Annotated in this window: 53 protein-coding genes (1 of these 53 only partly in view); 11 read left to right on the forward strand and 42 right to left on the reverse strand. The window is 65.6% G+C overall.

Features of this window, described 5'->3' with window-relative positions:
• Positions 1–208: 208 nt before the first annotated feature.
• From pdxJ to rpoE, 10 genes are all read right to left on the reverse strand, one after another.
• The gene (gene pdxJ / locus FAZ11_RS02470) at positions 209–949 is read right to left on the reverse strand and encodes a pyridoxine 5'-phosphate synthase (protein ID WP_058774208.1); all 741 of its coding nucleotides are present in this window, start codon (positions 947–949) and stop codon (positions 209–211) included.
• Entirely contained in the window at positions 942–1,637 is a 696-nt protein-coding gene (recO, locus tag FAZ11_RS02475; protein ID WP_081320081.1) for a DNA repair protein RecO, read from the reverse strand. The genes pdxJ and recO overlap by 8 nt, the downstream gene beginning before the upstream one ends.
• A 5-nt stretch (positions 1,638–1,642) precedes the next feature.
• Positions 1,643–2,548: a GTPase Era gene (gene era, locus FAZ11_RS02480; RefSeq protein WP_058765194.1), complete on the reverse strand. Its 906-nt coding sequence runs from the start codon at positions 2,546–2,548 to the stop codon at positions 1,643–1,645.
• On the reverse strand, positions 2,541–3,230 hold the full coding sequence (gene rnc / locus FAZ11_RS02485; RefSeq protein WP_058765196.1) for a ribonuclease III: 690 nt from the start codon (positions 3,228–3,230) through the stop codon (positions 2,541–2,543). The genes era and rnc overlap by 8 nt, the downstream gene beginning before the upstream one ends.
• The gene (locus tag FAZ11_RS02490; RefSeq protein ID WP_058774210.1) at positions 3,227–3,622 is read right to left on the reverse strand and encodes a DUF4845 domain-containing protein; all 396 of its coding nucleotides are present in this window, start codon (positions 3,620–3,622) and stop codon (positions 3,227–3,229) included. The genes rnc and FAZ11_RS02490 overlap by 4 nt, the downstream gene beginning before the upstream one ends.
• Entirely contained in the window at positions 3,619–4,470 is an 852-nt protein-coding gene (gene lepB, locus FAZ11_RS02495; RefSeq protein WP_058765200.1) for a signal peptidase I, read from the reverse strand. Before lepB ends, FAZ11_RS02490 begins: the two co-directional genes overlap by 4 nt.
• Positions 4,471–4,475: 5 nt before the next feature.
• Positions 4,476–6,275, reverse strand: a complete 1,800-nt coding sequence (gene lepA, locus FAZ11_RS02500) for a translation elongation factor 4 (protein WP_058765202.1) — start codon at positions 6,273–6,275, stop codon at positions 4,476–4,478.
• Positions 6,276–6,422: 147 nt separating this feature from the next.
• Positions 6,423–7,841 (reverse strand): DegQ family serine endoprotease, encoded by a 1,419-nt coding sequence (locus tag FAZ11_RS02505; RefSeq protein WP_058765273.1) that lies wholly within the window; start codon positions 7,839–7,841, stop codon positions 6,423–6,425.
• Positions 7,842–8,062: 221 nt separating this feature from the next.
• Complete coding sequence (locus FAZ11_RS02510) at positions 8,063–8,590, reverse strand: sigma-E factor negative regulatory protein (RefSeq protein ID WP_058765204.1); 528 nt, start codon at positions 8,588–8,590, stop codon at positions 8,063–8,065.
• A gap of 33 nt (positions 8,591–8,623) precedes the next feature.
• Positions 8,624–9,205, reverse strand: a complete 582-nt coding sequence (rpoE, locus tag FAZ11_RS02515; protein ID WP_026083736.1) for an RNA polymerase sigma factor RpoE/AlgU — start codon at positions 9,203–9,205, stop codon at positions 8,624–8,626.
• A gap of 328 nt (positions 9,206–9,533) precedes the next feature.
• On the opposite strand from rpoE, the gene nadB reads away from it, so the two are divergent.
• Positions 9,534–11,156: an L-aspartate oxidase gene (gene nadB, locus FAZ11_RS02520; protein ID WP_058774211.1), complete on the forward strand. Its 1,623-nt coding sequence runs from the start codon at positions 9,534–9,536 to the stop codon at positions 11,154–11,156.
• Here nadB and FAZ11_RS02525 read toward each other — a convergent pair.
• Both FAZ11_RS02525 and FAZ11_RS02530 read right to left on the reverse strand, forming a co-directional pair.
• Entirely contained in the window at positions 11,113–11,565 is a 453-nt protein-coding gene (locus FAZ11_RS02525) for a protein YgfX (protein WP_058768290.1), read from the reverse strand. The two genes, nadB and FAZ11_RS02525, sit on opposite strands and share 44 nt — an antisense overlap.
• Positions 11,549–11,806: an FAD assembly factor SdhE gene (locus FAZ11_RS02530; RefSeq protein ID WP_058765226.1), complete on the reverse strand. Its 258-nt coding sequence runs from the start codon at positions 11,804–11,806 to the stop codon at positions 11,549–11,551. Before FAZ11_RS02530 ends, FAZ11_RS02525 begins: the two co-directional genes overlap by 17 nt.
• A 122-nt stretch (positions 11,807–11,928) precedes the next feature.
• Here FAZ11_RS02530 and ygfZ point away from each other — a divergent pair, with 122 nt between their 5' ends.
• Together ygfZ and FAZ11_RS02540 are read left to right on the forward strand one after the other, a co-directional pair.
• Positions 11,929–12,846 carry a CAF17-like 4Fe-4S cluster assembly/insertion protein YgfZ gene (gene ygfZ / locus FAZ11_RS02535; RefSeq protein WP_058765228.1) on the forward strand — a complete coding sequence of 306 codons (918 nt, stop codon included), beginning with the start codon at positions 11,929–11,931 and terminating at the stop codon, positions 12,844–12,846.
• 39 nt (positions 12,847–12,885) lie between these two features.
• Positions 12,886–13,719, forward strand: a complete 834-nt coding sequence (locus FAZ11_RS02540) for an HDOD domain-containing protein (RefSeq protein ID WP_058765230.1) — start codon at positions 12,886–12,888, stop codon at positions 13,717–13,719.
• A gap of 166 nt (positions 13,720–13,885) precedes the next feature.
• Here FAZ11_RS02540 and FAZ11_RS02545 read toward each other — a convergent pair whose 3' ends face one another.
• Together FAZ11_RS02545 and FAZ11_RS02550 are read right to left on the reverse strand one after the other, a co-directional pair.
• On the reverse strand, positions 13,886–15,289 hold the full coding sequence (locus FAZ11_RS02545; RefSeq protein ID WP_058774212.1) for a sensor histidine kinase: 1,404 nt from the start codon (positions 15,287–15,289) through the stop codon (positions 13,886–13,888).
• Positions 15,282–15,953 (reverse strand): response regulator, encoded by a 672-nt coding sequence (locus FAZ11_RS02550; protein ID WP_058774213.1) that lies wholly within the window; start codon positions 15,951–15,953, stop codon positions 15,282–15,284. The genes FAZ11_RS02545 and FAZ11_RS02550 overlap by 8 nt, the downstream gene beginning before the upstream one ends.
• A gap of 327 nt (positions 15,954–16,280) precedes the next feature.
• Here FAZ11_RS02550 and FAZ11_RS02555 point away from each other — a divergent pair, with 327 nt between their 5' ends.
• Genes FAZ11_RS02555 through FAZ11_RS02565 form a run of 3 tightly spaced genes read left to right on the forward strand, consistent with a single transcriptional unit; the run spans position 16,281 to position 19,265 of the window.
• A complete protein-coding gene (locus tag FAZ11_RS02555; RefSeq protein WP_058765236.1) occupies positions 16,281–17,261 on the forward strand; it encodes a Bug family tripartite tricarboxylate transporter substrate binding protein in 981 nt (326 codons plus the stop codon).
• Between the two features lie 45 nt (positions 17,262–17,306).
• Positions 17,307–17,753 carry a tripartite tricarboxylate transporter TctB family protein gene (locus tag FAZ11_RS02560; RefSeq protein WP_058768288.1) on the forward strand — a complete coding sequence of 149 codons (447 nt, stop codon included), beginning with the start codon at positions 17,307–17,309 and terminating at the stop codon, positions 17,751–17,753.
• A gap of 3 nt (positions 17,754–17,756) precedes the next feature.
• Complete coding sequence (locus FAZ11_RS02565; protein ID WP_058765241.1) at positions 17,757–19,265, forward strand: tripartite tricarboxylate transporter permease; 1,509 nt, start codon at positions 17,757–17,759, stop codon at positions 19,263–19,265.
• Between the two features lie 50 nt (positions 19,266–19,315).
• On the opposite strand, the gene FAZ11_RS02570 is transcribed toward FAZ11_RS02565, so the two are convergent.
• The 7 genes from FAZ11_RS02570 to ppc form a co-directional block, all read right to left on the reverse strand.
• Entirely contained in the window at positions 19,316–20,095 is a 780-nt protein-coding gene (locus FAZ11_RS02570) for a class I SAM-dependent methyltransferase (RefSeq protein ID WP_058765275.1), read from the reverse strand.
• A 37-nt stretch (positions 20,096–20,132) separates the two neighbouring features.
• On the reverse strand, positions 20,133–20,834 hold the full coding sequence (locus FAZ11_RS02575; protein ID WP_058774214.1) for an extensin-like domain-containing protein: 702 nt from the start codon (positions 20,832–20,834) through the stop codon (positions 20,133–20,135).
• Between the two features lie 102 nt (positions 20,835–20,936).
• Positions 20,937–21,794 carry a DUF72 domain-containing protein gene (locus FAZ11_RS02580; protein ID WP_058774215.1) on the reverse strand — a complete coding sequence of 286 codons (858 nt, stop codon included), beginning with the start codon at positions 21,792–21,794 and terminating at the stop codon, positions 20,937–20,939.
• Positions 21,794–22,153, reverse strand: a complete 360-nt coding sequence (locus FAZ11_RS02585; RefSeq protein WP_058774216.1) for a hypothetical protein — start codon at positions 22,151–22,153, stop codon at positions 21,794–21,796. The genes FAZ11_RS02580 and FAZ11_RS02585 overlap by 1 nt, the downstream gene beginning before the upstream one ends.
• Positions 22,154–22,291: 138 nt before the next feature.
• Complete coding sequence (tsaB, locus tag FAZ11_RS02590) at positions 22,292–22,975, reverse strand: tRNA (adenosine(37)-N6)-threonylcarbamoyltransferase complex dimerization subunit type 1 TsaB (protein ID WP_058774217.1); 684 nt, start codon at positions 22,973–22,975, stop codon at positions 22,292–22,294.
• Between the two features lie 137 nt (positions 22,976–23,112).
• Positions 23,113–23,760 (reverse strand): adenylate kinase, encoded by a 648-nt coding sequence (gene adk / locus FAZ11_RS02595; RefSeq protein ID WP_058765250.1) that lies wholly within the window; start codon positions 23,758–23,760, stop codon positions 23,113–23,115.
• 189 nt (positions 23,761–23,949) lie between these two features.
• A complete protein-coding gene (ppc, locus tag FAZ11_RS02600; RefSeq protein ID WP_058774218.1) occupies positions 23,950–26,586 on the reverse strand; it encodes a phosphoenolpyruvate carboxylase in 2,637 nt (878 codons plus the stop codon).
• A gap of 167 nt (positions 26,587–26,753) precedes the next feature.
• Between ppc and FAZ11_RS02605 the strand changes: the two genes are divergently transcribed.
• The 3 genes from FAZ11_RS02605 to lptF all read left to right on the forward strand — a co-directional run bounded on the left by FAZ11_RS02605 (position 26,754) and on the right by lptF (position 28,752).
• Entirely contained in the window at positions 26,754–27,089 is a 336-nt protein-coding gene (locus FAZ11_RS02605; protein WP_058765254.1) for a hypothetical protein, read from the forward strand.
• A gap of 412 nt (positions 27,090–27,501) precedes the next feature.
• Positions 27,502–27,933, forward strand: coding sequence for a DUF4398 domain-containing protein (locus FAZ11_RS02610; protein ID WP_058774219.1), 432 nt, complete (start codon positions 27,502–27,504; stop codon positions 27,931–27,933).
• Positions 27,934–27,978: 45 nt separating this feature from the next.
• Positions 27,979–28,752: a lipotoxin F family OmpA-related lipoprotein LptF gene (gene lptF / locus FAZ11_RS02615; protein ID WP_058765277.1), complete on the forward strand. Its 774-nt coding sequence runs from the start codon at positions 27,979–27,981 to the stop codon at positions 28,750–28,752.
• A 55-nt stretch (positions 28,753–28,807) separates the two neighbouring features.
• Here lptF and FAZ11_RS02620 read toward each other — a convergent pair whose 3' ends face one another.
• From FAZ11_RS02620 to msbA, 5 genes are all read right to left on the reverse strand, one after another.
• Positions 28,808–30,277: a helicase HerA-like domain-containing protein gene (locus tag FAZ11_RS02620; RefSeq protein ID WP_058774220.1), complete on the reverse strand. Its 1,470-nt coding sequence runs from the start codon at positions 30,275–30,277 to the stop codon at positions 28,808–28,810.
• Positions 30,278–30,327: 50 nt separating this feature from the next.
• Positions 30,328–31,755: a bifunctional D-glycero-beta-D-manno-heptose-7-phosphate kinase/D-glycero-beta-D-manno-heptose 1-phosphate adenylyltransferase HldE gene (hldE, locus tag FAZ11_RS02625; protein WP_058765260.1), complete on the reverse strand. Its 1,428-nt coding sequence runs from the start codon at positions 31,753–31,755 to the stop codon at positions 30,328–30,330.
• Between the two features lie 90 nt (positions 31,756–31,845).
• Positions 31,846–33,258 carry a PIG-L deacetylase family protein gene (locus FAZ11_RS02630; protein WP_058774221.1) on the reverse strand — a complete coding sequence of 471 codons (1,413 nt, stop codon included), beginning with the start codon at positions 33,256–33,258 and terminating at the stop codon, positions 31,846–31,848.
• 1 nt (position 33,259) lies between these two features.
• A complete protein-coding gene (locus FAZ11_RS02635; protein ID WP_058774222.1) occupies positions 33,260–34,156 on the reverse strand; it encodes a GNAT family N-acetyltransferase in 897 nt (298 codons plus the stop codon).
• Entirely contained in the window at positions 34,150–35,961 is a 1,812-nt protein-coding gene (msbA, locus tag FAZ11_RS02640; protein ID WP_058768302.1) for a lipid A export permease/ATP-binding protein MsbA, read from the reverse strand. The genes FAZ11_RS02635 and msbA overlap by 7 nt, the downstream gene beginning before the upstream one ends.
• Positions 35,962–36,066: 105 nt before the next feature.
• Here msbA and FAZ11_RS02645 point away from each other — a divergent pair, with 105 nt between their 5' ends.
• On the forward strand, positions 36,067–36,663 hold the full coding sequence (locus FAZ11_RS02645; protein WP_058774223.1) for a serine acetyltransferase: 597 nt from the start codon (positions 36,067–36,069) through the stop codon (positions 36,661–36,663).
• Here the strand turns inward: FAZ11_RS02645 and FAZ11_RS02650 are convergent.
• On the reverse strand, positions 36,638–37,477 hold the full coding sequence (locus FAZ11_RS02650) for a glycosyltransferase family protein (protein ID WP_058774224.1): 840 nt from the start codon (positions 37,475–37,477) through the stop codon (positions 36,638–36,640). The genes FAZ11_RS02645 and FAZ11_RS02650 overlap by 26 nt on opposite strands.
• A 21-nt stretch (positions 37,478–37,498) precedes the next feature.
• Positions 37,499–38,548, reverse strand: a complete 1,050-nt coding sequence (locus FAZ11_RS02655) for a glycosyltransferase family protein (protein WP_058774225.1) — start codon at positions 38,546–38,548, stop codon at positions 37,499–37,501.
• Between the two features lie 117 nt (positions 38,549–38,665).
• Between FAZ11_RS02655 and FAZ11_RS02660 the strand changes: the two genes are divergently transcribed.
• Positions 38,666–39,307: a lipopolysaccharide kinase InaA family protein gene (locus FAZ11_RS02660; protein WP_058774226.1), complete on the forward strand. Its 642-nt coding sequence runs from the start codon at positions 38,666–38,668 to the stop codon at positions 39,305–39,307.
• On the opposite strand, the gene FAZ11_RS02665 is transcribed toward FAZ11_RS02660, so the two are convergent.
• The 14 genes from FAZ11_RS02665 to glnE all read right to left on the reverse strand — a co-directional run.
• On the reverse strand, positions 39,304–40,470 hold the full coding sequence (locus FAZ11_RS02665) for an O-antigen ligase family protein (RefSeq protein WP_058774231.1): 1,167 nt from the start codon (positions 40,468–40,470) through the stop codon (positions 39,304–39,306). The genes FAZ11_RS02660 and FAZ11_RS02665 overlap by 4 nt on opposite strands.
• Before the next feature lie 5 nt (positions 40,471–40,475).
• The gene (locus tag FAZ11_RS02670) at positions 40,476–41,237 is read right to left on the reverse strand and encodes a hypothetical protein (protein ID WP_058774227.1); all 762 of its coding nucleotides are present in this window, start codon (positions 41,235–41,237) and stop codon (positions 40,476–40,478) included.
• 50 nt (positions 41,238–41,287) lie between these two features.
• Positions 41,288–42,247 carry a glycosyltransferase family protein gene (locus FAZ11_RS02675; protein ID WP_058774228.1) on the reverse strand — a complete coding sequence of 320 codons (960 nt, stop codon included), beginning with the start codon at positions 42,245–42,247 and terminating at the stop codon, positions 41,288–41,290.
• On the reverse strand, positions 42,244–43,377 hold the full coding sequence (locus tag FAZ11_RS02680; protein ID WP_058774229.1) for a glycosyltransferase: 1,134 nt from the start codon (positions 43,375–43,377) through the stop codon (positions 42,244–42,246). Before FAZ11_RS02680 ends, FAZ11_RS02675 begins: the two co-directional genes overlap by 4 nt.
• Complete coding sequence (locus tag FAZ11_RS02685; protein WP_058765271.1) at positions 43,374–45,116, reverse strand: carbamoyltransferase family protein; 1,743 nt, start codon at positions 45,114–45,116, stop codon at positions 43,374–43,376. The genes FAZ11_RS02680 and FAZ11_RS02685 overlap by 4 nt, the downstream gene beginning before the upstream one ends.
• 220 nt (positions 45,117–45,336) lie before the next feature.
• Positions 45,337–47,739 carry a membrane-bound PQQ-dependent dehydrogenase, glucose/quinate/shikimate family gene (locus FAZ11_RS02690; RefSeq protein WP_058782740.1) on the reverse strand — a complete coding sequence of 801 codons (2,403 nt, stop codon included), beginning with the start codon at positions 47,737–47,739 and terminating at the stop codon, positions 45,337–45,339.
• Between the two features lie 209 nt (positions 47,740–47,948).
• The gene (locus FAZ11_RS02695; RefSeq protein WP_058773364.1) at positions 47,949–49,370 is read right to left on the reverse strand and encodes a lipopolysaccharide kinase InaA family protein; all 1,422 of its coding nucleotides are present in this window, start codon (positions 49,368–49,370) and stop codon (positions 47,949–47,951) included.
• Positions 49,367–50,122 carry a lipopolysaccharide kinase InaA family protein gene (locus tag FAZ11_RS02700; protein ID WP_058773363.1) on the reverse strand — a complete coding sequence of 252 codons (756 nt, stop codon included), beginning with the start codon at positions 50,120–50,122 and terminating at the stop codon, positions 49,367–49,369. The genes FAZ11_RS02695 and FAZ11_RS02700 overlap by 4 nt, the downstream gene beginning before the upstream one ends.
• Complete coding sequence (locus FAZ11_RS02705; RefSeq protein WP_058773362.1) at positions 50,119–50,850, reverse strand: lipopolysaccharide kinase InaA family protein; 732 nt, start codon at positions 50,848–50,850, stop codon at positions 50,119–50,121. Before FAZ11_RS02705 ends, FAZ11_RS02700 begins: the two co-directional genes overlap by 4 nt.
• On the reverse strand, positions 50,850–51,656 hold the full coding sequence (gene rfaP, locus FAZ11_RS02710; protein ID WP_058773361.1) for a lipopolysaccharide core heptose(I) kinase RfaP: 807 nt from the start codon (positions 51,654–51,656) through the stop codon (positions 50,850–50,852). The genes FAZ11_RS02705 and rfaP overlap by 1 nt, the downstream gene beginning before the upstream one ends.
• Positions 51,653–52,771, reverse strand: coding sequence for a glycosyltransferase family 4 protein (locus tag FAZ11_RS02715; RefSeq protein WP_058773360.1), 1,119 nt, complete (start codon positions 52,769–52,771; stop codon positions 51,653–51,655). Before FAZ11_RS02715 ends, rfaP begins: the two co-directional genes overlap by 4 nt.
• Positions 52,768–53,775, reverse strand: a complete 1,008-nt coding sequence (waaC, locus tag FAZ11_RS02720) for a lipopolysaccharide heptosyltransferase I (RefSeq protein WP_058773359.1) — start codon at positions 53,773–53,775, stop codon at positions 52,768–52,770. The genes FAZ11_RS02715 and waaC overlap by 4 nt, the downstream gene beginning before the upstream one ends.
• The gene (gene waaF / locus FAZ11_RS02725; RefSeq protein ID WP_058763517.1) at positions 53,776–54,810 is read right to left on the reverse strand and encodes a lipopolysaccharide heptosyltransferase II; all 1,035 of its coding nucleotides are present in this window, start codon (positions 54,808–54,810) and stop codon (positions 53,776–53,778) included.
• 256 nt (positions 54,811–55,066) lie between these two features.
• Positions 55,067–56,280: the 3' portion of a bifunctional [glutamate--ammonia ligase]-adenylyl-L-tyrosine phosphorylase/[glutamate--ammonia-ligase] adenylyltransferase gene (gene glnE, locus FAZ11_RS02730; RefSeq protein WP_058773358.1), read on the reverse strand. The gene runs 1,747 nt beyond the window's last position; 1,214 of the gene's 2,961 nt are visible here — the last part of the coding sequence; the start codon falls outside the window, past its right edge; the stop codon is at positions 55,067–55,069.

Raw genomic sequence — 56,280 nt, forward strand, 5'->3', positions numbered from 1 at the left:
CGCGGCAGCGGGAGGCGAATCCTACAGCATCCTAAGACGCTGTCAACCCCTCCCCTTTCACTTCGTCATCGCCGAAGACGTTGACCAAGCGGCGAGGACTCCGTTGACCCCTCGCCCGACTCAGACCTAAGTGCTTGATTTTCAAGCCCTTCACCGTCTGCGCCGGAAGTGGGGCGCATTATAGGGGAGTTTCGGAGGGCGTCAACACTTATTTTACAGCTGCGTTACAGCGGATCAGCTCAGCCATGTCCTTGACGGCCTGCTTGAAGCCAACGAAGACCGCCTGGGCCACGATGGCATGGCCGATGTTCAGCTCGTTGATACCGGGCAGCGCCGCTATCGACTGGACGTTATGGTAGTGCAGACCATGGCCGGCATTGACGACCAGTCCGAGACCTTTCGCGAATTCGACCGCCGTCGCTAGACGCTGAAGTTCGCTGGCCTGCTCTTCCAGGGTCGTTGCCTCTGCATAGCGGCCGGTATGCAATTCGATCACCGGGGCGCCACTGTCCTTGGCGGCCTGAATCTGCGCCAAATCGGGATCTATAAAGAGAGAGACTTCCGAATCGGGTAGCGTAGCGATGGCGTCGCGGATGCGTTCGAGCTGACCGCACACTTCCAGACCGCCTTCGGTAGTCAGCTCTTCCCGGCGCTCGGGCACCAGGCAGACGTGCTCGGGACGTATCTCCCGGGCGAACGCCAGCATCTCCGGCGTCACGGCGATTTCAAGATTCATCCGGGTCTGCAGGAGTTCGCGCAGCAAACGCACATCCCGCTCCTGGATGTGCCGACGGTCTTCCCGCAGATGCAGGGTGATGCCATCGGCGCCAGCCTCTTCGGCATCCAACGCCGCCTTGACTGGATCGGGATAGCGCGTACCTCTGGCTTGGCGCAGGGTGGCGACATGATCGATGTTGACGCCCAACAGAACACGACGAAGTTCATTCATGGCTGGATTCACTTGGCTTGGCGAACAATTCGCGACTCATCAGGGGTTTGCTGCCCAGGTGGGGAGCCAGGGCTTGGCGCATCAGGCGCTTGGCCGCTCGAACGACGGTAGGATCGTCCCATTCCCCTCGCTCGAGTGCCAGGATTTCAGCGCCGGCCAGGCAGCCTGGCCGGACTTCGTCCACGGCTTCGAATCCCTGATCCGGAAGAAAACGATACAGGCGCTGCGCCTCGATGGCTTGGCCATCCAGGGCCTGGGTGAGGGAGAAGCCGTAGCCGAGCAGATCGAGCAGACGCCACTCGAAGGTACGCAACAAGGGCTCGACGGGGCGACCCTGAGCCAAGGCCGCAAGGGTCAGGCCGTAGAGTTCGAAGAGCGCCGGGTAAGGATCCTCGGCGGGCAGGAGCCGTACCAGCAACTCATTCAAATAGAAGCCACTGAACAACGCCTGCCCCTGGAGCAGATAAGGCGGCGCCAGGGCGGCCACCTTTTGTAGGTTCTTCAGCTCGCCTCGACCAGCCACATGGGCCTCGAGGGGAATGAAGGGTCTGGCCAGACTGCCGGAGCGTGAACGGGCGGCGCGCAGTACCGTGCGTACCCGGCCAAAGGCGCCGAATACGTCGACCAGCGCGCTACTTTCCCGATAGGGGCGTGAATGCAGGACGAACAGCGGCTCGGACGCCTGCATCATCGCTAGAGGTCGGAGTAACCCAGGGAGCGCAGGGCGCGCTCGTCATCGGACCAGCCGCCTTTGACCTTGACCCAGAGGTTGAGCATCACCTTGGCGTCGAACAGGGTTTCCATATCCTGGCGAGCCTCCTGGCCGATCCGCTTGATACGCTCGCCGGCCTGGCCGATGAGGATCTTCTTCTGGCCATCGCGCTCGACCAGGATCAGGCCGTGGATGTGAAGCACCCCGTTCTCGTACTTGAACTCCTCGATCTCGACGGCGACCTGGTAGGGCAACTCGGCCCCCAGCTGACGCATGATCTTTTCGCGGATCAGCTCTGCCGCCAGGAAGCGACTGGAACGGTCGGTGATTTGGTCTTCGGGGAAGAAATGTTCCCCTTCCGGCAGACGCTCGGCGACCAGTTCCTCGAGCGCTTCGAGGTTGTGGCCGTGTTGCGCGGAGATGGGAATCAAGACGGCTTCCGGCAATTGCTCCTGCAGCCATTGCAGATGCGGCAACATGTCGGCCTTGTCTTCCAGGCGATCCATCTTGTTGACGGCGAGCAGTACCGGGCACTTCACGAAGCGTACTCGCTCCAGCACCATCTGGTCTTCGTCGGTCCAGCGGGTGCGATCGACCACGAACACCACGACATCGACGTCACGCAGCGCAGTGACGGCGGTCTTGTTCATGAAGCGATTGAGCGCCTTCTGGTTTTCCTTGTGCAGGCCGGGCGTATCCACATAGATGGTCTGCACCTCGCCCTCGGTCTTGATGCCGAGCATGTTGTGGCGAGTGGTCTGCGGCTTGCGCGAGGTGATGGCCAGCTTCTGCCCGAGGATATGGTTGAGCAGGGTGGACTTACCGACGTTGGGACGACCGACGATGGCCACATAGCCGCACCGCGGTGCCTTCAGCTCATCATTCATGACCATTCTCCACACCCAAGGCGATCAAGGCCGCCGAGGCAGCTATCTGTTCGGCAATGCGGCGACTGGCGCCCTGCCCCGTCGTCTTTTCGCTCAACATGGCAATTTCGCATTCGACGAAGAACACCCGGCAATGCGGCTCTCCTTCGATGGCGACCACTTCGTAGCGCGGTAGCTCGCAAGCCCGCGCCTGCAGGAATTCCTGCAGCCGAGTCTTGGGGTCCTTGTTGGTATCCACCGGCGTCAGCTCGCGCAGTTGCGGACCGAGCCAGGCCATGACCCGCTCCTTGACTGCCTCCATGCCGGTATCCAAATAGATGCCGCCAATCAGGGCTTCCATGGCATCGGCGAGGATGGATTCGCGGCGGAAGCCACCACTCTTCAATTCACCGGAGCCCAGCCGCAAGTAGTCACCCAGCTCGAAGCTACGGGCGAGCAGGGCCAGGGTCTCCCCCTTCACCAGTTTTGCCCGCAGGCGGGACAGCTGGCCTTCGCGGGCCTGGGGAAAGTGGTCGTAGAGGGCTTCGCCGATGATGAAGTTGAGGATGGCGTCACCGAGGAATTCCAGGCGCTCATTGTTGCGACCAGCAAAACTGCGATGCGTAAGGGCGAGCAGCATCAGGTCCGGGTCCTGGAAGGTATAACCCAGCCGACGCTCGAGGCGATCTAGAGATAAAGTCACGGGAGATTTATACGGAAATCACGGTTGAAACGAACGACCAGATCGATGTTGCGGATCAGGTGTTCACGTTTTTCATAGTCGAGGTGGATCTGCAGGTGATTACCGTCGGCTTCGACGCGCATGGCCTTTTGCAGATCGAGATCACGGATGTCATTCACCTGCATTCCCTTCTCCACATAGCTGTAGACGTCGGACACGCTGCGAATCTGGTTATCGGAGTTGGTGCCGATGGATTCGATGACCTTGGTCAGAGCATTGTAGTCCAGGTAATCGGGAATGAGCTTGAATGCCGTGCTGGCCAGGAAGGCGATGATGCAGAGTGCGAGCAGACCACCGAGAAACGACAGCCCTTGCTGACGCGACGGAAGGGAACGCACACTGCGATCAATCATCGGATGATACCTACGCGGGACAGGGTGGGCAGGTGCTGCAGCTTGGGCTCCGGCCAGCTCAACCAGATGGCGAAGGCCTTACCGACGATATTGCGATCCGGAACCATGCCCTGCAAATCCTTCGGAATGTTAGGGTCGTCCCAGTAGCGGCTGTCGTTGGAGTTGTCGCGGTTGTCGCCCATCATGAAGTAGTGGCCGGCAGGTACCTTCCACTCGCGGGCAGGCCCACTGTAGCGGTTGTCTTCCAGGCGGATCAGGTGTTGGACCTTGCCCAGCTGCTCGCGGTAGAGCTTGACGCTGCCCAGGGAGCCGGGCTCTTCGCCGACCAGTTGCCGGGGAACCAGCTCGCCATTGATATAGAGCTGCTTGTCGCTGGTGTAACGGATGGTGTCGCCGGGTATGCCGATCACCCGCTTGATGTAGTTGACGCTGGGATCGCTGGGATAGCGGAAGACCATGACGTCGCCGCGCTGCGGATCACCCACCGGAATGACCTTGAGATCGGCTACCGGCAGGCGGATGCCGTAGGCGAACTTGTTCACCAGGATGAAATCGCCCACTTCGAGGGTCGGGATCATGGAACCCGACGGGATCTGGAAGGGTTCGACCAGGAAGGATCTCAGGATCAGGACGATGGCCAGGACGGGGAAGAAAGACTTCCCGTACTCGACCAGGGCCGGTTCCTTGTTGAGTTGCGACAGCACCGTCGGGTCCGGCTCACTGACCTGTTGACCGTAGGTCTGGATCGCCTTGCGACGGCGCGGTGCGAGCACCAGCAGATCGATGAGCGCCAGGGCGCCACAGATGGCGACGGCGAGTACCAACAGCAAAGGGAAGTTGAAAGACATGGGCTTTAGCTGTCCACCTTGAGCACGGCCAGGAAGGCCTCCTGAGGAATCTCTACGCTACCGACCTGTTTCATGCGCTTCTTACCCGCCTTCTGCTTTTCCAGCAGCTTGCGCTTACGGGAGACGTCACCGCCGTAGCACTTGGCCAGGACGTTCTTGCGCAACGCCTTGACGGTGGTACGGGCGACGATCTGGCCGCCGATGGCCGCCTGGATCGCCACGTCGAACATCTGCCGCGGAATCAGCTCTTTCATCTTTTCGGTCAGGGCCCGACCCTTGTAGTGTGCCTTGTCCCGGTGAACGATCAGCGCCAGGGCGTCGACCTTCTCGCCGTTGATGAGCACATCGAGCTTGACCAGGCTGGCGGCTTCGAAGCGATCAAAGCTGTAGTCCAGCGAAGCATAACCACGGCTCACCGACTTCAGGCGATCGAAGAAGTCCAGTACCACCTCGTTCATCGGCAGATCGTAGCTGACCTGCACCTGGCTGCTGAGGAACTGCATGTCGCGCTGGACGCCACGCTTCTCGATGCACAGGGTGATGACGTTACCCAGATGCTCCTGGGGTACCAGGATATTGGCACGCACGATGGGCTCGCGCATCTCGGCGACGGAGGCGAGATCGGGCAGCTTGGAGGGATTGTCGACGTAGATGATCTCGCCGTTCTTGAGCACCACCTCGAAGACCACGGTGGGCGCCGTGGTGATGAGGTCGAGATCGTATTCCCGCTCCAGGCGCTCCTGGATGATCTCCATGTGCAGCATGCCAAGGAAGCCGATGCGGAAGCCGAAGCCGAGGGCTTCGGAGCTTTCCGGTTCGTACTGCAGCGCCGCATCGTTGAGGGTGAGTTTCTGCAGGGCCTCGCGGAAATCCTCGAAATCGTCGGAGCTGACCGGGAACAGGCCGGCGTAGACCTGCGGCTTGACGCGCTGGAAGCCCGGCAGCATGGCCACGTCCGGGGTGGCGCTGAGGGTCAGGGTGTCACCGACCGGCGCGCCGAGGATTTCCTTGATGCCGGCGATGATGAAGCCCACTTCGCCCGCCTTGAGGTCGGCCGTCTCGGTGTGCTTGGGCGAGAAGACGCCGACGCTGTCGACCTGGTGCACCTTGCCGGTGGACTTGACCAGGATCTTGTCGCCCTTCTTGACCCGTCCGTGCTTGACGCGCACCAGCGAGACGACGCCCAGGTAGTTGTCGAACCAGGAGTCGATGATCAGCGCCTGCAGCGGGGCATCGATCTCGCCCTCGGGCGGAGGGATGACCTTGACCAGTTGCTCGAGCACCTCGGGCACGCCCATGCCGCTCTTGGCACTGCAGGGCACGGCGTCGGTGGCATCGATCCCGATGATGTGCTCGATCTCGGCCTTGACCTTGTCCGGCTCGGCCTGGGGCAGGTCCATCTTGTTCAGGACCGGCATGACCTCGAGGCCCTGCTCGATGGCGGTGTAGCAGTTGGCGACCGACTGAGCTTCCACACCCTGCCCGGCGTCCACTACCAGCAAGGCACCTTCGCAGGCGGCCAGGGAGCGGCTGACTTCGTAGGTGAAGTCGACGTGGCCTGGCGTGTCGATGAAGTTGAGCTGGTAGGTCTTACCATCCTGGGCGTTGTAGTACAGCGTGACGCTGTGGGCCTTGATGGTGATGCCGCGCTCGCGTTCCAGATCCATGGAATCCAGAACCTGGGCCTCCATTTCCCGGTCGCTCAAACCACCACAGATCTGGATGAAGCGATCCGCAAGGGTCGACTTGCCGTGATCGATATGGGCGATGATGGAGAAATTGCGGATATGGCTCAGATCACTCACGAATCAGCACTCGAATAGCCAGCAGCGGAACATCCGCCGGGAAAATAGCGGGGGAGTTTACCTGAATGCGGCAAACAAGGGGACTCGCGCCGTTCGAGTGGACAAAAAGAAGGGGCAGTCGCCTGCCCCTTCTGTCATTGGATGCCGTTATTTGGCCGGCAGCTTGAAGGTGATGAAGCTGGCGCGTCCGTCACGCATGACACGCATGGAGATCGAACGACTGGTGGGCAGCGACGAGGCGATCTTGTCGAAGGACTTGGCCGAATCCACCGGTTGGTTGTCCAGATGGGTGATGACATCCCCCGGACGCAGGCCGATAGCAGCTGCCGGACCGGTATCGCTGACGTCCTTGATCACCACGCCGCCGGTGATATCGAGATCCTTCTTTTGCTCGGCGCTGAGGGTAGCGACCGCCAGACCCAGACGGTTGCTGGAACGGCTGGAGCCCGGCTCGCCATTGGCAGCGACGCTGTCGTCCTTGGGCATATCGCCCACGGTGACGTTCAGGGTCTGACGCTTACCGTCACGAATGATCTCCATATCGGCCTTGGCGCCCGGCTTGAGATTGCCGATCAGGTGCGGCAGATCAGCCGACTCCTCGATCTTCTGGCCATTGACCGAGAGAATGACGTCGCCAACCTTGATCCCGCCCTTGGCCGCAGGACCATTGTCGAGTACCTGGGCAACCAATGCGCCAGCTGGACGATCGAGCCCGAAGGACTCGGCCAGACCCTTGTCGACTTCCTGGATGACCACGCCCAACCAGCCACGGCTGACTTTGCCGTCGGTACGCAACTGGTTGGCCACATTCATGGCGACGTCGATCGGGATGGCGAAGGACAGGCCCATGAAGCCGCCCGAGCGGGTGAAGATCTGCGAGTTGATCCCGACCACTTCACCCTTGAGGTTGAACAACGGGCCACCGGAGTTGCCCGGGTTGATGGCGACGTCGGTCTGGATGAAGGGGACGTAGCTTTCGTTCGGCAGACTGCGACCCTTGGCGCTAACGATACCCGCAGTGACCGAGTGGTCGAAGCCGAAGGGCGAGCCGATGGCCAGCACCCACTCCCCAACCTTGAGGTTATCGGAATTGCCGATCTTCAGCGTCGGCAGGTTCTTGGCGTCGATCTTGAGCAAGGCGACGTCGGTGCGTGGATCGGCACCGACCAGTTTGGCCTTGTACTCGCTACGATCCGAAAGCCGGACAAGGATTTCGTCTGCATCGGCGACCACGTGGTTATTGGTCAGGATGTAGCCGTCGGGCGAAATGATGAAGCCAGAGCCCAGGGACTGTGCCTGCTCTTGCTTGCCGCGCGGACCGCGCGGTGCCTGTGGAATGCTGCGCTCGAAGAATTCGCGGATGCCAGGGGGCAGGCCATCCAGATCTGGCATGCCAGCAGTGGCGCGCCCCTCAGGGAGTTTCTGCCGGGTGCTGATGTTGACTACCGCAGGAGAGGCCGCCTCGACCAGGCCGGTGAAATCGGGCAAATCAGCCCGGGCTGCGGCTGCCAGCCCCATCAGCCAAAGCCCCATCAGGGCAGCCGTATAATGTTTGAAATTGCGCATGCGCATGCAGCTCCACTTTAATCCAGTGACATGAACTCATCGTTGGCGGCCTGCTCTCGCTTCATGACGAGCACAGTCCCTGACGACTGGCAGCAGAAATACCACGCCCTTGCTGAACGACAGCTTTCGTTGGATTTTGCGGGGATGAAGGGATCTGCCGACATAAAAAAACGGCGACCGGACGGTAGGTCCGATCGCCGTTTCGAGGCGAAGCCAGAGAATCAGCGCTGAACAGGAGTTTCCTGCTTAGCACCCGCGGCAGACTGATCGACCTTGTTGTCGGCAGCGGCCTTGGTGCTTTCTTCGCTGAAGCTGGCCAGCACCGCCGGGCTACGCGCCGGTTGCGGTGTGGTCAGTTGGCTGGGCGCCTGCTGAGCCAGACCCTGGGTGGCGACGTCGGACTGGTTGTACATCCGTACCCCTGCCAGTACGGCAAAGGTGACGGAGGCGGCAACCGCGACGCGACCGAGGCTCGCCCAGCGACTCTTGGCAGCCGGTGCGTCCGTAGCAGCCGCGGGGGCAGCAGCGACGTCGTCACGCTCCAACGTGGTGGTGACACCCTTGGCGATGTCCAGATTGGGCATCATGGGTTCGCCACGGATCACGGCACTGACCATGGCATAGCGCGACCAGGTGGCGCGCAGTTCTGGATCCTTGCTGACCTCGGACAGAACACGCCGGGTTTCGAATTCGTCCGCTTCGTTATCCATAACAGCGGACAGGGATTCCAGCAGGGCTTCACGACTCATACGTATTACCTCTCTAAAAGCTGTCGTCGCTGTCTATGCATCACGCAGCAGAGGCTGCAATGCTTTGTCTATCGCTTCCCGAGCCCGGAAGATCCGCGACCGGACCGTTCCCACGGGACATTGCATGACGTTCGCAATGTCCTCGTAGCTCAGACCCTCGAACTCACGAAGAGTCAGCGCAGTGCGCAGATCTTCCGGGAGTTGCTGGATGGTACGGTGCACGGTGGCCTCGATTTCATCCCGCAAAAGAGACCGCTCTGGGGATTCGATATCCTTTAGAGCATGGTCACCTTCATAAAATTCCGCATCTTCGGCGCTGACGTCGCTGTCCGGTGGACGACGACCCCGGGCAACCAGATGGTTCTTCGCCGTGTTGATGGCGATGCGATAAAGCCAGGTGTAGAAAGCACTGTCCCCGCGGAAGTTCCCGAGCGCCCGATAAGCCTTGATAAAAGCTTCCTGAGCGACGTCCTGGGCTTCCTGGGTGTCGTGTACGAAACGGACGATGAGACCGAGGATCTTGTGCTGATACTTGAGCACGAGAAGATCGAAGGCGCGTTTATCACCACGCTGCACACGCTCGACGAGCTGCTGATCCTGTTCCTGCGTCGGCAGGACTGGTTTGCTATCCTTGCCTTGCAGTTCGGTGTCGTCCTTGCCTTCACTCTCGAGGCGCGCTGCTAGACTGGGCTGTTGCACGAAAGTTCTCCCCTCCACAGCAGTTGATGAGCGAGCATTGAATTGCTGCTGATCGCTCCTGGGTATTGCTAGTTAGCTTTGGCAGACGTCCCACGCTCGCTCTAGGCATTCCGGCCGCACGGATGGGCAATTATCTGTACATGGACCGCGCTAAGGGTCTCCGAGTTCCCTGGCCGCCTTTGGTATGGCTATGCCGTCAGCCACCTTGTTCCTATACTCGCGCTCCCGGCGAGAAGGAAACGACATGGCGCGTCATCTGGAATTCGATGTCCTGGTTATCGGCAGTGGCGCGGCAGGCCTGACGCTCGCCCTCAATTTGCCGGCGACGCTGTCGATCGCAGTCTTGAGCAAGGGCGAACTGGCCCATGGCTCGACCTACTGGGCGCAGGGTGGCGTCGCCGCCGTGCTGGACGAGGGCGACACCGTCGAAGCGCATGTACAGGATACCCTAGTCGCGGGCGCCGGGTTGTGCGACGAGGAAGCCGTGCGCTTCACCGTGGAGCATAGCCGCGAAGCCATGCAGTGGCTGATCGACCAGGGCGTGCCCTTCACCCGTGAGTCGGCCGAGGGCAAGGGCGGGCTGGGCTTCCATCTCACCCGCGAAGGGGGGCATAGCCATCGCCGGATCATCCATGCGGCGGACGCCACCGGCATGGCGATCTTCGACACCCTGCTGCGCGCCGCCGAAGGCAGGTCCAACATCCAGTTGTTGAGTCAACGCGTGGCGGTGGATCTGATCACCACGGAAAAACTCGGCAGACCCGGCTCACGCTGCCTGGGCGCCTATGTGCTCGACCGGACCAGCGGTCAGGTGGACACCCTGCACGCGCGCTTCACCGTGTTGGCGACGGGCGGCGCCAGCAAGGCGTATCTCTACAGCACCAACCAAGACAGCGCCAGCGGCGACGGTATCGCCATGGCCTGGCGGGCGGGTTGCTCGGTGGCGAACCTGGAGTTCAACCAATTCCACCCCACCTGTCTCTACCACCCCCATGCGCAGAGCTTCCTCGTTACCGAGGCCCTGCGCGGCGAGGGCGCGGTGTTGCGGCTGCCGGATGGCGAGCGCTTCATGCCGCGCTTCGACGAGCGCGCCGACCTGGCGCCGCGGGACGTGGTGGCGCGCGCCATCGACCATGAGATGAAGCGCCTGGGCATCGACTGCGTGTTTCTCGACATCAGTCACAAGCCGGCGGACTTCATTCAGGAACATTTCCCGACGGTATACGGCCGCTGCCTGGAGCTGGGCATCGATATCACCCGTGATCCGATACCGGTGGTGCCTGCGGCGCACTACACCTGCGGCGGCGTACGCGTCGACGAGCACGGACGCTCGGATCTCGCCGGCCTCTACGCCATCGGCGAAACGAGCTGTACCGGGCTGCACGGCGCCAATCGCATGGCGAGCAATTCGCTACTCGAATGTTTCGTCTACGCGCGCTCGGCGGCGCTGGACATCCAGGCGCAGCAGGCCCGGATAGAGATGCCCCGCGACCTGCCCGACTGGGACGCCAGCCAGGTGACGGACTCCGACGAGGACGTAGTGATCGCCCACAACTGGGACGAATTGCGCCGGTTCATGTGGGACTATGTCGGCATCGTGCGCACCACCAAGCGCCTGGTCCGCGCCCAGCATCGCGTCCGCCTGCTGATGGACGAGATCGACGAGTTCTACAGCAACTACAAGGTCAGCCGCGACCTGATCGAGTTGCGCAACCTGGCGCAGGTGGCGGAGCTGATCATCGAGAGCGCCCTCGCCCGCCGGGAAAGCCGCGGCCTGCACTTCACCCTGGACTATCCGCAGACCGACGAGCACGCCCAGGACACTATTCTGGTACCGCGAACCGGCGGGGCGCGAAGCGAAGCCTGACGCGCAGGCGGCGATGGGCAGCCACGGAGAGGCTATCCCGGGCGATGCATAGACTGCGGGTACGCCTTTCGCCGGGCAGGCGATAGCGCAGCACCACGAGCAACGGCAGGGCCAGGCTATCCGGGCGCAACTGAACGCCACGCCAGCCACTGGCCGGGGACCAGAGCTGCCAGCCCTCGGCAGCGTGGCGCAGACGCCGCGGCATTTCGGGATGCCCTTGCTGGAGTTGGCGATAGCGGACGCGGTGCCACGACCAGAGCACGAGCAGCGTCAGGAGAGCAGTGAGGGTCCAGGGCAGCGCGGCCAACCAGAGACTGACCAGCGCGACGACCGCGACCAGCGCATGCAGCCGCAGGAGCGTCGGCGAGGCGCTCCAGCTGCATTCGAAGGGCTCAAGCCGGCTGGACACGGTCCAGAATCATGCGCACGATGATCCGCAGGTCGGCGTCGTCCGGCTCGCCGCGCTGCATGAACCAGTGGAACATGTCCTGGTCTTCGCATTCGAGCAGCTTGCGATAGCGTGCCTGATCCTCGGCGCCGAGCGAGGCATAGACCTCCTGGACGAAGGGCACCAGCAGCACATCCAGTTCGAGCATGCCGCGACGGCTATGCCAGTACAGTTTCTTGAGTTCGGTAGCTTCGGTACTCATGGGGACTCCTGCGACAATCGGCGCAGTATAAGCGCGAAGCGCCCCGCCGCGCAGTGCGCCTGACATTCCACCCCGGCGAGCCTATGATGGGCGGCTTCACACGACACGGAGCTGCAGCCGCAATGGCCGACTCGCCGTATTTCTGCCGCTTGACCCACGAAGGCGTCCTGGCCATCCGCGGGGTCGATGCGACCAAGTTCCTGCAGGGGCAGGTCACCTGCAATCTCAATTATCTCGCTGACGACCAGGCCGGCCTGGGCGGTCGCTGTACGCCCAAGGGGCGCCTGGTATCGAGTTTCCGCATCGTCAAGCAGCCCGATGGCTATCTGCTGGCGCTGGCCCGGGAGCTGGTCGAGCCGCAACTGGCGGACCTGAAGAAGTACGCCGTCTTCTCCAAATCGGTGCTCGCCGACGAAAGCGCCCAATGGCAACGCCTGGGTCTGAATGCTGCCGGCTTCGCCAGCGCCTATCCCCATGTCGCCCTGGCCGAGCAGGCCAATGGCGTGGCGCCGCTCGAGGGTGGCTTTGCCATCCGCCTGGAGGATGGCCGGGTCGAAGCCTGGCTCGCGGCGGATACCGCAGTGCCCGAGTTACCGGAGGAGACGCTCGACACCTGGCTGCTGGCCCAGGTCCGGGCCGGGGTGGGCCAGGTGTTCGGCGCGACTCGCGAGCTGTTCGTCCCACAGATGATCAATCTGCAGGCGCTGGACGGCGTGAGCTTTCGCAAGGGCTGCTACACCGGTCAGGAAATCGTCGCGCGCATGCAGTATCTCGGCAAGCTCAAACGACGTCTCTATCGCCTGGCCAGCAGTGGCGAGGCCCCGGCCGTGGGCACGGAATTGTTCTCGCCGGTGCACGGCAGCAGCGTCGGCGAGGTGGTGCTCGCCGCGTCTAGCACCGAAGGTTGCGAGTTATTGGCCGTGCTCCAGGGCGATGCCGTGGAGGATGGCCGGATCATGCTGGGCAGCTCGGACGGAGCAAACTGCCGTTTACTCGATTTGCCCTATTCACTCGATAGCGATCGTGAAATAAAACGCTGAAGGGTGGGATTGCCTTCCGCGCCACTACACAGGTATGTCATGACTCCTCTTGCTGAAAAAGTTGTCCAGGATCTCCTTCACGCGATAGATACCGATCGCGTGGTGTTGCCCACCCTGCCGGAGGTGGCGCTGAAGGTGAGAGAGGCGGCCGAGGACCCCAACGTCGGTGTCGCCGAGCTGAGCCGGGTGATCGCCATGGACGCGGCCCTCACGGCCCGTCTGATCAAGGTGGTGAACAGTCCGCTGCTGCGCACCAACAAGGAGATCACCGACCTGCAGCTGGCCGTCGGCCGCCTGGGCATCAACTACACCGCGAATCTGGCCACGGGCCTTGCCATGCAGCAGATGTTCCAGGCCACCAGCGACGCCGTGGACCGCAAGATGCGCGAGGTCTGGAGCCAGGGCACCGAGATCGCCGCCATCAGTCACGCCCTGTGCAAGAAGTACACGCGCCTGATGGCCGATCGCGCCCTGCTGGCGGGTTTGGTGCACCAGATCGGCGTGCTGCCGATCCTGACCTATGCCGAAGAACAGGAAGAGCTGCTGGCCAACGCCATCACCCTCGACCAGGTAACGGCGCGCATCCATCCACAGATTGGCGAGCGTATCCTCAAGACGTGGGACTTCCCTGCGGACATCGCCTGTGTGCCGCAAGAGCATCTGGCCCTGCAGCGGCAGCCGGCGGCGGCGGACTATGCCGATATCGTGCAGGTCGCTGCCCTGCTACACGCCGTGCGTCAGGGGCAGGTGCAGGACGCTTCGATAGCCACCCTCCCCGCCGGCATCCGCCTGGGCCTGAACAACCAGCCGGATCTACAACAGGATCCGGCGTTCTGGGAGGCGGTGGAAGGTTCGCGGACCTTGCTTGGCTAGTGTGGTGTTTCAGAAGTTCGCGCAAGAATTGGCGAGTGATTTTTGTTCCTGGGCCAGGCGCCGCGACGAGTCATAGCAGGGCTATGGCGAGGAGTGGCAACGCCGCCCAGGGACGAAAAGCGCCGCCAAAATTGTGTAGATAACTTCTGAAACACCACACTAGGTTCTAGGCTTCCACGGCGGGAAACTCCACCCGTACCCGCAACCCACCCAGGGCCCCATCGAGCAATTGGATACGGGCCCGGTGGGCAGCACAGATCTCGCCGACGATGGCGAGGCCCAGACCGGCACCGCCGGACTGCGGATCCAGCCGCTGAAAGCGCTCGAACACCCTGGCCCGAGCGTTGGCCGGAATGCCGGGGCCGTCGTCCTCGACCTCCAGGACCGCCGGCGCCAACACCCGCACGACGATGTTGCCGTCTGGCCGACTGTGCGCCAGGGCATTTTCCACCAGGTTGCAGAGCAATTCGTTGAGCAGCGTGGGTTCGCCGATCACCGTGCCCTTGGCGAAGGGTTCGAAGGCCAGGGCGACCCCCTTGGCATGGGCCAGGGGCGCCAGCGCCATGGCCAGTTCCCGCGCCAACTCGCTGAGCTCCAGACGCTCGGCGCCGCCCTCGGCGATGGCCTGGGCGCCGCTTTCGATGCGCGCGAGGGACAGCAGTTGATTGGCCAGGCGAGCCAGGCGGTCGGTGCTGGTGCGGGCCTCTTCCAGCGTGGCGTACCAGGCTTGGGCGTCCTTCTCGCGTAGTCCCAGTTCGACCCTGGCCTTGATCGCCGCCAGGGGGGTACGCAATTCGTGGGAGGCATTGGCGATGAAGTCGGCCTGGCGCTCGAACAGACGTCGCAATCTCAGGGTGAAACCTTCTAGGGCATGCACCAGCGGCAGCAGCTCCTGGGGCGCGCGAACATCGGGCAAGGGCCGTAGATCGTCGACGCCACGTTCCTCCACCGCCTGGCGCAGGCGCTCCAAGGGGCGCAGGGCCGCGCCGACCGCCATCCATACCAGCAGGATGGCGCCCAGCCCCATCAGGCCCAGCCGGATCAGGGTGTCGGTGAGCAGGCTGCGGGCCACATCCTCACGCGCCTCGGAGGTTTCGGCGACGCGGATCTCGGCCATGCCGGTGAGATCGGGCTCGCTGACGGGCTGGGCCAGGCTGACCACCCGCACGTCCTTGCCGCGATAGGTGCTGTTGTAGAAACGCGCCAGGGCGGGATAGTCGCGGGTCAGGCCGGCGTCGGCGGGGGGCGGTGGAATGTCTTCGTAGCCGGAGATCAGCCGGCCGCGGGTATCCAGTACCTGGTAGAAGATGCGGCCGACGTTGTCGTAGGCGAAGTTGTCCAGGGCGATATAGGGAACGTCCGCGCGCAGGGTGCCATTGCTGGCCGAGAGGCCGGCGGCGATGGTACGGGCCGACGCCAGCAGGGTGCGGTCGTAGGCGACGTCGGCCAGGCGGCGGCCGTTGAGGTAGGCCGCCAGGCTGCTGATCGCCAGGACCACCGCCAGTAGCATGACCATGCGCAGCAGCAGCCGGCCACGCAGGCTACCGGTCGCGCTGAGCGCTTCAGCCATGCTGTTCTTCCAGCAGATAGCCGAGGCCACGGAAGGTGACGATGCGCACGGCGCCGGCTTCGAGTTTCTTGCGCAGGCGATGCACATAGATCTCGATGGCCTCGGGACTGGCCTCTTCGTCCAGGCCGAAGACCTGAGCGGCCAGTTGCTCCTTGCTCATGACCCGACCGGGCCGGGCGATCAGCGCCGCCAGTACGGCGTGTTCACGCGAAGTGAGCGACAGCGCCTCCTCGCCCAGGGTGAAGCGGGAGGTGTTGAGATCGTAGATCAGCGGACCGCAGCGCTGCTGGCGGTCGCCGCCCAGTACGCTGCGGCGCAGCAGGGCCTTGACCCGCGCCTCCAGCTCGGTGAGTTCGAAGGGCTTGGCCAGGTAGTCGTCGGCGCCCAGGTTGAGGCCCTGGACTCGATCCTTGACCTCACCCCGGGCGGTCAGCATCAGCACCGGCAGGCGATCGCCCCGCTCGCGCAGGCGCGCCAGGACGTCGAAGCCATCCATGCGCGGCAGGCCGACGTCGAGGATGGCCAGGGCATAGCTTTCGCTCTGCAAGGCCAGATCGGCGGCGACGCCATCGGTGAGCAGATCGACGTTGAGCCCGGCATTCTTGAGCGCCTGGGCGACGCTTTCGGCCAGGGGCGGATGATCTTCGACCAGTAGGATGCGCACGCTGACAGCTCCCGCTCAAGAGGCTCAAAAGCTCAGAGTCTACCGGGATAAGCACCGCCTGGCCTCCCGCGCCTGACAGGCAATCATTGCCTTTCACGACTGAAAGGCTAGTGAAAGCTTGGCGGACTAGAGTCGAAGGTAGCGGTGTTCACACCGCCTCTTGCTTGCCAAAGCGCCACCCCTGGTCGGCCTACAACAATAACAAGCGGAACGACATCCATGCTCGCCCTCACACTCTTACTCCGTCCTTTCCCTGCATCGCCTCCCTGGCGAGTCTGAGCCGTGTCCGCCTGTCAGCTTCTATACAATTACAAAAGGAAGACGTCGATGAGCACCACTCTGCGCAACCTGACCCTGACCGTCGCAGCTTCACTGCTGCTGTCCTCGCAGGCGATGGCCGAACCCAAACGCCCCGAATGTATCGCCCCGGCCTCTCCCGGTGGTGGCTTCGACCTGACCTGCAAACTGGCGCAGAGCGCGCTGGTGGAAAGCAAGTTGCTGGAGAAGCCCATGCGCGTGACCTACATGCCTGGCGGCGTGGGCGCGGTGGCCTACAACACCGTGGTGGCCCAGCGTCCGGCAGAAGGCGGCACCATCGTGGCTTTTTCCAGTGGTTCGCTGCTGAACCTGGCCCAGGGCAAATTCGGTCGCTTCGACGAGAAGGCGGTTAAATGGCTGGCCGCCGTCGGTACCAGCTATGGCGCCATCGCGGTCAAGGCCGACTCGCCCTACAAGACTCTGGGTGATCTGGTCGAGGCGCTGAAGAAGGACCCGAGCAAGGTGGTGATCGGCTCCGGCGGCACCGTGGGCAGCCAGGACTGGATGCAGACCGCGCTGATCGCCAAGGCAGCGGGCGTCAATCCCAAGGATCTGCGCTACGTGGCCCTGGAAGGCGGCGGCGAGATCGCCACCGCACTGCTGGGTGGCCACATCCAGGTAGGTAGCACCGACATCTCCGACTCCATGCCCCACGTCGAGAGCGGCAACATGCGTCTACTCGCGGTCTTCGCCGAAGAACGTCTGGACGAGCCGGCAATGAAGAACATTCCCACCGCCAAGGAGCAGGGCTTCGACATCGTCTGGCCGGTGGTACGTGGCTATTACCTCGGCCCGAAGGTGAGCGACGAGGACTACAACTGGTGGAAGACCAGCTTCGACAAGCTGCTGGCCTCCGATGACTTCGCCAAGCTGCGTGACCAGCGCGAACTCTTCCCCTTCGCCATGACCGGCCCCGAGCTGGACGCCTATGTGCAGAAGGAAGTCGCCCGCTATCGCGGCATGGCCAAAGAGTTCGGCCTCATCCAGTAACCCGGCGAGGGCGACGCCTCTGGGCGTCGCCTGCGGAGTCTTCCCATGCTGCTCAAACGTCTGTTCCTGCTGGCCTGGCTGCTGGCGGCCCTGGCGATGATCGCCGTCGGCTGGCAATACCATGCGCCCTTCTCCTACGAGCCGGTCGGTCCGCGCGCCTTTCCCCTGCTGGTGCTGGGTCTGCTCGTCATCGGGTTGGGCTATCTGATCGTCAAACCCGGTCACTCCGAGGAAGAGCCCACCGACGGCCCCACGACGATCAGGGTCGTGCTCTGCGTGCTGGTGCTGCTGGCCTTCGCACTGTTGTTCGAGCCCCTCGGCTTCATTCCCAGCGCGGCCATCGCCGGCATCGCCATGGCGCGCCTATATGGCGGTCGCTGGCTGCCCAGCATCGTCATCAACGGCCTGCTGGCCATCGCGCTGTACATCCTCTTCGACCGCTGGTTGGACGTGCCCCTGCCCCTCGGCATTCTCAACGGCCTGGAGTTCTGACCGATGGATACCCTGAATTTCCTGGCGCAAGGCTTCGGCATCGCGCTGACGCCGACCAATCTGCTCATCGCGCTGATCGGCACCCTGATCGGTACCGTGGTCGGTCTGCTGCCCGGCCTCGGACCGATCAACGGCGTCGCCCTGCTCATTCCGGTGGCCTTCGCCCTGGGCCTGCCGCCGGAATCGGCGCTGATCCTGCTGGCGGCGGTCTATCTGGGCTGCGAGTACGGCGGTCGGATCTCCTCGATCCTGCTGAACATCCCCGGCGAAGCCTCGACACTGATGACGACCCTCGACGGTTACCCCATGGCGCGCAAGGGCCTGGCGGGCGTGGCCCTGTCGCTGTCGGCGTGGAGCTCCTTCATCGGCGCGCTGATCGCCACCTGCGGCATGGTGCTGTTCGCCCCGCTGCTGGCCAAGTGGGCCATCGCCTTCGGCCCTGCCGAATACTTCGTACTGATGGTACTGGCCATCGTCGCCCTGGCCGGCATGGCCGGTGACAAACCGATGAAGACCCTGGTCGCGGCGCTACTCGGCCTGTTCCTGTCCACCATCGGCATCGACGCCAACAGCGGTGTCTATCGCTTCACCTTCGACAGCATCCATGTCGCCGACGGCATCCAGTTCGTGGTGCTGGTGCTTGGCCTGTTCTCGGTGAGCGAGGTGCTGTTGCTGCTGGAGAAGACTCACCAGGGTCAGGTGGCGGTGAAGGCCACCGGGCGCATGCTGTTCAACTTCAACGAAGCGCGCCGCGTGTTCTTCATCAATCTGCGCTGCGGTGTCGGCGGCTTCATCATCGGCGTCTTGCCGGGTGCCGGCGCGACCCTGGCCAGCGCCCTGGCCTACATGACCGAGAAGCGCATCGCCGGCAGCTCGGGCGAATTCGGCAAGGGCGACATCCGCGGCCTGGCCGCTCCGGAAACCGCCATCGGTGCCTCCTGCTGCGGCGCCATGGTGCCCATGCTGACCTTGGGCGTACCCGGTTCCGGCACCACCGCGGTGATGATCGGCGCCCTGACGCTGTACAACATCACCCCCGGCCCGCTGCTGTTCGAAACCCAGCCGGACCTGGTGTGGAGCCTGATCGCCTCGCTGTTCGTCGCCAACGTGATGCTGCTGGTGCTGAACGTGCCGATGATCAAGGTGTTCACCCAGATCCTCAACGTACCGAACTGGTCGCTGGCCCCCGCCATCGCCATCATCACGGCGATCGGCACCTACGCCGTTCACGCCACCACCTTCGACCTGCTCCTGATGGTCGCAGTCGGCATCCTCGGCTACATCCTGCGCAAGCTGGACTTCCCGCTGTCGCCGCTGCTGCTGGGCTTCATCCTGGGCGGTCTGATGGAGCAGAACCTGCGGCGGGCGCTGTCGATCTCCAACGGCAGCCTGGACATCCTCTGGCACAGCGGTATCAGCCAAGGCATCTGGGCGGCGGTGATCGTCATGCTGCTACTGCCCGCCCTGCGCATCTGGCGTCGTCGGCGCCAACTCAAGGCAGCCGCTGCCTAAGCGTCTCTCGCGGTAGCAACGGCCGGATCCCTGATCCGGCCGTTGCTTTTCTAGTCGCCGGTTTTCAGCGATTTCTTCGGATAGATATCGTAGCGGCTGGACTTGCCCTCCAGCACATAGCCCGGCTTCACCCCCTCGATGGCCGGCGCCTTGCGCGGGCGCTTGACCACCACTCGATGGGTAGCGCGCGCGAGGGCCGCGGCCAGCAGCGCCGGGGCATCCAGGTCGTCGCCCACCAGCGGGCGGAACAGGCGCATTTCCTTCTTCACCAGGGCGCTCTTGTCGCGGTGCGGGAACATGGGATCCAGGTAGATCACCTCCGGTGCCTCGCCCTCCCCCGCCTGCAGATAGGCGGTGGAGTCGGCCTGCACCAGGGTCATGAGCGCCACGATACTGGCCGCCTCGAGGTCCCGCGCGGCGCGGGCCAGGCCGTCTTCGAGCAAGGCGGCGATCAGCGGCTGGCGTTCCACCAGGGTCACCTGGCAGCCCAGGGTGGCCAGCACGAAGGCGTCGCGTCCTAGCCCGGCGGTGGCGTCGAGGATACGCGGACGTACGCCGGGCCCGACGCCGACCGCCTTGGCGATCATCTGGCCGGTGCCGCCACCGAACTTGCGCCGGTGCGCCGCGGCGCCCTCGACGAAGTCCACCCGTACCGGCCCCGGTGCATCCGGGCCGCGTTGCACCAGTTGCAGGCCCTCGCTCCCGAGTTGCAGGGCGAAGTCCTCGCCGGTCGCCGTGCCCAGGGGCAGCCCCAGGCGCGTCGCCCAGGCGGTCGCGGCGTCGGTGAAGGCGGATTCCAGGGCTTCGACGATGAGCGAGGGACTGGGCATGGACAGGGGCGACTCGGTGGCGGAAAGACCGGCCATTCTACCGGCAGACGCGGAAGCCACCCATGTCGACGTGGAAATGATCGCGGTGCGCGGCGTTGTAGTCCGGTCCCAGGGTGGTGTTGAAGGCGCGGCAGGCGCCGTCGCGTACCTGGCGTAGGAAGCGCTGCGCCTGGGGATCGCCGTTCCAGTCGCGCGCGACCGTGATCCGGCGACCATCGGCCAGGCGCAGGCCGGCGATATCCAGCGCATTGGCGCTGGCATGCTGGCTGCGCCGCCCGCTGGCCCTGCCGTAGACGTTGCGGCAGGCGAAGCTGCCGTAGTGCTCCACCTCGGCCACCCGCTGCCCATAGACCGCCTCGGCGGCCGGTTGCAGCGCCTTCCGCTCAAACAGTGCGAAGCTCACTGCCAGCGGGCAACTGGCGATGAAACTACCGCTCAGCCGTACCCCTTCGCCGCGTTGGATGCGCACCGCACGCTCCAGTGGGCAATCAGCCGAACCGGGATTGCCACGGAGTTCGCGATAGCTGAGCGCCGAGGTAGCCAGGGAGGCTGCGCAGTAGTCGGCATCGGTTTGCAGGCGCCAGAGCTTGAGGCGGGTGACCGGATTGGCCGGTGCCTGGATATCCAGCGGCGCCCAGGGGTTATAGGCCGGTGGAATGCGTAGCCAGCCCTGGTCGAAGGCGGTATGCAGGCCGCCATAGAGCAGGATGACGAGACCGAGTAGATGTCTGGCTTTCATGGAGCGCCGGCAGGATTCGCGAGGGACGATAGGATTTGAGACCGGAACGGCCTTTGGGAATGCCGGGGAAAACGTCGCCAAACGTATCGGATCAGCAGGCTCTTACAGCAGGCCGAGTTGCTCGGTATCGGCAGTACTTAAGGTCGGCAGCTCCGGCAACCCGGGCAGGCGCTCGCGCAACTGGGCGTGGAATCTCAGGGCCAGCTCGGGCGCCTGGCGATTGTCCGGGGTATGCAGGAAGACATAGGGCACCTTGCCTGCTTCGATCCAGTCAGCGACCCGGGTCACCCACTTGGCCAGGTAATAGTCATTGGCGGCCAGCTCCAGGCGACCGATGAAGCGCACCTGGGGACGATCGCTGAAGGCCAGGGCGCGGGCCGGAACGCGGGGCTTCTTGGATTGCGCCAGGCGTACCGCCGGATCGCTCGGGTCGGCGCTGAACAGCGCGGCGGAATCCAGGCCGATGCGTTCCACACCCAGTTCCAGGAGCAGGCGATTGAGGGCACGCTCGGTGTCGCCCTTGTCGAAGAAGGCCAGGTGACGGACCTCCACGGCCAAGGCGCGACGCGGCGCCAGGGCTTCGAGGAACACCTTGAGCTCAGCCAGCCGATCCGGGCCGAAGCGCCGCGGCAACTGCAGCCACAGCGGGCTGGCCCGCTCGCCCAGGGGCGCCAGCAGCTCGATGAAGGTACGAGCACTGGAGAGCTGTACCCGCAGATCATCGGCATGGCTGATGTCCTGGGGGAACTTGGCGCAGAAGCGAAAGCCCGCCGGCATCACCTCGGCCCAATGACGGATCTTGTCCGCCGACGGCCAGGCATAAAGGGTGGTATTGCCTTCCACGGCGTTGAACACCTGGGCATAGCGCGGCAGGAAGTCGGCGGGCCGCAGGCCGTGGTAGAGGCTCTCGCGCCAGGCGTTATCGTTCCACGAGGGACAGCCGAGGAAATACGGCAGCATCAGGCGTAGAGATCGAGGCCCACGACACTGGAGGACCCGTCAGGCTCGGCACCCAGCGTAGCGGTGCTGCCGTAGCTGGCCAGGGCCTGCTGGGCACGGGCGGTGAGGTTGCTGGCGAAGCGGCCTTCGCGCTCGCTGAGCACCAGGCCGTTGGACCCGGCATCGCCGCTGTCGGTGGCAGCAGCGGCCTCGACCCGGCGCGCGGGGGCGACCTGGGGTTGGGCGTTGCCTGTGGCATCCTTGGCGATGGCTTTCTGGCGGGCGTCCTCATCCCTCGCCACCTCGCGAACGGGCGTGACCACGCGCGAGGAACGATTCAGGGGGTAGGCAGAGGAGGAAAAACCGCTGTCGATGCGCATGGCAGGTCCCGAACGGATGCAGCTACTCTAGGTAGGGCCGAGGTCTAAGGCAATCAGGGGTCGGACGTCCGTCACGAACAGCGGACGAGCGGCCTCAAGTACTTAGAGCGGCCGTCACCGTCTCCCGGTTCCACGGGTTCAGACCGGCGTCTTGGGAGTGGCGACCCGGTCACGCAGATAGACCGGTTGCGCCGCCTCGGACTCGGCTGCCACGGCTTCGCCACGCTGCCAGGCACTGGCCGCCAGAACCGCCAGATCGCGGGCATGGGGTAGCAAGGTGGCATCCAACTCGGTCAGCGGCAGGGCCATGCGGCCCACGTACCCCCAACCGGTGCCGGCGCCGAACCAATCGCCAGTGGCAGCATCGGGCAAGGCGATGGCTTCGGGCGCCAGCACGGCCTCTGCGCCCGCCAGCACCATGGCTTCGCCGTCCAGGCGGTAGCAGCCCCAATAGACCTCGTCCATGCGCGCATCGATGGCGGCGGCCACCTGGCTGACGCCCCGCTCGCGCCAGGCGCGCTGGGCGAGAATGGCCAGATTGGAAACCGGCAGCACCGGCCGCTCCAGGCCGAACGCCAAGCCCTGTACCACGCCGATGGCGATGCGGACCCCGGTGAAGGCGCCGGGACCGCGACCGAAGGCGATGGCGTCCACCTGCGCCAGCGCCATGCCGGCCTCGGCGAGCACCTCCTGCACCATGGGCAGTACCCGCTGGGCATGCAGGCGCGGAGCGATCTCGTAGCGGTGGATGATCTCGTCGCCCAGATGCAAGGCGACCGAGCAGGCTTCGGTGGCGGTATCGAGGGCGAGCAGGATGGACATAGGGGCAAATCCGCAACGGTTTGGAAGGCCGCGCATTCTAGAGCAAGACGGGACGCGAGGGGACCCGCCTATCGGTACGACGCCAGGACGGCGTCGTACCGGGACCGCCTGCAGGCACAGGCGGTGGGAGCCGGGGCTCAGCTCAGGGCGTTCATCACCTTGGCGGTAATGGCGTCTACCGAACCCACGCCTTCGATACGGCTGCACTTGGGGGTGCCTTGGGCAGCGCCCAGCTTCTGGTAGAAGTCCACCAGCGGCTTGGTCTGGGAATGGTAGAGCTCCAGACGCTTGCGGATGGTGGCTTCGCGATCGTCCTCGCGCTGCACCAGCGGCTCGCCGGTCAGGTCGTCGACGTCGGCGACCTTCGGCGGATTGTGCTGCACGTGGTAGACGCGGCCCGAGCCCGGGTGCACGCGGCGACCGGACAGCCGCTGGACGATTTCCTCGTCATCGACGGCAATTTCCAGGACGTGGTCGATCTTGACGCCCGCGGCTTCGAGGGCCTCGGCCTGGGGAATGGTGCGCGGGAAGCCGTCGAACAGGAAACCCTTGGCGCAATCGGCCTCCAGGATACGCTCACTGATCAGGGCAATGATGATCTCGTCGGAGACCAGGCCGCCGCTGTCCATGATGTCCTTGACCTGCAGGCCCAGGGGCGTGCCGGCCTTGACCGCCGCACGCAGCATGTCGCCGGTGGAAACCTGCGGAATGCCGAATTTTTCAGTGATGAACCGGGCCTGAGTACCTTTGCCGGCACCGGGCGCTCCCAGCAGGATTACGCGCATCTGTAGCTCCTTAAAATGGTCTCGGACTGGCAGCCCACACGGGTGCTGTCGCGATGATTGTTGTCGACGACACGAGACGGCCAAAGGGACCAACCATACACAGCGCCCTCTGGCCGCACAAGTTACCAAGCGTCGCAGGTGCCGTACCGGTCGTTACGACCTAGAGCCCCTGCAGACGCGACTTCCTTCTTAACCGGTATTACGCAGTCCGGCGGCGATCCCGGCCACGCTCACCAGCAGCGCCAGGTCCAGCGCCGCCGGCTGGCTTTCCCCCGCCGCCCGGGCCCGCGCCAACAGTTCGATCTGCAGCAGATGCAGCGGATCGAGGTAGGTGTTGCGCACGGCGATGAATACCAGGGTTTCCGGGTTGTGTTCGAGCAGTTCGCCCTGCCCCGTCAAGCGCAGTACCGCCACCCCGGCCTGGCGCAGGCGCTCGCGCAACTGGCTGCCGAGCACCTGCAACTCGGCCTCCACCAGACGTTCGTCATAGAGCCGCGCCAATTCGGCTTCGGCCTTGGCCAGCACCATTTCCAGCATGTCGATGCGGGTCTGGAAGAACGGCCAGCGCTCGCGCATCTCGCGCAGCAGGGGCGATTCGCCACGCCGCTCCGCCTGCTCCAGCGCCGCTTCCCAACCGAGCCAGGCGGGTAGCATCAAACGGGTCTGGGTCCAGGCGAAGATCCAGGGAATGGCCCTGAGGCTTTCCACGCCGCCTTCGCGGCGCTTCGCCGGACGGCTGCCCAGGGGCAGACGACCCAGCTCCTGCTCGGGGGTGGCCTGGCGGAAATAGGTGACGAAATGCGGGTCCTCGCGGACCACGCCGCGGTAGGACTGGAGACTGTCGCGGGCGAGGCGATCCATCTGGTCGCGCCAGGCCGGTTCGGGCACCGGCGGCGGCAGCAAGGTGGCTTCCAATACGGCGCCCAGGTACAGCGCCAGATTCTGCTCGGCGATGGCCGGTTGGCCGAACTTGAAGCGGATCATCTCGCCCTGCTCGGTGGTGCGGAAGCGCCCAGCCACCGAACCCGGCGGCTGCGACAGGATGGCGGCATGGGCCGGACCACCGCCACGCCCCACGGTGCCGCCGCGGCCGTGGAACAGCAGCAGCTCCACGCCACGGCTGGCACAGATCTCTACCAGGGCCTCCTGAGCGCGGTACTGGGCCCAGGCGGCGGCCAGGGTGCCGGCATCCTTGGCCGAATCCGAGTAGCCGATCATGACCTCCTGGGGACCGGCCAGGCGTTCGCGGTAGTCGGGCAGGTCCAGCAGGCTTTCGATGGCCGTCCCGGCGTTGTCCAGGTCGTCGAGGGTCTCGAACAGCGGCACGACGCGCATCGGGTGGCGCACTCCGCACTCGCGCAGCAACAGTTGCACGGCGAGGACATCGGAGGCCGCGCCGGCCATGGAGATGACGTAGGAACCCAGCGCCGCGGGTGGCGACTCGGCGATGACGCGACAGGTGGCGAGCACTTCCTGGGTGTCGGCGGCGAGTTCGGCATCCTGGGGCAACAGGGGACGCCGGCTGGCCAGCTCGCCGCGCAGGAACTCCAGACGCTGCGCCTCGCTCCAGCCGGCGTAGTCGCCCAGATTGAGGTAGCCGCAGATATCGGCCATCGCCGCGGCATGGCGCGCGGCGTCCTGGCGGATGTCCAGGCGGACCAGATAGAGCCCGAAGGTCCGTGCCCGCCGCAGGGTATCGAGCAGAGAGCCTTCGGCGATGACGCTCAGGCCACAGTGCTGCAGCGAGTCGTAACACAGTTGCAGCGGGGCGATCAGGTCGGCGTTGTCGCTCAAGACGTGGCGAGCCCCGGCATGGGGATCGGTGATGGCATGGGCGGCCCAGCTGCGGGTGATCTGCAGGCGCTCGCGCAGCACCTTGAGCACCTTGCGATAGGGTTCGGGGTGATCACCGGCCTGCTCGCGCAAGGCCGGGCTCGCGGCCTGCATGGACAACTCAGCGGCTAGCCGGTCGACGTCACGCAAATAGAGATCCGCCGCCATCCAGCGCGCCAACAGCAGCACCTCGCGGGTCACGGTGGCGGTGACGTTGGGATTGCCATCGCGGTCGCCACCCATCCAGGACGAGAAGCGCAGCGGCGCGGCGCTCAGTGGCAGGCGCTGACCGGTGTGCTGCTGCAGGCAGGCATCCAGGCTGCGCAGGACATTGGGTACCGCCTGCCAGAGGGAATTCTCGATCACCGCGAAGCCCCACTTGGCTTCGTCCACCGGCGTCGGGCGCTGGCGACGGATTTCCTCGGTGTGCCAGGCCTCGGCGATCAGCCGCCGCAGCCGCGCCTCGATGGCGGCCACCTCGGCGGCGGTCAAGTCGCGGTGGTCGAGTGCGGCGAGCTGGGCGCTGATCTCGTCGTATTTCTGGATCAGGGTGCGCCGCGAGACCTCGGTGGGGTGAGCGGTCAGCACCAGGTCGATGTCCAGTGCCGCTACCCGCTCGGCCAGCGCCTCGCCGGCATGCCCGGCCGCGCCTAGCCGCTTGAGCAACTCGGGCAGGACTTGCTGCTCGAACGGCGGCGCCTCGTCTTCGCTGCGGCGGCGGACACGGTGGTATTCCTCGGCGATGTTGGCCAGGTTGAGAAAATGGCTGAAGGCCCGGGCCACCGGCAGCAACTCGTCTTCGGCCAGGGTATCGAGGGTATCGCCCAGTTGCCGGGCCCCCTCGGCGGAGCCGCCACGGGCCGCCTTGGCCCCCTTGCGGATCCGCTCGATCTTGTCGAGAAAGGCCGCGCCGTGCTGGTCGGCGATGGTCTGCCCCAGGAGATCACCTAGCAAACGTACCTGCTCGCGCAGACGAACGTCGATTTCCACCATCTTGTTGTGCTCCTCGAAAGTACCGGTTCGGACCTCGCGGCAAAGGCTGCGGTCTAGGGCTGAGGACAGCACCTTGTCACGCGGGTTGCAAGACCCGGTCAGTGCAGGGTGCACAGAGCCGGTCGGGCTGACCATCCGACCTTTGCCTAACGCCAATGGAGATGCCTATGAAGATTCGTGAACTCGCCCACCAATGGGAGCAGCAGGCCACCACTCCGAGCACCACCCGGACCTACAGCCTCAATCTGGAATTGGAAACCGCGGCTCGGCTCGAAGCCTTGCGCGAACTCTATCCCCAACGCACCCCGGAAGCCCTGCTGAGTGAGTTACTGGCGGCGGCCTTCGAGGAACTGGAAGCGAGCTTTCCCTATGTGCAGGGCAGCGAAGTGGTGGCCACCGACGAACTGGGCGATCCGTTGTATGCCGACGCGGGAGCGACGCCGCGCTTTCTCGAATTGGCGCGCAAACACCTGCACCGACTGCAGGCGGAGGACGGCGTCTAGGCTTTGTACGAAAAGTACCTGCGCTCGGTGATGCTTCGTTGAAAAACGCCTCGGAATGCTCATTTACCGCTCGTAAACTCCGCTTCCTCGGCGTTTTTCGCCTCGCCTGACCTTCGCTCGGCGACTTTTCGTACAAAGCCCTAGGCGCCTCGACCTGCAGTCTTACCTACGGCGCTACCGCTCTGCGAAGGGCTTTGCCATGAGCGGAAATTCGATAGCTCGTGAACATTCCTGTCGGATGAGCGGTCATAGGATCAGACCGCAGCGCTGGACGGGGACGTTTGCAAACGCCCGCCACGGACCTTTCGGAACGGGCAAGCACCTTTTTCCAGATGCGGCTTTTGCTGACCAAGGCGCCCGCCCTGCCCGTGCCGGCGGCGTGCTTTTCGGATAAATAACGGAGCTTGAATCCATGAAGAGTGCCACTGCCCAACCGTCTTTTTCCAAAGCCTGCACCCTGAAACTCGCAGCCCTTGCGCTGGGCAGCTCGCTGTTGCTGGCCGGTTGCGCCGGCAATCCGCCGACCGCGCAGATGGCCGTGACTCAGTCCGCCGTCAACGAAGCCGTCAGCTCTGGTGGCAACCAATATGCCCCCATCGAGACCAAGTCGGCGCAGGACAAGTGGGCCCAGGCCCAGACCGCGCTCTCCAACGAGAAGTACGCCGAAGCCAAGCAGCTGGCCGAGCAGGCTGAATGGGACGCTCGCCTGGCTACCCGCAAGACCCAGGCCGCCAAGGCCGAAGCAGCACTCAAGGATGCCCAGAACAGCATCCAGCAAATCCGTGAGGAAGGTCAGATCAACCTGCAGCTCCAGCAGAACCTGCAGAAGAAGGTCCAGCAGTAAGCGACCCGCTCGTTCTTACCTCCACGAATTCAAAGGATGACCATCATGCGTAAACACATTCTGATCCCTGCCGTGTCGCTGCTCAGCCTGGCCCTGGCCGCCTGCTCCACACCGCCCAACCCCAATCTGGAAAAGGCCAAGGCCGATTACTCCGCCCTGGAATCCCAGCCGCAGGCCGCCCAACTGGCCGCCCTGGAAACCAAGGACGCCGGCACCTGGCTGCAAAAGACCGAGAAGGCCTATAAGGACGGTGAAAACGAGAAGACCGTCGACCAGCTGGCCTACCTGACCAACCAGCGCATCCAAACGGCCATGCAGACCATCAAGCTGCGCATGACCGAAGCCCAGATGCAGAACGTCGACGCCGAACGTACCCAGGCCCGCCTGGATGCCCGTACCGCCCAGCTCAAGCAACTGCAGGACGCCCTGCAGGCCAAGCAGACCGACCGCGGCACCATGGTGACCTTCGGCAACGTGCTGTTCGATTTCAACAAGGCCGAACTCAAGCCCCAGGGCTATGCCAATGTGCAGAAACTGGCCGACTACCTGAAGCAGAATCCCGAGCGCAAGGTGATCGTCGAGGGCTACACCGACAATGTCGGCGGCGATGCCTACAACCTGCAACTGTCCGAGCGCCGCGCCCAGGCCATCCAGACCGCGCTGATCAGCGCCGGTGTGGACCCGAGCCGCATCCAGACCCGTGGCTATGGCAAGAACTTCCCGGTCGCCAGCAACAGCAACGCCTCCGACCGCGCCCTGAACCGCCGCGTGGAAGTGACCATCTCCAACGACGCCAACCCGGTCGCCCCGCGCATGTAATGGCGGCGTGAAACGCAAAGACCCCGCTTCGGCGGGGTCTTTTTTTGCCGCCTGGCTAGCGGCGCTTGCTGCCCAGCAGCGACCCCAAGAGCCCGCGCACCAGTTGCCGGCCCAGCTGATTGGCCGCCTGGCGTGCGGCAGTCTTGAGCGCCTGCCCGGCCAGTTCACCCAACAGATCGCTCAGCGCCCCGCCCTCCTTCGATTTCGCTGGCGCGGGAGCCTCTTCCGGTACCCGCTTCGCTTGACGATCACGCAGGATTTCATAGGCCGACTCGCGATCCACCGCCCGGTCGTAGCGCCCCGCCTGGGGTGATTGACGGATCAAGGCCTGGCGCTCGGCCTCACTCAGCGGACCGACCCGCGATTGCGGTGGCGCTATGGCCACGCGCTGGACCTTGGCCGGGGTACCCTTGTCTTCCAGGCTGCCCACCAGCGCCTCGCCGATGCCCAGTTCGGTCAGCACCTGCAGGCTGTCGAAGGCCGGATTGGGGCGGAAGCCGTCGGCCACCGCGCGTAGGGATTTCTGCTCCTTGGCGGTGAAGGCGCGCAGGCCGTGTTGGATGCGCAGGCCCAGCTGGGCCAGGATGTCGTCCGGCAGATCGGCGGGCGACTGGGTGACGAAATAGACGCCGACGCCCTTGGAACGGATCAGCCGCACCACCTGCTCCAGGCGATCGCGCAATGCCTTGGGCGTATCGCCGAACAGCAGATGGGCCTCGTCGAAGAACAGCGCCAGCACCGGTTTGTCGGCATCGCCACGCTCGGGCAATTGCTCGAAGAGTTCGGCCAGCAGCCAGATCAGGAAGGTGGCATAGACCTTGGGCGCCTCGTGCACCAGGCGACTGGCGTCGAGCAGATGGATGCGCCCGCGGCCATCGGCCTCGGGGCGCAGCACGTCTTCCAATTGCAAGGCCGGCTCACCGAAGAAGGCCTCGGCGCCCTGCTGCTCCAGGGTAGCCAGGCGGCGCAACAGCGCCTGGGCCGAGGCACCGGTGAACAGGGCGCGGTCTTCGCCAAGGGCTTCGGGTTGCTCGCGCAGGTGATTGAGCACCGCCTTGAGATCCTTGAGATCGAGCAGTAGCAGGCCTTCACGGTCGGCCAGCTTGAAGGCGGCGTGCAGGGCGGCTTGCTGGCTGTCGGTCAGCTCCAGCAGATTGCCCAGCAACAAGGGGCCCATTTCGCTCAGGGTGGTCCGCAATGGATGGCCGCTCTGGCCATCGACGTCCCAGAGGGTGACCGGATAGGCCTGGGGCTGGTGCGGCAGGCCTTGGGCGGCGATGCGTTCGGCCAGTTTGCCCTGGGGCGTACCCGCCGCGCCAAGGCCGCAGAGATCGCCCTTGATATCGGCGGCGAAGACCGCGACGCCGGCATCGCTGAAGGCTTCGGCAAGCCGTTGCAGGGTGACGGTCTTGCCGGTGCCCGTGGCGCCGGCGATCAAACCGTGGCGATTGGCGAGCTTGAGGGGATGACCGAGGGGTTGGCCATCGGTCTGGGTACCAAGGATCAGCAGGGGCGTCGAGGACATGGCGCAGCTCCATAACGGTTCTGCGCCCAGCTTAACCCGAGCGGCCGCCGTCAGGTGCGGTTGCGGATGCGCTCGACGATGGCGGTGGTGGAGCTGTTCTCCACCAGGCCGAGGATGCGTACCTCGCCGCCGTAGCCCTGCACGATCTGGGCGCCGACCACCTCTTCGACGCTCTTGTAGTCACCGCCTTTTACCAGCACGTCCGGCCGCACCTGTTCGAGCAAGCGCTCGGGGGTGTTCTCACTGAAGGGGATGACCCAGTCCACCGCGCCGAGACCGGCCAAGACCGCCATGCGCCGGTCGACGCTGTTGATCGGCCGCCCCGGGCCCTTGAGGCGGGTGACCGAGGCATCGTCGTTGACCGCCACGATCAGGCGATCACCCTGGGCGCGCGCCTGCTCCAGATAGGTCACATGACCAGCGTGGAGGATGTCGAAGCAGCCGTTGGTGAAGACGATCTTCTCGCCATGGGCGCGCGCATCCTCGATGGCCAGTTGCAACTGCTCCAGGGTCAGGACACCGCGCTCGGAACCTTCCGAGCGTTGCACCGCCCGGCGCAGCTCGGGGGCGCTGATGGCGGCGGTGCCCAGCTTGCCGACCACGATGCCGGCCGCCAGATTGGCCAGGGCCACGGCCTGGGGCAACTCCTCGCCGGCCGCCAGGGCGGCGGCCAGGGTGGAGATCACGGTATCGCCGGCGCCGGTCACGTCGAACACCTCGCGGGCGCGGGCCGGCAGGTGCAGCGCGGCCTGGCCGGGGCGCAGCAGGGTCATGCCGTGCTCGCCACGGGTCACCAGCAGGGCGCCCAGGTCCAGTCGCGCCATCAGCTCGCTACCCTTGGCCACCAGCTCGGCATCGTCGGCGCAGACGCCGACGATGGCCTCGAATTCGGACAGGTTCGGGGTGATCAGGCTGGCACCGCGATAGATGGAGAAATCCTTGCCCTTGGGATCGGCCAGCACCGGAATGTTGCGCGCCTTGGCCAACTGGATCAGCGCCTGGTGATTCTTCAGGGCGCCCTTGCCGTAGTCCGAGAGCACCAGCACCTTGACCCCGGCCAGCATGGCCGCGGTGTCCGAGGCCAGCGCCTGGGCGTCGGTGTCGAAGGGTTCCTCGAAGTCGACGCGGATCAGTTGCTGGTGACGACTCATGATGCGCAGCTTGACGATGGTCGGCTGCTGGGCGATGCGCTGGAAGCGTACCTGCACATGGGCGGCTCTCAGGCTGTCGGTGAGGGCATCGGCGGCTTCGTCCTGGCCGGTGACGCCGACCAGATAGGCCGGCGCGCCGAGGGCGGCGATGTTGAGGGCGACGTTGGCCGCGCCACCGGGACGATCCTCGTGCTGGTCGACCCGCACCACGGGTACCGGCGCCTCGGGGGAAATCCGCGAGGTGGTGCCGTGCCAGTAGCGGTCGAGCATCACGTCGCCGACCACCAGGACCGGCGCGAGATCGAAGCGAGGCATGGTCAGCTTCATAGGGACAGGCTCCAAAGCGCGAAAATGGCGGCGATCATACCATAGCGTTCCAGGCGCCCCGGAAGCGCCTGCCAGCGGGAAAGGCCGGGCTCAGGGCAGGCGGCGATTGATCCAGAACAGCTCGTGGCGGCGCACCGCCTTGCGGAAAAACTCGTCTTCCCCCGTGCGCGGCCAGCGACGCCCGGCCAGCAGCCACTGGATGGCCCGGCGCAGGCGCTTCTTGGCCGGCAGCGGCACCAGCAGGTCGTGCTGCAGGCCCAGGGCCATGGCCTTGTCCAGCCGGCGCGCGGGGGTCAGCAGGGGACTCCAGGGCACCAGGGGTGCGGGTGTCTCTATGGCTGGCGGCAGGGCGATACCGCCCTCGGCCGGGCCCATGGGCCAGCGGTCGTTGTCGTGCAGGTGGTTGGCGTAGAGCAATTCGAACTCGGGCTGCCACTGACTCGCCACCATGGCCTCGCGCAGGGCCTGGGTGCTGGCCACATGGTCGGCATGGGGATCGATCTCCGGGTGCGGTAGCACCACCACCTCGGGACGGAAATGCTCCAGCAGCGCCACCAGGTCGGCCACCAGGTTGCGCCAGTTGGGAGCACCGTCGGCGTCTCCGGGTAATTCGATGGCATTGAAGCGGCGTGCGCTGCGGATATCAGCTTCGCCGGACTCGCGGGAGCCGCAGGCCTGATCCGGCGCCTGGCGCATCGCCGGCAACTGCAGGCAGTAGTAACCCAGTTGGAAGCAGCGCTCCGGCAGTACCCCACCCCAGAGTGGCGTGACCAGGCTGTCCCAGGTGCGTAGTCGGCCCTTGAGCCGGGCGGCAGCCTGGCGGTCGAGGCCAAGGCGCTGGTAGTGCTCGGCCTCGATCTCGCCCTGGGTCAGGGTGACGATGCTGGTCTCCGGTGCCTGGCTGTAGAGGCCGAAGGCGGCCAACTCGGCATCGTCGGCGTGAGGGGCGATGACCATCACGCGCTTGCTGCTGAAGTCCGGCTGGGCGAAGACATGCAGGCGCAACTCGCCCTGCAGGCGGCAGAAACGCGTCCAGAGCTGCAGCTCGCCGCGGCGCAGGGCCTCGGCATAGCCGCTGAGGTTGACGTAGCGGCGTCCGGCCACACCGCGTTCGAAGTCCTGGCGATCGCTGTCGTCGCCCGCCCGCAGGCGCACCTGGGGATCGAGCAACCGGCCGAGCCAGCTGGCGCGCAGGCGGCACTCCAGGAACAGCGTCAGCTCGCCCGGCGGTAACTCCACCGCCGCCAGCCGGCCCTGCTGCAGATGCAGCCCCAGGACCAGGGTGTCGGCGGGAAATTGGTAGCTGTAGCTGTCGCGCGGGGAATAGAAGAGGTGATCAGCGAACCAGGCCTCATGCGCCAGCCAGACCAGCACCGCCAGCAATGGCGCGCTCCACCAGGGGCCCAGCAGCAGGCAGCCGAAGAGGACCACGGCGATGACCAGCAGGGCCAGGCGCTTGTGGCGGCGATGGCGTTTGAGCAGGGCTTGTTTGCGGGCGGTCATCTCAGCTCTCGAAGACGGTGACGCGGTGGCACCAGCGATCCTTGTAGTCGCGGTCGGCGCGACCGAAGGAATAGCGCAGCGCCTTGTCCAGGGCACGGGCATCCTGCCAGGCGGCCTGGGTATTCAGATAGGTGAGGACGCTGCCCGGACTGAGGTCGCTGCAGCTGGGATCGACGCCGCCGTTGACGTATTCGACGCTGATCCACTGCGACGCCTCCACCCGGTAGAGCACCTGGATGGCCACCGGCCGCTCGCCGAGCATGAGCACCGAACCGGTCATGAAGTCCCGCAGCAGGGCGAATACCTCGGCCAGCCGCGCCTTGCCCGGCACCTCGAAGCCCCAGCGCGCCTCGAACAATTGGGCATAGATACGTGCCTGCTCGGCACTGTCCAGTTCGGCCATGGGGACGGCGCGGCCACCGGCATCCTCGAAAAGACGTTGCTCGCGGCGCTGGTTGTAGCGGAATTTCTTCGACCAGGCCTCCGGTTCGCGGAGCATCGCCAGTTCTTCGCTCTGCCGGCGCAGACCGGCGAAGCGCTCGTCACACAGCGGCGACAGGTAGCGGGCGCGCTGGCGCAGATGGGCGGCCGCGCCCGGTGCGGCGGGCAGGATGATCTCGGCATTGCCCAGGTCGAACAGGGCGCGCTGGCGGCGCTTCTTCAGCACCGCGCGGGACAATGCCAGCTCGCGGCCCCAGCAGGGCACCGCGGCCTGCCAGCCGTCCTCGCCGGGCCAGCCCAGGTAGCGCACCGGGATACCGGCCAGCTCGGCCAGTCGGGCCACTACCTCAGGGTGGGTGGCGACGCTGCCGCCGTAACGCTGCCAGGTGGCGGCATAGTCGGCGGCGGAAATCGAGGTCCAGCCGCGCTCACGCCAGAAACGCAGTCGGTTCAGCATTCGATCGTCGGCGCCGGCGGCGCGACCTCCTCGAATTGCTTGGCGTGCAGGCGCGCGTAGTAACCGTTCAGCGCCAGCAGTTCGCTGTGGCTGCCGCGCTCGACGATGCGCCCGTGGTCCATCACCAGGATCAGGTCGGCTTTCTCGATGGTCGAGAGGCGGTGGGCGATCACCAGGGTGGTACGCCCCTGCATGACGCGATCCAGCGCCGCCTGGATGTGGCGCTCGGATTCGGTATCCAGCGCCGAGGTGGCCTCGTCGAGGATCAGTAGCGGCGCGTTCTTCAGCAGCGCCCGGGCGATGGCCAGGCGCTGGCGCTGGCCGCCGGAGAGCAGAACCCCGTTCTCGCCGACTTGGGTGTCGTATTGCTGCGGCAGGCGCTGGATGAATTCGTCGGCATAGGCCGCTTCGGCCGCCGCCTTGACCTGCTCCATGGGCGCCCCGGCCAGATCGCCATAGGCGATGTTGTTGGTGACGCTGTCGTTGAACAGGGTGACGTGCTGGGTCACCAGGGCGATGTGCCGGCGCAGGTTGCTCAACCGGTAGTCCTGGATCTCCAGGCCATCGAGCAGGATCTTGCCTTGCTCGTGCTGGTAGAAGCGCGGAATGAGATTGGCCAGGGTCGACTTGCCACTGCCCGAGCGGCCCACCAGGGCCACCATCTGGCCCGGCTCGGCGACGAAGTCGATGCCTTCCAGCACGGCCTTGTCGGTGCCCGGATAATGGAAGGTCAGGTTGCGCACCTCCAGGCGACCCTGGACGCGCTCGCGCTCTTCGCGGCCTTCATCGCGCTCGGCGGGTTCGTCGAGTTGCTCGAAGATGCTTTCCGCCCCGGCCACGCCGCGCTGGATGGTGGAGCTGACCTCGGAAAGCTGACGGATCGGCTTGGGCAGCAGGCCGGCCATGGTGATGTAGGCGACCAGATCACCGGCGGAGGCGCTCCCGCGCAGCCACAGCACCAGGAACATCAATACGGCCATGGCCGAATAGATCACCAGTTGCAGCATGGGCGTATAGACCGCACCGGTCTTGGTCATGGTCAGTTGCTTGTCGGTGTTGGCCGTGCTGGAGTCGAGGAAGCGCTGCTGCTCGTAGCGCTCGCCGCCGAAGCTGCGCACCACCCGGTAGCCTTGGATGGCCTCGGAGGTAATGTGGGTGACGTCGCCCATGGCCGATTGGATCTTGCTGCTCTGCTTGCGGAATTTGCGGCTGGCGCTGGTCACCATCAGGGCGATCAGCGGCAGGATGGCCACCATCACCAGGGTCAGCTTCCAGTTCATCCACAGCAGCGAGGCGAACAGGAAGACCACCGTCATGCCCTCGCGGATCACCACCTTGATCGCCTCGGTGGCGGCGCCGGTGACCATGGTGACATTGAAGGTGATGCGCGAGATCAGGTGGCCCGAGTTGTTGGCGTCGAAATAGCGATTGGGCAGGCGCAGCATGTGGTTGAACAGCGCCACCCGCAGGTCGTGTACCAGCCCCAGGGAAACCCGCGCCAGGAAGTAGTTGCCGAGAAAGGAACCGACGCCCTGCCAGGCGGCGATCAGGATGATCATCAGCGGCACCGCCGCGACCAGATGCAGCCCGCCGATGATTGGCCAACCGGGAAACATGGCGGCGTTGGGATTGTTCAGGCCATCGACGAAGTACTTGAGGATGCCGGCCAGCATCGGCTGGGTGGAGGCGAAGATCAGGAAGCCGATGATGCTCAGGGCGAACATGCCGATGTAGGGCCGCACGTAACCGAGCAGGCGGAAATAGATCTTCAGGCTGGAAGTCTGCGCAGGGGAGTCTTGGCTCATGGTCTCGTCGTGACGCAAAAGCGCCATGTTAACACGCACCTGCGGCTGACCCAGCCAGGGGATTTTCCGCTAGGCTTGCCCTCCCCCTGCTCCGGAACGCCTGTCATGCCACCGCTCATCGCCACCTTCGCCGAACTCAAGGACTACTGGCGCCTGGAGGTGCTGGATGCGCCCGGCAAGCCGCTGCGCCTCAAGCGCCTGCTCCGCCGCGTGATGGCCGGCGAGAGCCCGAGCTTTCTGTTCTGGTATCGCCTGGCCCAGTTCCTCTACTGCCGCCCACGCGGCCTGCTCAATTACCGCAAGCTGGCCGAGCGGCTCAATCGCCGGCTGATCCGCCGGCACAATATCGAGATCCTGCTGGGCGCGCGCATCGGGCCCGGGCTGCGCCTGCCCCATCGCATGGGCATCTGCGTCTCCAACCTGGCGGTGATCGGGCGCAACGTGATGATCCGCCAGCACACCACCATCGGCATCAAGAGCGACGATCCGGCGCGGCTGGTCGGCATCTTCATCGGCGACAACGTCAGCCTGGGGGCTCACGTCTGTATCGTCGGTGACCACCTGACCATCGGCGACAACGCCGTGGTCGGGGCCGGTGCCCTGGTGATGCGCGACATCCCGGCCGACAGTCTCTACTACAGCCGCCATGAGGCGGTGATCCGTCCGCTACCCAGTCTTACGCCCGGGGATGGCGCCCGCTGAAGACGGTCCTTAGCATCTGCGGCAGCACGCCATACAGATAGAGACGATTGCCCAGCAGCTGCCGCCCCAGGTAGCGCAGCACCTTGCCGCGGGAGGCGCCCTTGTAGTGCAGGCGCAGCAGCAGGGCGACATAGAACTTCTCGATGTCGCGGAAGCGCCGCTGGGCGGGGGTCTCTTGCTCCAACTCGGACAGCGAGTGATCCAGCACTCCGGCGCAGAGCAAGTCGACCGACTCCTCCCGCGCCAGCTCCTGCACCCGCAGGAAGAAGGAAACATCGACCCCATAGAGGGCGAAACGCTCGTCGAAGACGTCGCCATGGCGCGCGGCGAGGCGCTGGGCCAGGCCTCGTGACAGGCACAGGCCGGAGCTGATGGTGACGGTGGCCTGGGGATCCAGCGGACCCTCGCTGGTCACCACCTGCTTGTACTGGTGGGGATAGCGGATGGCCCCCGCGCCCAGCACCAGCGGGACCAGCAATTCGGCCTCCCGCCCAAGCGCCTGCAGATAGCGCTCGTCCACCACGGTGTCCTGATCGAAGATCACCAGCCGCTCGGGGCCGAGGCGCAACGCCTGATTGTAGACCCGACTCAGCGGCGGATTGCCGAGGTCTTCCTCGATGAGCACCTGCGCCCAGCCCGGCGTGGCCAGCAGGGTCTGACGCTCCGCCTCGTCCAGAGCCTGGGGGCCGTTGTTCCAGACCAGCAGGGCGCTGCCCTCTGGCAGGCTGGCGACGGGCTGGGCCAGCAAGCTGCGCAAGGTGGCCGAATCCCGGGGGCGCAAGCCGTAGAGGACGACGAGAAAGAGCGTTCGCATGCAGAGATTCCTGAAGGGATGCTAGCCGCGCACCCGCGTGCGCAGATAGTCGAGCGCCGCGCCGGCTTCGTCGGCCAGATGCGGACGTGGCAGGTCGTCCGGCCAGATGCCTTCGGCGAAGGCCTGGCGATCGCCGCCGCCCAGGCGCTCGCTCAGCGCCCGTTCCCACCAGACGTGGCGACAGGCCTGGGCGTAGCTGTCCTGGGGGGCCAGGCAGCCATAGAGCAGCTTGCGCCCCAGACTGGCCCGCTGCTTGTCCAGCCCGACCAGTTGCCACTTCACCCGCAGCCGGGTCCAGACATCGGGCAGCGGCTTGGTCAGGGGCACTTCCTGCCAGTGGCGGCGCAACTCCGACGAGTAGTCTTCGCCATAGCGCTCGAAGAAGTGCGCCAGCATGAAGTGCAGAAAGCGTTTTTCCGCGTAGTAGTGGCGGATGGCGCCCCGCGCCTGGGTGATGGTCAGGTCGGCCAGACTGAACGACAGGGCGATCTGCTCCAGGGTATGGACCTCGTCGTCATGGCCGCGCCAGTCGTCGATCAGGGCGATGGCCCGCTCGACCCGGGCCAGATGGGTCCGCGCCAGCCCGCAAACGCCACTGTTGTAGAGCCGCGTATCCTCCGCCGGCTCTTGCCGCCGCTCGGCCAGGGTCGCGGCGAAGCGGGCGAACTCGGGCCGCTCCCGGGCCTTGCGCCAGCGCCACTCCTCCACATCCATCACGCAGCGCTGGTCATCGATCCCGTCGAACAAGGGCGCCAGTGGCGCCTGGACGACGGTATCGCTGTCGAGGAACAGGGTCTTGTCCGCCCTGGGCAGCGCCCAGGCGATGGCGCAGGCCTTGCTGCGGTGGAGGTAACCATGCTGGCCCTGCCACTCCTTCAGGGTGGCCCCCTCGATGGGCAACGGCTCGACCGGCCAGCCGCGATAGTCCTGCGGCCGGTCGGTCACGATACGGATGGCAATATCCTGCTGCTGCCGCCAATGCAGCACGCTCAGCAGGCTGAACTTCAGCTCCTGCCGATAGGCCTGAGCACCGCCATAGACGAAGTACAGGAGTTGACGTGTTGGGCGCATGTAAAGGTGCCGGCAAAAATCAGATTCTAACAACAAGCAGCGGGATAGGGCGTAAGGGTCACTTCACAGCTTGCCACCTTCGGGTAACATGCACGCCCTGACGTTGACGGGTCCTGCATGAAGCCTCTCGAACATTCGCGCTATCTCGAACTGCGCGACGCCGCCCAGGTAGTGGAAGCCGATCACCATGGCGACAAGGTCCTGCGCCTCACCGATGGCAGCTATCTCAAGCTGTTCCGCCGCAAACGGCTGCTGACCTCGGCCGCCCTGTTCCCCTACGCCCAGCGCTTTGCCGACAACGCCCGCCAACTGGCCGCGCGCGGCATTCCCTGTCCACAGGTGCTGGAGGTCTATCGCGCCGCTTCGCTGCAGCGCGATGTGGTCCATTACAGCCCGCTACCCGGCAACACCTTGCGCCAATTGCGCGACTCGGATGAGGCGGAGGCACTGCGTCCGGTGCTGGGTCGTTTCATCGCCCGCCTGCACGACAGTGGCGTCTACTTCCGCTCCCTGCACCTGGGCAACGTGGTGCTGACCCCCAACGGCGAGCTGGGCCTGATCGACATCGCCGATCTGCGCTGCCACGCCCGCCGCCTGCCGCTGCGCCTGCGGGTGCGCAACTTCCATCACCTGCTGCGCTACAGCGAAGACCGCGACTGGCTGTTCCAGCCCGGCCGCGAGCCCTTCCTGCGTGCCTATGCCGAGGCCTGCCGCCAGCCGTTGGACTGGCGTGACCTCGACCGCCAGCTACAGGACTAGCCTGGCAGTGCCTGAGCCAACGCCAGTTTGCGCCGTCGCTGTACCTCGGCGCCGACGATCATTGCCGCCGGCAGCAATACCAGTGGCCACAACTCGTCCGGATTGCCGATCAGCTTGGCGCCGTCGAAATTGAGCATCAGCAGCGCCACCGCCAGGTAGAGCCCCCAGGGATCGCGATTACGCAGCGCGGCGCCCAGGGTGGCCAGCATCAGCACAGCGAAGATCAGCAGCGACACCAGCCCGGTGTAGATGCCCAGGGAGACGAAGATGTTGTGCGGATGCTGGATGGCTTCGGTGCCATGCAGGAGGTCATGGCTCTGGTAACCCAGGCCGCAGCCCAGCCACCAACCGCAGCCTTCCCAATCCTTGATCATGAAGTGGAACAGCTCGATACGACCGGAATCCGCCCGTCCCCAGAAGGAGACGAACCAGGCCTCGGTGTGCACCACCTCGACCACCCCGGCGATCAGGGCGCTGACCAGGATGACGAAGGCCAGGGTCCGCAGCGGAAAACGCGGAAAGGCGAAGAGCACGCCCAGGGCGGCCAGGAAGACGATGCCCACCAGCCCGGTGCGGGTCTGCAGGGCGAAGGAGATCCCGACGATGCTGATCACCACGGCGGCCAGCAGCTCGCCCCAGCGCCGCTCGCGAATCCAGGTGGGCACGGCGAGGCCGCCCAGGCAGACCAGCCAGATGCTCACATAGATGGGGTTGGAGATCCGCCCCGGCAAATGGATGACCCGCTGGCCCACGGCATAGTGACCGGTGAGCCAGAAGACCAGGCTGGAACCCACCGCATAGGCACAGAGGATCCAGAAAGCCAGGCGCACCAGGCCCGGTCGGCGAAAGAAGTCGCCATCCACCAGGCAGGCTACGATCAGCACGAACAGCAGCACATAGAGGATGTGCTTGAAGAACATCCCCTCCTCCGCCCGCGCGCCCGGCACGATGAACCAGGCGAGGAACACCAGCCAGAGCAGCAGCAGCGGCGAGCGCCAATCGATCAGCCGTGGACGGAGGACGAAGAGGATCAATGCCGGCAGGGCAATGGCCGCGTAGTAGAAGCTGTTGATCCACTTCGCCACGGGAATGCACAGATAGGCGGCCATGAACACCAGTACCGCCAGGGTGAAATAGCGGCTCTGCTGCAGCCGATCGAGCACGGGTGTCACCACAAGAGGGCTCCGAGGAGTGCGCCGACCAGGAAGGCCAGCGCCAGTTTGATGCGCTCCATGCGCCGGCGCTTGCGCTTGTCGCTGCGATCCTTGTCACTGACCACGTGCTGGCCGAAGCCGGTGTGCAGCACGGCGTCGTTTTCCAGGATCAGCGCATGCCGGCTTTCGTCGGCATAGCGGCGCGAGAGTTCCTTCTCGCCGGTCAGTTCGCCATAGGGGGCGTGCAGTAGGTAGTCGGCACGCCGCCGCAGGCCGGGATTGAAGGAGAAGCCCTGCCATTCGGGCTTGTGCGAGCCGACCTCGTAAAAGGCGATGCCGGCCTGTACCTGCCGCGGCTTGAGATAGACATAGGGGCTATGGATCGCCAGGTCATGGGCATGGCTGCGCAGCCACACCTGTAATGCCTGGGGATCGGCCTCCAGCAGTGCCTGGGAGTCCTCGACGAAGCCGGGACGGTAGAAGGCCCAGTCGTCTTCGCAGTGGAAGATCCAGCTCGTCTCGACCCGGGCGTAGGCGGCGTCGACGCTGCGCATCTGGCCGAGCTTGGGATTGTTGACGATGAATTCGGTATGTTCGCGCCAGTGCGCCGGGATGCAGTCGCGTACCCGCTCGTCACCGGAATCCTCGGTGATGAAGACCCGGCGAATGGGCGCGGTGTTGAATTCGTCGAAGGTCGCCAGCGTCTGCGTGAGCAGCTCGAAGCGTCCGCAACTGGTGACGACCAGGGAAATGTCGCTGTCGGCGGAAAACTGCACGTTCTACCCTTTCTGCCAGGTGAGTCGAAAGCTTGGCCTTGCGTACCGCATCAGCGTCCCAGCCTGGCCAGCAGGCGTTGCAGGAACCCCGGTGCGACCGCTGGCCGCAGCGCTGGGGTTATAGCCGAAACCACGCGTTCCCCCAAGTGGCCGAAGGCGAAAGAGTGACGCGCCAGAGCCTCTCCGGCCCGGGCGATGGCTGAGGCGTGCGCGGGATCCGCGCGCAGTGCGGCAAGTTTTTCCCGCAATTCGTCCAGCGAGCGATAGAGCACCACGTTGACGCCGTCTTCGAACCCCAGCGCGCGGTTCTCTTCCTCGCCCTGGTCGTAGGTGAAGAGCACGCAGCCGCAGGCCATGGCCTCGAAATTCTTGATCATGTATTCGCCCATGCCGACATCGGCACCGACGAAGAAGCGGATGCGATTGAGGGTCTGCAGGTATTCGTCACCCGAGCGGGTCTTGGTGATCAGCAGCGGCTCGACCTTGGCCAGGTCTTCCAGCAGTTGCTTGCGCCCGCTGTAGGCCACGCTGCCCAGACTGCCGACGAAGCCCAGTTCGATGTCGCGCGCAAGGCCCAGGTCACGCAGGCGGCTGTCGTCGTAGCCCTTGGGCACGAAGACGGCATCCACCCCCTCCTCCTGTAGCCGCCGCGCCACGCCGGCTCCCGAGACCAGCACCCGGACATGGGGGATGGCCTGGTAGTAGCGGCTGAATTTGCCGGTGTACTTGCAGGGGATGAAGTTCTGGTAGGCGTCGTGTTCCAGCTCGACCAGATTGGGCAAGGTTCGAATGAAAGAAATCTGCTTGAGCTGCTTCTTGAAGCGGAGAAACAGCAGGATGCGGTCGTATTGCTCGGGTTGGGGTACGGCGCGGCGGAAATAGCCGCGCAGATCGGCCTGCTCTTCGTCGCTCAGCCAGCGCAGGTCGCAGTCGCAATGGGCTGCGATGCTGGCATAGAAGTGGTCCAGCAGGATGCGTTGTTCCTTCTGGACCAGGAACAGGACTTTCACGGCGCCGGGGCCTTGAAGGCGGCGACCATGGGCAGCCGCCAGAAGTCGCGGCGCACGGCCTCGTCGGAGAAGCGTTCGGCCAGGCGTTCGCGCATGTGCTGGACGCAGGCGCGTCTCTGGCTCGGTGCCAGGCGGCCGAGATGCTGCAGGCCCTGGCCGAGGGCTTCGGCATCGCCCAGCGGAAAGAGAAAGCCCACCCCCTCGACGATCTCCCGGGCGCCGCCACAGGCAGTGGCGATCAGCGGCACGCCAGCGGCCATGGCTTCCAGCAGGACCATGCCGAAGGGCTCGTGGTCGGAACTCAGGGCGAAGACGTCGAAGGCCTTGAAGTAGCGCCGGGCGCCTTCCACCTGACCGAGGAACAGTACCTTGTCGGCGATGTTCAGCTCGCGGGCCAGGTCCTTGAGGTCGTCTTCCAGGCGGCCCTTGCCGAGGATGGCCAAGAGGGCATTGTTCGGCAGGGTCGGTAAGGCGGCGGCGAAGCCACGCAGCAGGGTGGCCTGGTCCTTGTCCGGGTGCAGGCGGCCGACGTTGCCGACGATCCAGGCGTCCTGGGGCAGCTTGAGCTCGGCGCGGGCCTGATCGGCCGGCAGCAACTCGCGCTCCACCGTCTCGACGTCCAGGCGATTGTGGAGGGTCTCGATGCGTTCGGCCGGCCAGTCCTTGAGCCGCTGGCGGATCTCGTCGCGCACCGCGTCGGAAACGGCCAGCAGGCTCAGGCGCTTGCTCATCAGCTTGGCGAACAGCCGCCGACCGAGCCGGTCGTAGTCGCCAAAGGCATGGTGGACGCCGATCACCGGCAAATTGGTGGCCAGGCAGGCGATCCAGATCGGCTTGAAGCGATGGGCGATGACGAAGCGGATGCCCCGCGAGCGGACGATCTCGCGCAGCGCCTGGATGGCGCCGAGCTTGAGGCCGCGCACGTCCCGCGAGGAGTACTCGAGGAACAGCACCTCGTCGCTGCCACAGCCGGCCGCCACCTCGCTATCGGCGGCGCCGGTGAGGAACACCGTGGTGACGCGATAGCCGCTGCCCGCGAAGAGGCTGGCGGTCTGGCGGGCGCAGTCGAGGAAGGGACCGTCGTAGCCGTGACAGAACTGCAGCACCCGCGGTTCGGCGGAACGCGTCATAGGCCGGCGCCCTCCTTGACCACCAGGATGTCTTCCATGATCAGGTACTGCAGGTCCGAGCCGTAGAACATGTTCAGGGCATCGGTGGGCGAGCAGACCATGGGTTCGCCACGACGGTTGAGCGAGGTGTTGAGCGAGACGCCGTTGCCGGTGAGCTTTTCCAGCTCCAGCATCAGGTCGTACCAGCGCGGATTGTGGCGGCGCTCCAGAACCTGGGCACGGGAGGTGCCGTCTTCGTGGACCACTTCGGGCACCCGGCTCTTCCACTCCTCGTTGACCTCGAAGGTAAAGGTCATGAAGGGCGAGGGATGATCGACCTTGAGCATCTGCGGGGCCACGGTGTCGAGCATCGACGGGCAGAACGGCCGCCAGCGCTCGCGGAATTTGATCTGGGCGTTGATGCGGTCGGCAACGCCCGGCACGCTGGGGCAGCCGATGATGGAGCGGCCGCCGAGGGCGCGCGGACCGAATTCCAAACGACCCTGGAACCAGGCCACCGGATTGCCGGCCACCATGATCTCGGCGATGCGCCGGGGCATCTCGTCGATCTTCTGCCATTTCGGGGCGTTGGGATGGCGGGCGCAGGCGGCGATGACGTCTTCGTTGCTGTAGCCGGGGCCGAGATAGACGTGTTCCATCTTTTCCACCGGCACGCCGCGGGCATGGGAGACGTAGGCCGCCGCACCCACGGCGGTACCGGCGTCGCCCGAGGCGGGCTGGACGAACAGCTCCTTGACCTCGGGACGAGCGATGATCTTCTGGTTGAGCTTGACGTTGAGCGCGCAACCACCGGCGAAGGCGAGCTTGCCGGTCTGCTTGATGATGTCGCCCAGGTAGTAGTCCATCATCTCCAGCGCCAGCTTCTCGAACAGGGCCTGCATGCTGGCGGCGTAGTGGATGTAGGGATCGTCGGCGATGTCGCCTTCGCGCTTGGGCCCCAGCCACTCGATGAGCTTGGGCGAGAAGTAGTAGCCCTTGCCCTTTTCCTTGTAGCGGCGGAAGCCGATGACGTTGGCGTAGTCGGTATTGATGATCAACTCGCCGTTCTCGAATTTCGCCAGGCGCGAGAAATCGTACTTGCTGGCATCGCCATAGGGCGCCATGCCCATGACCTTGAATTCGCCGTCGAGCATCTCGAAGCCGAGGAATTCGGTGAGGGCCCCATAGAGGCCGCCCAGGGAGTCCGGATCGTAGAACTCCTTGATCTTGTGGATCTTGCCGTTCTCGCCGTAGCCGAAGAAGGTGGTGGCGTACTCGCCCTTGCCATCGATGCCGAGGATGGCGGTCTTCTCGCTGAAACCCGAGCAATGATAGGCACTGGAGGCGTGGGCCAGGTGGTGCTCGACGGCCTCGAGCTTGACCTTCTTCAGGTCGAAGCCGAGCTGAACCAGGCACCATTCGATGCGCTTCTTGTAGCGGTGGTAGCGGCGATTGCCGAACAGGATGGCGTCCAGCGCGCGATCCGGGGCGTAGGCGTAGCGCTTGGCGTAGTGCCAGCGGGCCTCGCCGAACAGGCTGATGGGCGCATAGGGAATGGCCACCACGTCGACGTCGGCGGGGGTGATCCCGGCCTGCTCCAGGCAGAACTTGGCCGACTCGTAGGGCATGCGGTTCTTGGCATGCTTGTCGCGCACGAAGCGTTCTTCTTCCACCGCGGCGATCAGCTTGCCGTCGATGTAGAGCGCGGCGGAGGGATCGTGGCTGAGGGCGCCGGACAGGCCAAGGACGGTGAGGGACACAGGTAAAGCCTCTGTACAGGGCGTAACCAGGGGTTCGCCGGGGTTTCGCGAGGCCGCTGCAGGCCCGCCTCGCCTCAAAAACGGCGAATTATAGCCGTTCGCCGCCAGCGGGGTAATCGCGCCACGGCACATTGTGGCCAAACCGCTGCCCGCACCGGGCCGAAAACGACGAAGCCCGCCGGATCGCTCCGGCGGGCTTCGCGGGGTTAGCGCCTGGAAATCAGCGCTTGTCGGGCAGGGCGTAGGCGATCACGTAGTCGCCCCGATCCGGCGACTGGCGGGCGCCACCAGCGCTGATGACCACGTACTGCTTGCCGGTCTTGGGCGAGACGTAGGTGATGGGCGTGCCCTGGCTGCCCACCGGCAGACGTGCGCGCCAGACCTCGCGGCCGGTGCCGCTGTCGTAGGCGCGCAGGTAGTAGTCCTGGGTGCCGGCGAAGAACAGCAGCCCGGACTGGGTAGCCAGGGAACCACCCAGGGTGGGCATGCCGATGGGAATCGGCAGGTGCATCTTGATGCCCAGCGGCCCGGTGTCCTGCACGGTACCCACAGGCACCTGCCAGGCGACCTTGCGGGTCTTGAGGTCGATGGCGGTCAGGGTGCCGTAGGGCGGCGCCTGGCAGGGAATGCCCAGCGGCGAGAGGAAGCGGTTACGCAGCGAGCCGTAGGGGGTACCGGTCTGGGAGGCCGCGCCCATCTCGACGCCGCCGGCCTTGTCGTTCTCCATCTGGGCGCGCGGGATCAGCCGCGTCCACAGGCCCAGGCGCATGTCGTTGACGAACAGGTAACCGGTGGTGGGATCGATGGAGTTGCTGCCCCAGTTCATGCCTCCCAGCGAACCGGGCCATTGCAGGGAAACATCGGTGGACGGCGCGGTGAACAGGCCGTCGTAGCGCATCTTCTTGAACTGGATACGGCAGACCAACTGGTCGAAGGGCGTGGCACCCCACATGGAGGACTCGGTCAGGGTCTCGGTACCGATCGACGGCATGCCGACGGATACCGGCTGGGTCGCGGCATGGCGCTCGCCGTCCACGGCGGGAGTCGGCGCCTTGACCGGCTGATCGCGGACCTCGGCGATGGGCTTGCCGGTCTCCCGGTTGAGCAGGAAGATCTGGCCGGCCTTGGTGGTCTGGATCAGCCCCGGCAGGGTACCGCCCTGCCCGTCCGGCACGTCCACCAGGGTCGGCTGCGACGGCAGGTCGTAGTCCCAGAGGTCATGGTGCACGGTCTGGTAAACCCAGCGCTCCTGGCCGGTCTTGGCATCCAGGGCGACTACCGCGGAGTTGTACTTGTCGTCATCCGGGGTACGCTCGCCGCCCCAGGCATCAGGGGTGGTATTGCCCGTCGGCAGGTAGATCAGCCCCAGCTTGGGGTCGTAGGCCATCGAAGTCCAGACGTTGGGCGTGGCGCGATGGTACTCGTTGCCCGGCTGCAGCGGCGTCGACGGCGACGCCTCGCCCAGGTCCCAGAACCAGACGCGCTTGCCGGTGTGGACATCGTAGGCGCGGATGACGCCGCTCGGCTCGTTGACCGCGATGTTGTCGGCCACGCGACCGCCGACCACGATCAGGTCACCCGCCACCAGGGGTGCGGCGGTCAGGGTATAGAAGCCAGGCTTGACCTCGCCCATGCCGGCCTTGAGGTCGACCATGCCATTGTCGCCGAAATCGGCGCAGGGCTTGCCGGTGTCGGCATCCAGGGCGAACAGGCGGGCGTCGATGGTGGTGGTGATGATGCGCCGCTGGCAGACCGCCGCCGGCTGGGCCGGGGAGGTAGTGGCGACAGCGCTGGCCTGGGCCGCGGGCGCATCCTCGTAATAGGCTACGCCGCGGCACCGCTGCCAGTTGGGTGCGGTGGCCTTGGGATCGAAGGACCAGCGCTTGGCGCCGGTATCGGCGTCCACGGCGAACACCAGGTTGTGCGGACTGCACAGGTAGAGGGTGTTACCGACCTGCAGCGGGGTTTCCTGGTCTTCGGCGCCGAAGCCGTTGCTCTGGGGCACGTCGCCGGTGCGGAAGGTCCAGGCCACCTGGAGCTGGCCGACGTTGGCCTTGGTGATCTGGTCCAGGGCGGCGAAACGGGTCCCGGCGGTGGTATTGCCCCAACTACGCCAGTCTTTCTGGGCGGTTTCGGGGGTGACCGGGGTCACGGTGGGGGTGGTGGTAGCGGCCACCAGCGGCTGGGGCTTGAACATCCAGGCGAAACTCGCCGCACAGGCCACCGCCAGCAGACCGGCCAGCAGGTAGCCACCCTTGCCGGCGACGCCGCCACGGGCGCGTACCAGCGCCGGATAGGCCAGGGCCACCACTGCGCCGATCACGGCGAACATCATCAACCGCGAGACCAGCGGCCAGAACACCAGGCCGACATCGGCCAGCGCCCAGACCAGGGTCGCCAACAGGAACAGGCCGTAGAGCCAGGCCCCGGCCGGCCGGCGGGCGGCGATCAGGCCACCGGCGATCAGCAGCAGCAGGCCACCCAGGACGAAATACAGACTGCCACCAAGGGTGGCGAGGTAGATCCCGCCGCCGCCCAGGGCCAGGCCCAGGAGGGCGATCAACACGCCCAGGGCAGATACCAGGAATTTGCAGGCGCCTGAGGCGCCCCCGTTACCACTCATCGTCGTCTCCTTAAAAAATCATGCACGCCAGAAGCCCGCCACTGGCGGGTCCGTTCTTGGATCTCGTTATAGGTGCCGGGCGTATCGCGCAGACCAACCGCCCTGGCGGGGGCCCCTCAGGCTGCGGCATTCTGCCACAAAGGTAGCCAGCTAATTAACCAACCAGTACATTTCCGAGCGAAACGGGTCGGTTATCGAACGACCGGCGCTCAGGCCGGTGGTAGACGGCTATCGAGCAACTGATACAGGGCGCTACCAACCGGCCAGTTACGCAGCAGCCGGGCGCGATCACGGGCGTAGGCGCGGGCATAGGCCTGGTCGCTGGTATGCGCCTGCAGGGCATCGAGGTCGATCACCTGCCAACGGTCGTCGTGCCAGATCAGATTGGTCCCCTTGAAGTCGCCATGCCCGAGTCGCTCACGACGCAGGGCGTCGACCAGGCCCAGCAGGGCGTCCAGTTCGGCCGCGGGCGGGGCGGAATCGACATAGGGCGCGAAGCGCTCCAGCAGATTGGGACCCGCGAGGTAAGGCGTCACCAGATAGGCACGGCCGCGCAGGCCGAGAAAACGTCGCTCGCGCACGGCCAGGGGTTCGGGCGTGGGGATGCCGAGGAATAGCAGCCGATGCCCCTCGCGCCAGCTGTGCCAGGCCCGGCTCGGCCGCCAGAAGCGCGTCAGCCAGTGGCCGAAGCCCTTGATGTTGTATCTCTTGAGCACCAGGTCCTGGCCTTGCCACTGCAGCCTGGCCACGGTGGCGGCGCCGCCGTCCTTGAAGGTCGGCAATCCGGCCAGGGCGGCGTCCGGTTCGGCGATCAGGCCTTCCAGGATAGCCAGCCAGCGGCGGCGGATGGCGATCAGGCCGAAGGCGCTACGGGTGACGGCGAACAGGGTGCACTCCCGGCCGCTCTTCTTCAGGTAATCCGCCAGCCGCCAGCGGCGGATCTCGGCGGTACGGGCCAGCAACGCATCGAGGCGCAGCGCGTGCTCGGCATTGACCAGTAGGTAGTGGATCAGCAGCTCTTCCAGGTGCTCGTCCAGGGTGGCCGGCAACTGGGCGAAGAACACGGCCAGGTTCTCCTGCACTCGCGACTGGGACAGTGGCTGGCCGACCGTCTCGGCCTGGATGTCCGCGGCATCGATCACCAGGACGTTACCGTCCTTGACCAGCAGATTGTCCAGGTGCAGATCGGCCTGCCAGAGGCCCTGGGCATGTAGCCGCGCCAGGGTAGCCAGCGCCGCGCCGAGCAGCTCGTTCTGCGCCGGCGACAGCGGTGGCTGTGCGGCGATGTCCTGCCAGAGCTGGTCGACGCTGGGCGCCGCCTCGATGAAGTCGAACAGTAGCCAGGCGCCCTGCCCGCTCGCCTCGCCACTCTCCAACAACGCGGGCGTGGGCGCCGCGGCTGCCGCCAGCAGACGACAGCCCTCGCGCTCGCGGGCGAATTGCCTGGCGGCGCGGTCGCCCACCAGCAACTTGGCCAATATCCGGCGGCCCTGCCAGAGCGCTTCGCCGACATAGCGCTGACCGGGCAACACCCGCAGCAACGAGCACAGCTCCAGCTCGCCGCCGGGTAGTTCGATCTTGAGCGGCAGCGCCGGGGCGCGGCCGGCCTTGGCGAGTTGTTCCAGGGTCATGCCTTGCGCTCCTTGTGTCGGCGCCGTCCGGCCAGCCGCAGACTCCAGTCACGTACCGCGGCGCTATCCAGGGGTTGTTGCAGATAGCTGGCCAGTAACCGGGCGACATCCTGTTCGCTCCACTGCGGCGCGCGGCGCAGCAGGGGTTCGAGATCGCGCAGGCGATCACGCCGGCCGAACAGCAACGGCCGGGTCTTTTCCAGATCGATCAGCCGCGCGACCAGGCCTTCGCCCTGGCGCTGCAGGAAGAGGTGCTTGGGATAGAAGCAGCCGTGCACCTGGCCGGCGTCGTGCAGCTGCCTGGCCAGTTTACCGACGGCGACCAGCACCGCCTCACGTTCGTCTGGCGACAGGTGCGACCAAACGCGCAACCAGCTGTCGAGATCGCGCCAATCATCCAGGGCGCGGGTGAGCAAAATGGCGCGCCAGCCCTGGTCGTCACGGCGCTCGCCATAAAAAGCCAGCTCCAGCGCCGGGATACCCAGCTCTGCATAGCGGCGGATATTACGACTTTCGCGGGCGAAGGTCGGCTCGCCCAGGGGCCGGGCCAGGGTACGGGTCAAGTAGTCGCGCTGGCGCTTGAGGTAGTAGCCCTGACCGGCCAGATCCAAGCGAAACACCTGGCTGAAGCCACCGCGGCCCTGGTTGGGTTCGTCCACCGCGGTCAGCTCCAGCGCCCACAGCGCCTCGAAGTCATCCAGGCCCTGGCTGGCCAATACGGCCCTGTCCGCGACTGCCCACCAATCGTTCATTCCCGCCCCTTGAAGTAGTCCAGCACCTCGCGGATGCGCCCCTTGTCATTGTCGCTGAGCCGCGGGCGACCGCGGTATTGCAGATAGAACCTGAGACGCTGGGTGCGCGAGAGCTGGTACTTGGCCACCTTGTCCAGGCAGGCCAGGTCCTTGACGATGCGCCAGCGCAGCCAGTGGCCGACCCAGAAGGCGCCGCCCGGGCAATCGATGAAATAGAGCACGCCCTGGCCATCCACCAGCAGGTTGCGCCACTTGAGATCGTTGTGGACGAAATGGTGGTCGTGCAGGGTACGGGTCGCCGCGGCCAGCTGGCGACTGACGTTGTCCACCCAGCGCCGGTCGCGCAGCCGCGGGTCGCCGCGCCGCGCCAGCTCGGCGAGATCCAGGGTGTCGGGAATCTCCCGGGTGATCATGGCGCCCCGGCTGAAGCCACGTGGCGAGCGCTCCATCCCCCAGGCCACCACCGGCGCGGTGGCTATGCCCCACTTGGCGAAGCGCTTGAGATTCTGCCACTCGGCCTTGACCCGCGGCCGCCCCACATAACGCCGCAGCCCCTTGCCGGCACCGTGGTAGCGCTTGACGTAGTAGCGGATGCCGTCGCGCTCGACGCGGATCACTTCCGACAGCGGATCGCTGGTCAGGCGCTCGCCGGTGAGGGCGAACACCGCCTCCAAGGTGGCGAACTCGGGCAGGTGGGCGACGCTGGAGTCGAGGCGCCAGTCAGCCATCAGAGCCGATCCCCGTAGCGCTCCTTGCGCTCCAGCAGCGCGGCGGCCTTGCGTTCGAGACGCGCCAGCAGCGGGGCCTCGTCGCGTAGGATCTCGCGCAGCGGACGCTGGAAATAAACGCGCAGGAAACGCAGGAAGTCCCGCCGCGTCAGGCCGATGCCCAGAGCGGAGAAATACAGTCCGGCCAGGTCCTTGTCGCGCCAGCGCCGGGGTATCTGCGTCCGGCACTGGGCGCGGTGCAGGTCGATCAACCACAGCCGCAGGTTGGCCACCGTGACCGGCTGGGCGGTGTCGAGCAGGAAGTGGCAGATATAGCAGTCGCGATGGTTGACGCCAGCGCGGTGCATGGTACCGGTCATGCGCGCCACCTCGGCGATCAAGGCGCGCTTGAGCGCCGGCTCCGGCGGCTGGCGACTCCAGTCGAGGCTGAAATCCTCGAGGCTGACGGTGGGCGCCAGTTCCTCGGTGATGATGAAGGAATGCTGGGCCGCCGGATTGGCACCGCGCTCGCCGAAGGCCACGGCGGTCATGGTCGGCACGCCTACCTGGTGCAGGCGCGCGATGGCCTGCCACTCCTGGCGCGCACCCAGCACCGGTTGCTTGAATTGCAGCAGGTTCTTGGCGATCTCGCCCCAGCCGATGCCACGGTGGATCTTGACGAAATAGCCGCGCCCGGCCACCTCGGTGCGCAGGGTCCGGCGTCCGTCCAGCTCGCGGAACACCTGGCCCTGCAAGGCCTCCACGGCGACGAAGGGGTCCTGGCCGGCCCAGAGACTGGCGAAGGGTTCGCGCAATTCCAGGGTCATGCCACCCCCAGGATGACGTCGGCGGCGCGCTCGGGCAGCGAATAGAGATCGGCGCTGTCGGCGAAGGCCAGGCCGTTGCGCCCCTGCACCGCGCGGCGCTCGGGATCGGTCAACAGCTCGGCGAGCATCCGATCCAGGGTCTCCTGGGCGAAGGGCGACGGCACCACTTCGCCGGCGCGGGCCTCGTCGATGTAGTGGGCATAGCCGCAGACGTCGGTAACCAGTACCGGCAGCCCGGCGACCAGCGCCTCCAAGAGCACGGTGCCGGTGTTCTCGTTATAGGCTGGGTGGATCAGCAGGTCGGCGCCGAGCAGGAAGCGCGGGATGTCGCTACGCCCCTTGAGGATCTGCACCCGGTCGCCTACCCCCAGCGCCTTGGCCTGGAGGATGAAGGGCTTGGGATCGTCCTGGCCGATGGCGAACAGCCGGGTGCGCCGGCGCAATTCCTTGGGCAGGGATGCCAGTGCCCGTAGGCTGCGATCCAGCCCCTTGGTCTTGAAGCCGGAGCCGATCTGTACCAGCAGCAGCTCGCCTTCTTCCAGGCCGAATTCGCGGCGGAAGTCGGCGCGAATCTCGGCGGCATTGGCCGGCGCCCGACGATCGGCGGCGATGCCCGGCGGCAAGAGATGGAAACGCGGCGCGGGCGTGCCGTAGTGCTTGACGAACAGCGGCTGCTGCACCTCGGAGATCATCAGGATCTCGGTGCGCGACTCAGGGGCGAACACCGCCCGCTCGTATTCGGCGAAATGGCGATAGCGCCCCCACTGGCGATACAGCGGATTGCGCAGGGTCTGGGCCTTGTCCTCGAAGCAGGGATCGGCGGCGTAGTAGACGTCCAGCCCCGGCATCTTGTTGAAGCCGATGACCCTATCCACCGGATCGCGGGCCAGATCGGCCTGCAGCCAGGCGTGGAATTTCTCGTTGCGTCGGTGATTGAACAGGGCGCTGACCCTGGCCACCCGCACATCGAAGCCCTCGGGTACCGGACCTTCCCAGATCAGGGTGTAGACGCGGATGGCGTGGCCGCGGCGCTGGCATTCCTGGGCGATGCGCAGGAAGTCCCGCTGCAGGCCGCCAAAGGGAAAGTACTTGTAGAGCACGAAAGCCAGGGTCATGCGGGGAGGTCTTCCAACAGCAGGGTTTCCAATTCCAGTTCGACCCGCTCCGGGGTCAGGGCGGCGAGGCTCGCGGCCGGCTGGTCGCGCGGCTCGTCGGTGCCATCCAGGCCCACGGCGCTCAGGTGCACCTGGGAGCGGCCATAGGCGCCGACCTTCTTCGGACTGGTCGGACCGTAGAGGGACACGGTGGGGACATCCAGCGCGGCGGCCAGATGACCGAGGCCGGTGTCCACCGCCACGCAGGCGCGGGCACCGGCCAGCACCTTGGCCACTCCAGCCAGATTCAACCGCGGCAGCACCTGGACGCCATCCAGGCCATCGGCGATGCGTTCGGCACGGGCGTGCTCCGCTTCGTTGCCCCACAGCAGCCGTACCGGCCAATCCAACTGGCTCATGCGCTCGGCCAGTTCGCGCCAATGCGCCTCGGGCCAATGCTTGCTGACCCAGGTAGTGCCGTGCAGGAAGACCACATAGGGCGTCTCGTTGGGTCCGGCCAGGCGGTGCCGGTCCAGACCATAGTCACCCACCGCGGTCGGCAACGGGTAGTCCAGCGCCTGGGCGAACAGTTGACGCAACCGCTCCAGGGCATGCTGCCCCTTAGCCACGTGATAGCGCTCGTCATAGAAACGACTGGCCAGCGGCTCGCGCGCCGAATGGCGGTCGAGACCGGCCACCGGCGCATCCACATAGCGGGTCAGCCAGGCACTCTTGAGCAGACCCTGGGCATCGATCACCCGGTCGTAGGCCTGCTCGCGCACCCGGTTCTTGAATTCGCCCCACTCGCCGCTGGCCCAGGCGGAAAAGGGTTGCTTGCGCCAGCGGCGCAGGGCCACCGGGATCACCTGGCCCACCGCCGGGTGCCAGGCGGGAATCTCGGCGAAGCCCTCCTCCACCACCCAGTCGAAACAGATGCCGGGGATGGCCCGGGCCGCATCGGTCAGCGCCGGCAGGGTATGGATGACATCGCCCAGGGACGAGGTCTTGATCAGCAGCACGCGCATCTAGCCCACCTCGACCGGATCGGCGACCAAGCGGCCGAGGGCGTCCTGCACCTGACTCGGCTGCAGCAGGCGCAGGCAATCGTAATGGCCGAAGCGGCAGGTGCGGTCGAAGCAGGGACTGCACTCCAGGCCCAGGCGCACCACCTCCACCTGGCTGGCCAGTGGCGGCGTGAAGTCCGGCGAGGTGGAGCCGTAGACCGCTACCAGCGGGCGGTCCAGGGCGGCGGCCACGTGCATCAGGCCCGAGTCGTTGCTGACCACCGCGCTGGCGCAGGACAGCAGATCGATGGCCTCGGCCAGGGAGGTGCGCCCGGCGAGGTTATAGACATCGTCTTCCAGGCCAGGGGTGACCCACTCGCGGATCTCCTCGCCACCGGGAGCGTCCTTTTGCGAGCCGAACAGCCACACCTGCCAGCCCTGGCGCAGCCGGGCATCGGCCACGGCGGCGTAGTGTTCGGCTGGCCAGCGCTTGGCCTCGCCGAATTCGGCGCCCGGGCAGAGCGCCAGCACCGGCCGGTCCAGGCTCAGACCGAAGCGCTCCAGGGCGGCGTCGCGGCTGGCCGGATCGATGGCCAGTCGCGGCTCGGGATAGGGTTTGGGCAAGGCGGTACCCGGGGCATAGGCCAGCGCCATGAAGCGCTCGATCATCAACGGATAACGGGCCTTGTCCAGGGTGCGGATGTCGTTGAGCAGCCCGAATCTCATTTCGCCGCGCCAACCGGTGCGCTTGGGGATACCGGCGAAATAAGGCACCAGCGCCGACTTCAGCGAATTGGGCAGCAGGATCGCCTGGTCATAGCGGCCGCGCAGCTGCTGGCCGATACGCCGGCGCGTGGCCAGCTCGAAGGCGCCATGGCCGAGCGGAAAGCTCAAGGCCTCGCGCACCTCGGGCATGCGCTCGAGCAACGGGCGACTCCACTCGGGCGCGAGGACGTCGATCTGGCAGTCGGGGTGCTGGCGCTTGAGGCAGACGAAGAGGGTCTGCGCCATCACCATGTCGCCGACCCAACTGGGTCCGATGATCAGAATATTCATGTTGGCAGGCGGTCGGCACCTAGCGGGTGACCGACTCCAGCCACATCAGGCCCTGCCTGATCGAAAGGTCCCGCTCGGACATCGACATCTTGACTCTCCTTACTAATAGCGGCCTAAGAGCCTGTTCAAAGGCTGCTGCGCGTCGGCCAAACTGCGTTGAAAAGGGCTTCGGAATGCTCATTTACCACTCGTAAACTCCGCTTCCTCAGCCCTTTTCGCCTTGTCTGTCTCTAGCTCGCGAGACTTTGAACAGGCTCTAAAGAGTAGCCGGATTGCCAGACGGTGCGTCCAACCCCAGGCCGTGCCAGATGCGGCGCACTTCGTCGCGCTCGGCGAGAAAGCCATCGGCCGGCACCTTGCCCGGCTGTTTCTGCAAGACCAGGCGGTGCATCGCGGCGCGGTAGACCTTGTAGGCTTCGCGCAGGGCGATGGCGTCCGTGGCCGGTAACAGACCGACCGCTTCGAGGGATTCCAGGATGCGGATATTGTCGGGAAAACGCAGCAATTCGGGGTGCTGCCACGACCAGGCCAGAACGGCGTATTGGACCATAAATTCGATATCGACGATACCGCCGGCATCCTGCTTGAGGTCGAACAGCAGCTCCGGCCGGCGCGCGTTCGGCCCCAGGCCACCGGCGGTGACCGCGGTACCGAGGTTATCGAGCATCTTGTCGCGCATGCTGGCCACCTCGGCCCGCAGCGTCGCCAGCTCCCGCTGCCGCCCCAGGATCCGCGCCCGCACGGCGTCGAAGCGCTCGCCCAGCCGCGGGCAACCCGCCACTACCCGCGCCCGCACCAGGGCCTGGTGCTCCCAGGTCCAGGCCTCGCTGCCCTGGTAGCGCTCGAAGGCCTCCAACGAGCTGACCAGCAGCCCCGCCGCGCCGGACGGCCGCAGGCGCATGTCCACCTCATAGAGAGTACCCACCGGAGTGGTGGTGGTGAGCAGATGGATGATGCGTTGGCCAAGTCTATTGAAGAACTGGGCGCCATCCAGGGGCTTGGCGCCATCGGTCTCGGCCAGGGGATCGGCATCGTGGATGAACACCAGGTCGAGGTCCGAGCCATGGCCCAGTTCGATACCACCGACCTTGCCGTAGCCGACGATGATGAAGTCCGGCTGGCAGGGCGAGCCATCGCGGCGCTGGGGGGTGCCGTGGCGCTGCACCAGTTGGCGCCAGGCCAGGCCGAACACCTCGGCGAGGATCACCTCGGCCAGCCAGGTAAGGTAGTCGCTCACCTTCATCAAGGGCAGGCTGCCGACGATCTCCGCCGCCGCCACCCGCAGGCTATGGGCGCGCTTGAAGTGGCGCAGCACGTCCATCTGCTGCTCCAGGTCTTCTTCGGGCAGGCGCATCAGCCGCTCGCGCAACTCGGCGGCCAGCTCCGGCTTCTGCGGCGGATTGTAGAGCCGGCCTTCGTTGAGCAACTCATCGAGCAGCGCCGGATAGCGGGCGATCTGCTCGGCTACCC

It is taken from the genome of Pseudomonas rhizoryzae, assembly GCF_005250615.1.
GTDB lineage: Bacteria > Pseudomonadota > Gammaproteobacteria > Pseudomonadales > Pseudomonadaceae > Chryseomonas > Chryseomonas rhizoryzae.

Excerpts from the sequence above, each read along its gene's own strand:
- msbA (WP_058768302.1), bottom strand. The coding sequence starts at position 35,961 with ATGAGCCAAGACTCCCCTGCGCAGACTTCCAGCCTGAAGATCTATTTC.
- tsaB (WP_058774217.1), bottom strand. The coding sequence starts at position 22,975 with ATGTCCATCCTGCTCGCCCTCGATACCGCCACCGAAGCCTGCTCGGTC.
- FAZ11_RS02610 (WP_058774219.1), top strand. The coding sequence starts at position 27,502 with ATGAAGAGTGCCACTGCCCAACCGTCTTTTTCCAAAGCCTGCACCCTG.
- FAZ11_RS02695 (WP_058773364.1), bottom strand. The coding sequence starts at position 49,370 with ATGACCCTGGAACAACTCGCCAAGGCCGGCCGCGCCCCGGCGCTGCCG.
- FAZ11_RS02660 (WP_058774226.1), top strand. The coding sequence starts at position 38,666 with ATGAAGCCTCTCGAACATTCGCGCTATCTCGAACTGCGCGACGCCGCC.
- FAZ11_RS02690 (WP_058782740.1), bottom strand. The coding sequence starts at position 47,739 with ATGAGTGGTAACGGGGGCGCCTCAGGCGCCTGCAAATTCCTGGTATCT.
- lepB (WP_058765200.1), bottom strand. The coding sequence starts at position 4,470 with ATGTCTTTCAACTTCCCTTTGCTGTTGGTACTCGCCGTCGCCATCTGT.
- FAZ11_RS02565 (WP_058765241.1), top strand. The coding sequence starts at position 17,757 with ATGGATACCCTGAATTTCCTGGCGCAAGGCTTCGGCATCGCGCTGACG.
- nadB (WP_058774211.1), top strand. The coding sequence starts at position 9,534 with ATGGCGCGTCATCTGGAATTCGATGTCCTGGTTATCGGCAGTGGCGCG.
- FAZ11_RS02680 (WP_058774229.1), bottom strand. The coding sequence starts at position 43,377 with ATGACGCGTTCCGCCGAACCGCGGGTGCTGCAGTTCTGTCACGGCTAC.
- recO (WP_081320081.1), bottom strand. The coding sequence starts at position 1,637 with ATGCAGGCGTCCGAGCCGCTGTTCGTCCTGCATTCACGCCCCTATCGG.
- FAZ11_RS02700 (WP_058773363.1), bottom strand. The coding sequence starts at position 50,122 with ATGAACGATTGGTGGGCAGTCGCGGACAGGGCCGTATTGGCCAGCCAG.
- ygfZ (WP_058765228.1), top strand. The coding sequence starts at position 11,929 with ATGGCCGACTCGCCGTATTTCTGCCGCTTGACCCACGAAGGCGTCCTG.
- FAZ11_RS02570 (WP_058765275.1), bottom strand. The coding sequence starts at position 20,095 with ATGCCCAGTCCCTCGCTCATCGTCGAAGCCCTGGAATCCGCCTTCACC.
- pdxJ (WP_058774208.1), bottom strand. The coding sequence starts at position 949 with ATGAATGAACTTCGTCGTGTTCTGTTGGGCGTCAACATCGATCATGTC.
- FAZ11_RS02645 (WP_058774223.1), top strand. The coding sequence starts at position 36,067 with ATGCCACCGCTCATCGCCACCTTCGCCGAACTCAAGGACTACTGGCGC.
- FAZ11_RS02630 (WP_058774221.1), bottom strand. The coding sequence starts at position 33,258 with ATGACCGCCCGCAAACAAGCCCTGCTCAAACGCCATCGCCGCCACAAG.
- era (WP_058765194.1), bottom strand. The coding sequence starts at position 2,548 with ATGAATGATGAGCTGAAGGCACCGCGGTGCGGCTATGTGGCCATCGTC.
- FAZ11_RS02580 (WP_058774215.1), bottom strand. The coding sequence starts at position 21,794 with ATGCTGCCGTATTTCCTCGGCTGTCCCTCGTGGAACGATAACGCCTGG.
- rfaP (WP_058773361.1), bottom strand. The coding sequence starts at position 51,656 with ATGACCCTGGAATTGCGCGAACCCTTCGCCAGTCTCTGGGCCGGCCAG.
- FAZ11_RS02635 (WP_058774222.1), bottom strand. The coding sequence starts at position 34,156 with ATGCTGAACCGACTGCGTTTCTGGCGTGAGCGCGGCTGGACCTCGATT.
- waaF (WP_058763517.1), bottom strand. The coding sequence starts at position 54,810 with ATGAATATTCTGATCATCGGACCCAGTTGGGTCGGCGACATGGTGATG.
- adk (WP_058765250.1), bottom strand. The coding sequence starts at position 23,760 with ATGCGCGTAATCCTGCTGGGAGCGCCCGGTGCCGGCAAAGGTACTCAG.
- hldE (WP_058765260.1), bottom strand. The coding sequence starts at position 31,755 with ATGAAGCTGACCATGCCTCGCTTCGATCTCGCGCCGGTCCTGGTGGTC.
- FAZ11_RS02545 (WP_058774212.1), bottom strand. The coding sequence starts at position 15,289 with ATGGCTGAAGCGCTCAGCGCGACCGGTAGCCTGCGTGGCCGGCTGCTG.
- lptF (WP_058765277.1), top strand. The coding sequence starts at position 27,979 with ATGCGTAAACACATTCTGATCCCTGCCGTGTCGCTGCTCAGCCTGGCC.
- FAZ11_RS02705 (WP_058773362.1), bottom strand. The coding sequence starts at position 50,850 with ATGGCTGACTGGCGCCTCGACTCCAGCGTCGCCCACCTGCCCGAGTTC.
- FAZ11_RS02530 (WP_058765226.1), bottom strand. The coding sequence starts at position 11,806 with ATGAGTACCGAAGCTACCGAACTCAAGAAACTGTACTGGCATAGCCGT.
- FAZ11_RS02560 (WP_058768288.1), top strand. The coding sequence starts at position 17,307 with ATGCTGCTCAAACGTCTGTTCCTGCTGGCCTGGCTGCTGGCGGCCCTG.
- FAZ11_RS02575 (WP_058774214.1), bottom strand. The coding sequence starts at position 20,834 with ATGAAAGCCAGACATCTACTCGGTCTCGTCATCCTGCTCTATGGCGGC.
- FAZ11_RS02715 (WP_058773360.1), bottom strand. The coding sequence starts at position 52,771 with ATGACCCTGGCTTTCGTGCTCTACAAGTACTTTCCCTTTGGCGGCCTG.
- FAZ11_RS02510 (WP_058765204.1), bottom strand. The coding sequence starts at position 8,590 with ATGAGTCGTGAAGCCCTGCTGGAATCCCTGTCCGCTGTTATGGATAAC.
- FAZ11_RS02605 (WP_058765254.1), top strand. The coding sequence starts at position 26,754 with ATGAAGATTCGTGAACTCGCCCACCAATGGGAGCAGCAGGCCACCACT.
- FAZ11_RS02490 (WP_058774210.1), bottom strand. The coding sequence starts at position 3,622 with ATGATTGATCGCAGTGTGCGTTCCCTTCCGTCGCGTCAGCAAGGGCTG.
- ppc (WP_058774218.1), bottom strand. The coding sequence starts at position 26,586 with ATGGTGGAAATCGACGTTCGTCTGCGCGAGCAGGTACGTTTGCTAGGT.
- waaC (WP_058773359.1), bottom strand. The coding sequence starts at position 53,775 with ATGCGCGTGCTGCTGATCAAGACCTCGTCCCTGGGCGATGTCATCCAT.
- FAZ11_RS02650 (WP_058774224.1), bottom strand. The coding sequence starts at position 37,477 with ATGCGAACGCTCTTTCTCGTCGTCCTCTACGGCTTGCGCCCCCGGGAT.
- FAZ11_RS02555 (WP_058765236.1), top strand. The coding sequence starts at position 16,281 with ATGAGCACCACTCTGCGCAACCTGACCCTGACCGTCGCAGCTTCACTG.
- FAZ11_RS02655 (WP_058774225.1), bottom strand. The coding sequence starts at position 38,548 with ATGCGCCCAACACGTCAACTCCTGTACTTCGTCTATGGCGGTGCTCAG.
- FAZ11_RS02620 (WP_058774220.1), bottom strand. The coding sequence starts at position 30,277 with ATGTCCTCGACGCCCCTGCTGATCCTTGGTACCCAGACCGATGGCCAA.
- FAZ11_RS02505 (WP_058765273.1), bottom strand. The coding sequence starts at position 7,841 with ATGCGCAATTTCAAACATTATACGGCTGCCCTGATGGGGCTTTGGCTG.
- FAZ11_RS02585 (WP_058774216.1), bottom strand. The coding sequence starts at position 22,153 with ATGCGCATCGACAGCGGTTTTTCCTCCTCTGCCTACCCCCTGAATCGT.
- FAZ11_RS02540 (WP_058765230.1), top strand. The coding sequence starts at position 12,886 with ATGACTCCTCTTGCTGAAAAAGTTGTCCAGGATCTCCTTCACGCGATA.